Genomic DNA, 55740 nt, shown 5'->3' with positions numbered 1-55740 from the left:
ACGATTGACAGCGGCCTGCATCTGTGTGGCCGAGCCGGCAACAGCGGCGCGCCCCGACAGGACGCCGCGGCCGGTGAGGGCTCGCGAACGCTGACCAACCGGCATCGCGAGCCCGCCGACAATGCCTTGCGCCAGCGACTGGATCTGCAAGAGAACGAAACTGCCGGCCAGGCACAACATCACGAAGGCTGCAAGGTCGCTGAGCTTCAGCTCGCGATTGCCCGAGATCTGGTTGATCTTGGTCAGTTCCGGCGCCATCGCCGCGATCAGGAAGGCGGCGATCACGTAGACGAACAACGGGATCAGTGCGTAGAGCAGCGACTGGTTCAGCCATCCCATCGCGTAGTTGCGCGTCACATCAAAGAACATGCAGGCGATGAAGATCGGCGCGGTGCCAAGCAGAACCCATAGGATCACCTTGGCCAGGACCAGGATGCCCAGCGCCACGGAGACGAACAGCCCGGCAAAGGCCATGATGATCATGCCGATCAAGGCCGGCAGAACGGAGAAATAGCCGGCCTGCTCGGCAAATGTGGACGCTGCCAGATTGGCGGTCTGCCAGATCTCCGAGAGGCCGTTCCTGGGTTCCGTCACCCCTGTGCCCGATGCGGCCAGTATGGCCCGCCCCGCCGCCTCCGGGACTTTTGTGATCCAGGCGTAGACGAGAGCCTGGAAACGCGACCAGGTGCTGACCAGAACGAGGATCAGCATGACGCGGGCGACGCGGCCCACGATCTCGGCAGCGCTGAGCCTCGACGTTCCCAGCACCAATTGCACTCCGTAGAAGAGCACGACCAGCATGAACAGCAGCCGAAGCAGTGGCTCGATGTCCCTGCTCAGAACCTCGAACGCACGCTCGGAGAAATTCTCGCCCGAAGCATCGATGCGCTGCAGCAGTTCGCCTATGAAATTATCCACGTCAGCCCTATTCCGTTCGAGAGGGAAAATCGCCGCCGATCATTGCCCATGCCGCCGCTGTGTCGGGGTTGACCGGCCGCATCGGCCCGCACTCAAGGTGGGTGGCTTGTGCCGCGTAGCTCATCACGGCGGCCGGCCGTTTGCAGGGCGCGGATTTTTCCTTGGGCGTGGCGCACCCGGCAAGCAGCAGCGCCACGACGCTAAGCGCGATCGGTTCGTGCCGGCCTCGTGTCATTCGTAGGTCAGCGCCTTCTTGGTGTTTGAAATATCAGTCAACCTGCGCTGGTTCTCCGCCTGCAGCGCCTGGACGGCACCGTTCATGACGCCGATCATCTCGTTCAGGGTCAGTCCGGTCTGCACCTGCAATTGTGTGTTCTGGTCAATCGAGCCCTTGATGTCCTGAGCCTGGCCGATCCCCTGCCCGGCCCGCTCGAGCGCGGTACGCCGCGTTGCGACAGCCTGTCGCGAGCCAGTGATCAGAGCCGACACGCCGAGCACCGTCTTGACCATCTCCTCGTAGGATTTGTCGCTCGCCAGAGGACTGTGCTGTTTGCCAGACAGCGATTTCACCAGTTGCATGCCGTTGATGAAGGTCGTCGCTGCCTTGGCGATCTCCGGACTCATGGAGCCAAAATCCGGCACGCCATTTTGAAGCACGCTGTCGAAGGAAGGCACCGAGGAGACGCTGAAACCATTGCCGATCGCCAAGTCCTTGAGCGAGCCGGCGTCGCTGCCGCGATTGCCGGTAACCGCCTGCAGGGTCTTTTCGACGGTGGTCAGAATATCCCTGTTGGTGTCCAGGATTCTCGCGGTTTTGTCCGCGGTGTCCTTGGCGACGGCATAGTTCGTCCTGTCGATCACCGGAATGTCGGCTTTGGCCGAGGTGACCATCACAGTCGCGGCGACCAGCACAAGAGCACGTTTCATTGGAGACCTCCTTGTTGCGGGTTGAAGAACAGCTCGACCTCTTGCTCGAGCTTGTGGACGCAGGCTTGCGCCTGCCGGCTCCAGACCAGACCGGCGCGCGCATCGCAAAACCCGCCTGTCGGCGGCTGGTGGTCGGGCTTCGGACGGCTACCCGAACGGCTGGCGCCTGAAAGATCGCTCAGCGTCACCGCGTTGCTCGAGTTGACCAGGTCTGCGAAACTGGCGCCCAGTTGGATCAGCCGGTTGAGCATTTCGACATTGGCGTTGCGGGCGCCGGAATTCTTGTCCCAGCTGTCTTGAACCGTGCCGGTGGCAGCCGAGCCGAATTGCTCAAACCAGGACGCCACATCGCTTGAGCCGTCGCCGACCGCGCTGGTCAGCCCCATGGCGTCCAGCGTTGCGGTACGCATGCCCTGGAAGGCGGCACCCGTTCCGCCATAGTTCAATGGAATGCCCGACTTGTCCGAGCCGCCAAAGGCCGGCAGCCACTTTTGCGTTATCGCCGCGACATAGCCCTGCGTTTCTCTGAAGGGCGGGATGCCGCCGTATTTTTCGACGCTGCCGGCACCTGCATTGTATGCGGCCAGTGCAAGCGAGGCGTTTCCGTTGAAGCGCTCGAGCTGCTGCTTGAAGTAACGCGCCCCGCCACGCAGATTCTGCTCGATGCTGTTTGCGTCAACGCCAAGCTCCGCCGCCGTTCCCGGCATCAGCTGCGCCAGCCCGATGGCGCCAGCGCTCGATCTTGCACAGGGGTTAAACCTGCTCTCCTGGTAGACCAGGGCCAGAAACTGGTTCTCGTCGACGCCCTCCTCGCGGGCCACCCGCCGGACGAGGCCGGCGATGGTTGGGTTGGCGTTGGCGGCGGCAAGCGGATCGTCCTTGCGGCCCGGCCGATACATCGCGCATGTGACGCTTTGATCGACGCTGTAGCGATCGCGATCGGCCTTCTCGAGTGCCGTGACATTGCCGTTGCGGTCCTTTCGCCTTTCCAGCACCGAGCCGTCGATGGTCGCCACATCGGCTGCCGAGGGCGAGGCAAGAAGCAGCAAAAGCAGGGGGAGACGCCGGATCATGTCGATTGCCTCCAACCGCAGAATTCCGCCAGCCAGAGTGCCGGATCATCACCCAGTCGCGCCCGCAGGGCTGCGCATGCCTCGACCGTTTCCTTGCGGCCCGACAGCACTTTGAGGATGTCAGGCATGGTCGAGAGATCAAGGCGGGCAATGACGGAATCGTTGCCGTGCTTGATCAGGAACGTCCGCCGCTCCGGTGGCGTGTTCCTGACAAAGGCAAACTCCTTGGCCGTCAGCCCGAAGCGGCCGACATAGCTCTCCTCATCGGCGCGCGGATTTGGAAAGTGCAGGTTAGTGGAGGACTGCTCGATGAGGGTGTGCGATTGTGGTGCCTTGGCGATGTCGGCCGCCGACTGCGTGCCGAACCCGACGATCCCGTTCAGCTTGCGGATCGTCTTCATCTTGTCGACAATATAGCCGGAGAAGGTCTTGTCCTGCAGAAGCTTCCAGCCCTCGTCCATGAAGATCAGGACGGGATTGCCGGTGAGCAGCTCATCGAGGCGGTGGTAAAGATACATCAGTGCAGGCGTGCGCACCTCGGCATTGTCCAACACATGCGTCATATCGAAACCGAAGATGCGGCTGCCGGAGAAGGACAGGACATCGCGCGGCGCATTGAACAACCAAGCCCTCTCCCCCTCGAACCATGGCCTGAGGCGTGATTGGAGGTCGTTGGCGTCGGAGCGCGATCGCCCCATCAGCAGAGCCGAGAGGTTGCCGAAGGTGCGCTGCTGCGCCGGCACCTGGCAAATGCGCGCGATCGCGCCTTCGAGCGTATGCTCTTCCTCCTGCGAGAAGCCGCGGCCGTCGGCGGGTTGCAGCATCGCCTTGACCAGCCGCAGCAGGAATTCGCGGTTGGCCGGCGTATTGTCCATCTGCAGCGGATTGAAGCCGGTGGCGACGCCGGGCTCCAGCACTTCATAGGTTCCACCGACGGCGCGAATGAAGATCTCGGCGCCGCGATCCTTGTCGAAGAAGACCGCACGCGGCTCTGGCGAGATGCGAAGCGCCTGCGCGAGCAGGAAGCTAAGCACCACGGTCTTGCCGGATCCGGTCGGCCCGGTGACCAGGAAGTGGCCGATGTCGCGCTGGTGGAAGTTGAACCAGTAGGGTGTCTGCGACGTCGTCTCAAACAGCGCGATCGGCAAGCCCCAGTGATTTCCCGTGGCCGTGCCGGTGGCGAAATTGTGCATCGACGAAAAGCCGGCGAAATTCGCGCTCGACAGCATGGAAGAACGGGCGATGTAGCTGTGGTTGCCTGGCAGCTGCGCCCAGAATGAGGCCTCCATATTGAGGTCTTCGCGCAGCCAGTTGATGTTCATGTCGGTGAGGCAGGCGCCGAGTTCCGAGACGGATTTGTCGACGCCGGCAAGGTCGTGCGCCAGACACAGGAGGCTGAAATGATGATAGCCGAACACGGCCTCCTGGTTGACGAGGCTGTTGAAGGCAAAATCGATGTCGGTCTCGACCGTGCTGCCGGCTTCGTCGGACGCCTGGATCTGCCGCTGCAATCTTGCGATCCGTTCTTGCGCGATCGGCTTGTCGGCGATGGTGAAAGATTGCGTCAGGATGAATTCGTGATTGAGCTGCAGCAGCCCATCCAGCATGCCCGGTCCTGAAAAAGGCGGGTATTCCTTTATCGAGAGCATGGCGCCGAAGCGGTGGTCAGCCGTCGTCGGACCCTGCGCCTGCAGCGTCCTTTTGGAAAAGTGCAGCCGCGAGGTGCCGATATAGTTGCGGATCGCCATGCGCGGCAGCCGCATGGGGGCAGACGTCCCGCAGGTCAGAAGCGTGTTGAAGAACCCGCACGGCTCCGAATAGGGCTGGCCGTCGCGGTAGACGATGCCAAGCGGCCGGGCTCCATATTTCTGCAGGTCGCGTGCGACAGTGGAGACAATTTCCTCCAACTCGTTGATGCGCTCGAGCACCTGCTGTTTCTGGCTGTCCCTGTCACGCGTCCGGCTGAACACGGCAGAAAGGCTATCGGCTACGCCCAGCGCGCCACGCATGCGGGAGCGAACGATGGTGAGGTACAGCTCGTTTGTGAACATGCGGCGCTGCTTGAGTTCGGCCATGTAGCGTGTGTTGAGGAGAGCGCAGAACGGATCCGAGAAAGAACCGCCGATCTCTGGAATGACTTGCCTGCGAATGACGGTCGACCACAGCGAAAACCTGCTCGAGCCTAGGGCCCGGATCATGGTGTTCTGCACGCTGGCCCGCATGTTGAGCTCGGCCTGGTCCTCGGTCTGGAAGAACAAGCCATCGAGCTTGATGACGCTGAGCAGCGCCCCGCTTTCCAGACCGATCACCGTGTTGGCGAGGTGGCGCATGTAGGGCACGTGCATGGCCATTGGTCTGTCGCGGCGCCGTTGGCGTCCGAAGCCCAGTTCTTCGGCGACAATGTTGAGCATGATCAGGGCCCGTAGGAATTGGTTTGCCAAAAGATCCTGTTTGGCGTGCGCGGTGTGCGGCGCCCCGCGGTCTGGGCCAGATCGAGGATGCGCAGGTCACGGCTGCAGAGCGCAAACAGGGCGAGATAGGTGACAGGCGCGATTGCGGCTGCCCAGAAACTGCTGGTCACCAGGAACGCGATGAGCGTGATGCCGAGGATGAGGTAGAAGGCGCTGAGCGGGACTCCCCACATCATCGGCGGCCGGGTGAGCCCGATCACCAGAGGTGTCAGTTGCGGCCTGTCGTCAGAATGACCGCTCATGGCTTACTTGCCGACAGCCGATATCATCTGATCGACGATCGCCGGCGCCCCGAACACCAGCCCGATGCCGATCACCACGGCGCCCGCGGTGAACCAGGAGAGGCGTCCGGCGAAGGCCAGAAAGCCAAGCCCGATGACGGCGATGATGGCGAGCAGCCGTCCGAAAGGGCCGGTTATGAAATCGACAATCATTTGCACCGCGGTTTCGAGCGGTGCAAATGCGCCGGAGGTCTGCGCCAACGCCGGCTGGGCAATGGCGCACAGCGATACGCCAAGGACCAGGGCGGTGCCTGCAATTCGAAATGCCCGTGTCCGTCGAGCGTTCGAGAGGGCTCGCTTCATGTCTTCCTCCGTCAAAATTGCAGGACGCCCCCGACCCACTGCCGCGGCTTGCCTGTAGAGTTCGCTCCGATGAGAGGAGGCGCCTTGCCGGTGTCAGCAGGATTAGCCGCTATGCCGCTGCCGGCCTGCCGCCCGAGCGCTGGCAGCTTCAGCTGCCGATTGATAACGTCGGCGACGAACCGGACCGTCTCCGGGAAGGGTGGCACGCCGTCATATTGAAGGATCCTCGCCTCGCCGGCGTTGTAGGCGGCGGCAACGATCAGCGGGTTGCGATAGGTGGCAAACAGATCCCGCAGCAGCCGCACGCCGCCGTCGATGTTTTCGGCCGGATCACATATGTCGCTGACGCCGAGATGGGCTGCCGTCGACGGCATCAATTGCATCGGGCCACGCGCCCCTTTCGGAGAGTTGCGGCTGTCGTCGAGGCGGCTTTCAGACATGGCGACTGCAAGTGCGAAATCGCGATCGACGCCATACCTGGATGCAGCCTCTGCCACGAGCCGTGCGATCTCTTCCGAATTGAGGGGTGATGGCCCGCATTCAGCGTCGCCGGGAAGTCCGTTGTTAGCCGATGCAAAGTCAATTTGACTATGTTCGATGGAGCGCGATGCGCTCGCCGTCTGCCCCGCCGGCTTCACATCCACGTCATCGCGCGTGGGAGCTTGGGTTTGACGAATTCTGCCTTGGGCATCGAGCACATACTCTCCCGCCCCCTCCGCCCAGCGGCTATGGAAAACGCTGTCGATTATGCCGGGCTCTCCCGCGCTGACCGCGGAAACCGTTGAATTGCGCGGCGGCTGGCGCAGGTCACGGGTTTCCGCCGCGCTGCTTACAGAATATGCCGAGGGCCAACTCACGAGGGCCGAACTCAGCAGCAGGAGCAGCCGCCGGTTTGCCGATATGAACAATGGAGAAACCATCGCAAGTTTCCACGCCGCTGGGTTGAAGTTTCGATGAATCGGTAGCTGACAGAAAAAAGAATGTCAAATCGATATTGTTTTTTGTTGCGCAAAGGATCCGGAATTGGCAAGCTGGATCGAAACGGCATGCTATTTGGGAGTGTCAAACATGAGAGCCAGCGTCGGCGGCAGCTTCGTCCTTTGCCTGGCGTCATTGGGTCCGGCCATCGCGGCCGAACCCGTCGATCAGGCCTACATCAGGTCACTCGCCGCGCCGGGAAAGACGGTCCTGGTCGTCGAATATTACGATGGCCAGGGGAGCATCGCCGAGCGCAAGGGCTTCGCTTCGACGACCGGCTTCAAGGCCGTCTCGCCGATCGACTTCCGCGTCGATTCAAAAACGGTACTCCGCCTCTATGGAATCGAGCCCTGCGAGGGCGATCTGGTCAACCGCCGCGAGGATTTCTCCGGCACCTGCGCCGACTATGCCAGGAAGGGACTGGAGACGCTGTTGCAATCGCCAAAGGTGATCTTCTGCCGTGCCTTCGTCAGCGAGGCGAATGCGCCGCTTCAGGATGCGACCTGCTACGGCTACTACAATTACCCCGGCAGCCTCGACACGGTGGACATGTTCGAGGAGCAGCTGGTTTCGGTTGGTAGCCACTGGGTGGCAAGGAACCCTGACGGCACTGCGGTGCGCAAGGATCTCGCAGAAGCAGAAAAGATCGGTCGCCGCGGTTATGGCATGTGGGCCGATCCCAGGATCAAGGCGCAAGCGCAATGAGGACCGTTCGTATTCTCCTGGCCGGCGCGCTCGCCGCAGGCCCGGCAGGCGCCGCGCAGCCCGGATATTTCGACCTGCGACCGGGCGTGACGCTCGAGACTGGCGATAGTTGGGTCGAAGCCGGCACCAAGTATCGTCTATACGGCACCCAGGCGTGCCTTCGCGGAACTTCATACACCGATGCCGCCGGCCACCGTGCCGATTGTGGCGAGGCTTCGCTCGCGGTGTTCGGCGCCCTGATCGCCGACACCAGGCCTGAATGCGCCCCTGTGCTGAGGGTCGGCGACACCGTACATGTTGCCTGTTTCGTCATGATCGAGGGCGATCGGCTTGATCTCGGCAATCTCATGATCACAAGTGGCTTTGCCTTCGCGGCGCTGCGTGCCGACGGATTGCCCTATCACGCCGGCTACGCCGTCGCCGAGCAGGCGGCGCGCGACAGACACGCCGGGCTGTGGCAGTTCAAGGACGTCCAGCATCCGGCGATCCTGCTTGGTCAGGCTGCCGGCGCAAGAGCGTCGCGGCCATGACCGCGAGGCATTTGCTTTGGGCGCTGACCGCGCTGGCTTGCTCTTGCCTCCCCTCTCCTTCGCCCGGCGCCGATATCGCCAGAGCGGCTGGGAGCGGGCAAAGTGGTGAGCCTGCTTCCCTGACCGCTGGGCGATCTTCAAAGGCGATTGCGGGACGGGCCAGCGTGATCGACGGCCGCACCTTGTGGTTTCCTCGATCGGCTCAAAAAGTTCGCCTTGCCGGCATCGACAGTTGCGAATTGCCGCAATGGGCCTTCGATGCCAAGCGGCGCGGCGAAAGTGCTGTTCTGAAGCCGGTTCCGTGCGGGGCCTTGGCAAAAGCCTGGCTGAAGCGGGTGGTCGGCGACAGACAAGTTATCTGTCTCCTAGACGAGTTGCCTGATCGCGACGGTGCCCTCAAAGGCAGGTGTGTCGCCGACGGGCACGACCTTGCCGTGGAGATGCTGCGCGTCGGCTGGGCGCGGGTGGAGACCGGCACCCCGGTCCGCTCGCAGTATTTGAAGTGGCAACGCTACGCCGTGTCGGCGCGCTATGGAATGTGGTCTACATACGTCCTCGACATGGACGAGTGGCGCGCCAAGGCCATCGACAGGAGTTTGGCGCGAAGGCCAGTCGCAGATTCCAATCTAATCGCCGAGCGCAAATATGAGATCACGCCGCCCTTTGTGGACGCCAGAAGGCGCGCTTCCAGCTCGGTTCGGTAGCGCCGGGCCCTCGCAAGTTCGCAACAGCCAAAGTCGCCGCTCTTGATGTGACGCCTCCACCGGGCACAGTCGAACGGCCACTGACGCGATGAGTACGGCCTCTGGATTACATCAGAGTCACGCGTCTTTTCTGCGCAGTAAATCAGCAATGCCCGGCTGGAATTCCATGACACTGGCTTTGACTTCGTCGACCTCCGCGGGTTGCAAATGCGTCTTCCGCGCAAGGATTGCAGCAATCAGATAAAGAATTTTCTGCTCGGCCTCGCAGCTTTCAGCAGGCTTGCGCTGGACCAGTCGCCGCCACGCAGATCGTTCAAGAAACCGGCTTACGACCAGAGCCAGCCAGGCGGCAGCCGACAGCAGGCTTAAACGGCTGGCATACCTTTTCCGGGAGAACCTCTCAACGGCGGCCACGAGGCGCCGGTGGCGTTCGATGCAACGTGCCATCCCGGTGCCAGGATTCCCGATTTTGGCGCGGCCGACGTCCGAAGCGGTTGCCGAAACCCCCTCAACGCCTTTGAACGGCCCGCGCGGGGTGGCCGTATTCCCACTGTGCTCTTGTCCCGTCATTCTTCCCGTCGACCTGAACAGATTGGCACCAGAAGCGGTCATCGTGGCCGACATGCCTATAAAATGAATTTTCCTCGCAGCCGGATTTGGATCTGCTCCGGCCGAAATCTGATGAAAGACATTCTCCCTCCGGGCTGGGCCTCGGTGAAGGATAGCGCAGTCAGTCCCGGCGCTGTACTAAAGTTAGATGAAATGGCGTTAAGCGCCGGAAACATGTTGTTCGTGCATTAAGTATTCAGGCCTGTCCGCCACCTGTCTCGCGTCCAGTAAGGCGGCTCGGGGACGTTGCACATCGACTCTGTCGGAACGGGGAGGTTCGTTCTCAAACAGAGTTCAAGACTGGAGTCTGTTGCCCAGCTTTGAGAAGACCGTGCACCAGAAGCGATAGTCCTCCTCGCGCCCGTCGAAGTTCGCAGTCAGCGCGCACCATGCTGCGGCGGTCGCCGCGTCTGGGCCGTAGAGTTCGACCGCAGCCTCTACCGTCGCTGCTGGATCGGCCAATTCCCAAAGCGTCAATTCGCTGTAGCTGGCGGCGAAATCAGAGTGGATTTTCGGCATGCCGGAGGCCTCCCGCGGGTCGGTCCGGCAGGGGCAGCGGTGCGCTGCGGGCCGGACGTTGGGGAACCCACCTCAAGTGAGCCACGATCCCGAGCGGTTACGCCCAGACACTCGTCGTGTCGTCCCTGGCCTTCTACAGCTTCACACGGTGGTCGCGGAAACTGGCGCAGATGCAATTGTTGCAGAGCCTTCCTGTAAAGACAACCGGTCTGCGCGCGCTGAGTTTGACTTCGCTCCTGGCGACCAGCGACAAGACTGGGTCTTTGCCCGGCGATGCTTGATTGCGAGGCGTGGACAGCGCGGCGTTTACGCGGCGTGATAGGCAGCGTCTTCCGCTTGGCCATTGTCACCTTACGGGCAGAGGCCGATCCAACCCTACACCTCCGGGGCGCTCTCCAGTCGCCAAAAGTCAACGGTCGTGCCGCTATCACCGATGAAAAGAGGTTCGGCAAGCTCCTGATGACGGTCGACGCATACGACGGCTGGCCAACCATCAAAGCCGCCCTCCAGTTCTTGCCCTCACCTGTGTCCGTCCCGGCAAAGTACGGGGCGCCACGCGCGACGAGTTCGACCGAAAGAAGGCCGTCTGGCATATTCCGGCCGAGCGTATGAAGATGCGTGCTCCGCACGACGTGCCACTGTCCAAACAGGCGCTTTCGGTCTTGGAAGAGGTCTGGCAGCTCTCAGAGGACGGCGGCCTGTGCTTTCCTTCGATCCGCTCCACAAAACGGCCGCTTTCCGAGAACGCCATGAACGCTGCGCTACGACGTATGGGCTACGGAAAGGACGAAGTGACCGCCCATGGTTTCCGGGTGACCGCCAGCACCATCCTCAACGCCCGCGACCACGATCCAGACGTGATTGAAGCTGTCCTGGCGCACCAGGACAAGAACGCCATCCGGCGGACCTACAACCGAGCGACCTGTTGGGAGCAACGGGTCACGCTGATGCAGGAGTGGGGAGATCTGCTAGACGCGTTGAAGGCGAACCATCAGTCTTAAACGCATTCCAAGATCGGATCGCTGTTTTCCGTGTTGGCGTTGATCGCGCCGATATAGGTACTTGAGCCGTTCAACCGTGCGCCTCCAAGGCCGCGACGAGTTTGGTGCTTCTTTCCGATGCCGCCCCACATCCGCGCGGGTAGCAGCCCGGTTTAACCGGTAGGCCGGCAGATCGCCAGCAACTGCCTTCAGATCGCGCAGAACGGACGCGATGTGCGGCCATGGAAAATCCGTCGGGTCGCCAATGTCCCGGTCGGCGCCAACAATCATTTCCAGTTTTGCCACGATACCCACGAGAGACTGAGCCGCGAAGTTGGGTATCCATCCTGAAGTCGGAGTGCCTCGGTCATCGCAAACTCGGCCTCGCGAACCACCGCACATTCCGATCCCTCCTCCGACGCGGCCACCGAAGTTCGACGCGTTTTCTGTTCTCCATCGGTCAATATCGGAATTCCGGGATTAACCATCGTTCGCGTCTCCAACCGCTGCTGCACCCGACACAGGACCAGCGACACGTGCCGAGCGCGGTGCCAGTCGGTCCTCAGGCTCAAAGCGGGATCATTTGCATTCTATATGGCAGCAAAGGCCTCCGATGACGTTTCACGCTGTCGCAATACGATGCAGAGAAAGTCGGCTGTATGCAGCGGATAGGCCGCTCAAGCTCCGGATATTTAGCCGCGGGCAGACGCAATCCTGCGACGTCGGCCGGAAGAGGACTGCTCTCTGTTCCGCTGGCCCGTCATTTCGGGTGCGGGCTCGCTGATGTCGCCGGCCACGACGGCACGTGCTCGCTCCAGCATCGCGGGGATATGTCGGGCAGGCAGGGGCCGACTGAGCAGGAAGCCCTGTGCCTCGGTACAGCCTTCCCGTCGCACCCGATCGAGCTGCTCGGCAGTCTCAACCCCTTCGGCGGTGGTCTGCATCCCGAGGCTGCTGCCAAGGCTCGTGACGGCCCGAATGATGGCGACGGAGCTGTCGACGTCATCGGCGTCCTTCACGAAGGATTGGTCGATCTTGATCTTGTCGAACGGGAACGAGCGCAGATAGCTCAAGCTCGAATATCCGGTTACGAAGTCATCCATCGCGATATGCACGCCCAGCATATGGATTTGTTGCAGCATGGCCAGGGTCGCTTGGGTATTGGCTAGCAACACCGTTTCGGTGATTTCAAGCTCGAGCTTACTCGGGGGCAGCCCCGAGACATCCAGGGCCTCGACAATCGCCGAGAGCAAGCGCGCATTGCGAAACTGCGTCGGGGACAGATTGACGGCAACCTTGATCCCACCGGGCCAGCCTGCCGCGTCGAGACAAGCTTGCTTGATCACCCATTCACCGATCGGGACGATCAGGCCGATCTCCTCGGCCAAGGGAATGAACTCGGCCGGAGAGACGATGCCGCGCGTCGGGTGATGCCAGCGCAGCAGCGCCTCGAAGCAACTGACCTCGCCGCGGCGGAGATCGAGGAGCGGCTGGTAGTAGATCTCGAATTGCCCCTCTCCCAGCGCTTCGCGCAGATCGAGTTCGAGAAACCGCCGCGCCTGCATGCGGGCATCCATTTCCGGCTCGAAGAACCTGTACGTTCTGCGGCCCTCCGCCTTTGCCCGGTAGAGCGCCATGTCGCCGTTCTTGAGCAGTTGGTCGGCGTTTCTGCTATCGTCCGGCGCAATCGAGATGCCGACGCGGCGCTGATCACATCCCATGCCCATCAACGACATAGGGCTCGCTCAGCGCATCAATGACCCGTTGCGCGAGGGCGGTGGCCTCGACCGGCTGACCAGCCTCCCTTTGAATGATCACGAACTCGTCGCCGCCAAGCCTGGCCACTGTGTCGTCTTCACGGACCACCTGCGTCAGCCTGGAGGCAACCTCCTTGAGCAAGGCGTCACCGATCGGATGCCCGAGCGTGTCGTTGACCATCTTGAAATGATCGAGATCGAGGCAAAGGAAGGCGGCCTTGCCATCTCTCCGTTCCATCGCGGCCAGGGCTTCCTCGGCACGTTCGTGGAACAATATGCGGTTTGGAAGATCGGTAAGCCCGTCATGGCGCGCCATGTGGGAGATGCGGGCCTCGCTGTGCCGCAAGTCGGTCATGTCGTGATGCGTGGCAAGCCATCCGCCGTCCGGCAGCGGCTGATGGATGAGGTCGATGGTCCGCCCGTCCCTGAGCTCCACCAGGCTCACCACGCGCTCCGCGCGGTCGATGGTCGCAGAGAGGTCTTCCAGATATCTCTCCGGGTCCTGGCCCGCATAAAGTCCCGCCGCAATCCGGAACCGCATCAAATCGGCCCACTGCGAGCCTGGACGGGTCAGGCTCTCCGGCAAGTGGTAGAGGTCAGCGTAGGTCTGGTTGCAAAAAACCAACCGCCGCTCGGCATCGAACATGCACAGGCCCACGGGCATGTTCGCAGCGGCGGCAACCAAATGCTGCCGTTCGTTTTCGGCCTCGCGGACCAAGGCGTCGCTGCGCTCCAGGCTGGCGCGGTAACCGGCGAAGGCCGAGAACAGGAGGCCAATCTCGTCGCGTCGGTCCCTTTTCAGGGCAACGAGCGTTGAGCGGCGGTCACCCTGCGTCAACAGATGCATCGCCTCGCTGACGGCAAGGATAGGCTTGCTGACATTATGGCGAATCCAGGCGACAAGCACGCCAAGGCAGGCGGCGGCAAAGACGATCGCGGCCCAAGTCAGCCGCTGTGCGATGGTATAGGTGCGGTCCGCCATGGCTGCGACAGCCGTGCTTCGCTGATTGGTCAGGGCCAGGAGACCGTCCAACCGCTGAGCCGCTTCGGCAACAGTCGGGAGCGACACGGCCTCGAACTCTTTTAGCGCCTTGGTTCTGTCTCCGGTTTCCAGGAGCGGGAAAATCGACGTCAACGAGTCTTCGTAGGCCGTCCACAGATAGACAAATTGATCAAACAGCTCCTGCTCGGCCGGTGATCCGGCACTCCTGCGGTAGGCGCGCCGATCCCGGAGCGTTTCTTCGCTCTCTCTCGCCATATCCTTATCGATGTCAGCGATTTGCTGAGTGTCTTCTGTACGCATGCGCAGCGTCGCGTAGAGCCGGTGCTCCGCAAGGTTGCGCTTCATCTCGTCGACGATCTGGACCTGGGGCAACCAAATTCCGGTGATCTCGCTCGTGACCTTATTGAGCGACCGCAGCTGTGCGACCCCAAATATCCCGACCGTCACGGTGCAAAGCAATGCCAAGCCAAAGCCCAGCGAGAGCTTGCTGCCGACACTTATGTCCTTGAACCGCTTCATATGACCGCTGACCTGATAAGATCAGTCCCGCCCGCAGGTGCCCATAAGGGGACTAATTAGAAGTGTCTCGCTAATCTGGCGCTCAAATGTATTAAATCCGACTTAAGATGGCGTTTAGCGTAATTTCTTGCTTCGTCATTGCCTGCCATCAAAGATATGACGATCGGAACACTTACCCTTTCCCCTTGTAGATGAAGAAAGGCTCCGCGCTCAACAGCGGTGCGCGACGACGCATTAATATTCTTCTGGACGCTAACGCAATCTGCTACGTATTAACGATCGGTCAGCTGCCGGAGGAAAGCTGCCTCGACACACGACGGCTGGCCAAAGGCAGACCCCGCTGAATTCGGGATGGAGGAAGGCCGTGGAAGATCACGCCGGCTCGGCGCCCAATGTAGCTGACTTCGTGATTCACAACGTTCCGGACACGTTCGAATACTCCGACCGCGGGGCGGTGGTCACGATGGTCGATCCGCAGGGCACACGCATCCGTCTCCACGTCACCATCGTCACCGGGGAGTTGCTTTGCGAACACATTGCCGAAGCGCTGGAGCAGCGATACGGAAAATAGAACGTCTACTTCAGCAGCGCCTCGGTCCGGTCACCGCGCTGGGGAAGCCGTTCAGCGACAGGGCAAGCACGGTCTCCTCGCCGCCATCCGCGACCACTTTGACCTTGAGGCTTTTGCCGTCGCGCAGGGCGGCCAATGTCTCCCCATCAAAGCTCAGATCGACAATGCAGCCGCCGGGCAGGCAGGTGCGGAAGCGCAGCGGCGCCAGTGTCGGCCCGTCATCGACTTGGAGCGTCACGCCCTGGTCCAGAGCCAGGCCGAATGGCAGCACCAGCGTTCCTTGGACGGCCTCACCGGCCGGGCGCAGTTCCATCGCCAGCACGCGCTGGTGCGACTGGCTGTCGGTCTGTTCCTGCGACAGCACGCAGACCTTGAGGCCGGCGCCGTTCTGGTTGGATAGGTTGCAAGACACCGTCCAGTCGCCGTGCCCTTCCCTTAGCGAGGTAACACCGCCTGGCAGGCACGCGTCTAGGGCAAACGCCCAAATGGCAAAGCCCATGATCAGCAGCGGGTATGTGCTTGCCCCGTGGCCGAACCCGATTGGCATGCTCGGCGTCGACGCCTCAATAGGGGCCATAGTGTCGGCGATCGCGTACCGGCTTGTTCGGTTGGCGAAAACAGTAGCGCGCCCACCAGCGCGCGTCGCCGCCGGCCGATTGTCCTACCGCCGCTTCTTCGGCCGCATGGACTATATCCTGGATTCGCGCTGGCTATCTCAGAATTTGTAGTTAATCTTGGCGACGACAGTGTTCTCGGTCTCGCGAGCGCTGAGCACGAAGGCCGGGCCTGCTAAGCTGCTGGCGCCATCTTTCGAGCCAAAATCGTAATAATTCCATTCGACGCCAGCAGTCCAATGGTCACTGAAAGCGTATTCAACGCCGAGGCCAGCAGTCCAACCTATCCGAGACCCACCCCCAAAGGATTGAAGCAAAAGCTGCGTCTCCGCAAACTTGTACTTGCTGAATGCAACGCCGCCATCGCCATAGATAAGCACCCGATCGATTGCGTACCCGAGGCGTCCGCGCACCGAACCCAGATAGTCCTGCTTGGTCTCGCAGACCGACCCTGGCGTAGCCGGACATTGACTGTCGCCCTTTACCGAAGAGCCTGCGAAATCGCCCTCGACGCCTATGACGAATTGGTTGATCTGGTAGTTGTAACCGATCTGTCCGCCATACACGGCTCCGGACCCGTTTGTATTGAAGGGAGCGAAGCTCCCCGGAGGGATTGCCGGCGACCATCGGCTGTCATTCCAGGCGCCTCCGACTTGTGCGCCGATATAGAAGCCGGTCCATGAGTACGGCATCGCGGCAACGGGCTCAACGAGGTCGGCAGCCAGGACTGGAGAAGAGGCTGTCAGAAACGCAACGGAACAGATGAGTGCGATTTTCACGCCTTCGTCTCCAAATTCATCAACTTGTAGCTTTGCGCATTTTCTCACGAAGAGTCTGCGCTACTTTTGCAACAGGGCGGAATATTCTAGGGCTCGGTCGTGCATTGGACATCCTGCGTTTGCAGGGCGCAGGCTTTAGGCGCTGCAAATATCTTCACCTGGGCCGACTGGCTCACAACAGCTTGGCCAAGGCCCGGCGGACAACACCCGCACCCGGCGGCTAGCGCCGGCGGGCCATCTTAACTCAAAACTGCTGTGCGCCGCTTCAGGACCGATGAGGCAACGACCGCGACGCCGCTTCCTATCGATATGGGCGGCCGGGCACCACAGTATCAAAAAGCAGCAAGCACGCTGCGACCGATAAGACGTCGACTAGTAGTTCGTCCCGGTCAATCCGAGGAAGTGGGCGAAATCACAAGCCAACACCAGCGCCATCGCACTTCACCGATCATAGACTCCGGGAACACATCGCATAGGTAGAACCGTTAGAGGACGCTAATGTTCCGATCTGGACTCCTACCCGGGAACCCGCCACGGCGGCGGGTCGATCTAGTCCCGATTAACCAGAGTAGACGTGTACCCTTGCACAAAGAATAACTTTAGAAGATGCTAATCCTTGGCCTTGGGAGGGCCTGGGGATGAAAATCAAAGTATTGGCGGCGCTGGGTGCCGTTGCTGCGCTGTCCGGCTGTCAGACTAGCAATCAATCTGACTATATGCAGATCGGTTACGGACCGAGTTTCGACGTCGCCCATGCTCAGTGCGAGATGCAGAAGGGCTCGGCAGACCAAGGCTATATTGCAATCGGATCGCCCGGCTTTGTAGCCGGCGCCGGAATAGGCAATGCCCTCGGCAACCTGGCGGCCGAAGATCAGTACATGAAGAACTGTCTGATCATCAATGGGGGGAAGCGCTCGCCTCACGGTCAGGGAGCCGCCGCGGTGGCAGCCGTCGCGAGTGGCGCGCCGCCGACACCTTATGGTATCCAGCGCGCGCCCGGCAGTTGGATCAACACGGCGCTTCTGGACTGGAAGGATGCCAACGACGAATGCGTCGCCGGTGACAAGGCTGCCTGTGCGACCCGCGCAAATCTCGGCGCGAAGTTAAGGGCTGCGGGCATCAACCCTTCGTCGGTCTGAGGGCGCCGCCAATGCGCTTTCAGATCCCAGCATGCGTTGGCCTAACCCTGGTGCTCAGCGGCTGTTCGTCCGACTACCTCAACCACTACGATAGCGGTGACGCTGGCAGCTGGAGACGCCGTCCGGGCCAACGGCCTTTTGCAGCCCGTGGATCCCTTCAACCCAAACAGCAACAACACTCATATCGAGGGTGACGGTCAGCGTTCGGCCGCTGTGGTGGCTCAATATCGCGGGCCGCCGGTGATGGGCGCGGCGGGTGCCAACGGAAGCTCTGGCGGCGCCGGTAGTGGGCACCCGAGAAAATGCCCGACGCCGGATAACATTGCCGCTGATGATAAGCACTGCGGTGGTCGCGCAGCGAGCGAACGGCCGGGAGGAGCAAGTCCATGAGGTTTGGGATCCGCAAACCGAGCATAAAGCGCAGTTTGGCAGCACACGGGCTTCGGTAAAGCGAATGGTGCGACAAAATCTAGGTCTGAAGGCACCGCGCGGCATGGGATGGATCACAGACCCAAAACGCGCCGCCTACAATCGGTCTATGACCGCACCACGGTCAGTTTCTGGGGTCTTCTCAGAAAGATATTCGGGGGCTGATAGCTTGCGAGCGCTTGCCCATCGACTATTCATGGCCGCCGCCATTGCCAGCACATTGGACAGCGCGCATGCAAGCGAGATTACTCGAGAGCAGTGCGAGCTTATCCGTCAGCAACTGATCGCCAGCGCGACCGCCTCCAAAAATGCGCACGAGGCGGTCAGGGATATCAACCTCGCAGCGCTCGATCTGGTCCTTTTGAAGCTCGAGCTGGAGCAACTCGGCGGCGACAAGTTGCGGCCAGTCACTGACCGATTGCAGAAGAGTCTCGACACGATTTCGGCCGCCAGCTCACACGCGGCATCGGAAAAAGGTATCGTTGCGAAGGGCGCCCTTGCGTTTATGCATGTTTGCGGTCCGCCGCCAACCTAAAGGCGGGAAGCCCTTGCCCGGCCGCTCCGTCAGGTCGCTGTCGCGCAAGCCGCACCTCGTTAAATAGCGGGTTATATCGGTAACCCTGGACCATGGTCCCTTTGGCCCTGCCACGACGTTAGGCGCGGGAAAGCAGATGTCGGAACCGTGACGCCGGCATCCGACGCGTAGCGGGCGACACCCTTTGTGATGCCGACTTCATCGACCCATCCTTGAGGTCGTAGCCGCCAAAGTATGGCGCGAGGCTTCCGATCTTTAGTTGCCCGCTGCCATCAGGAATGCTTTGGCTATAGCCGGTCGTCTTCACCCGCATTATGCCATCGACATAGACCAGGTGTTGAGCGTCGGCGACCATGTGTACTTGCCCGAGTCGACGCTACTCCCGTCGCGAAAATAGAGCTGGCCGCCGTCGAACCAGAACGCCCATCCGCCCGTTACCCACTGTGCAATCAACAGACAGTTGGTTGGGGCGGCATTGAACCGGAAGAAGCCTTCAATAGTGAATTGCCCGGTTATGGTGTTGTCGAGCCTCAAGACGCCGGCCGACAGCATGCAGGTGCCGCCGGTGTGGATACCCCATACGCCGAGCCTGGATGCCTATGAGAAGGTCTCTGGCCTGGTCAATGTCGGCCGCTCGATGTGGAACTCTCTGGTTATCGCCTCGATCATCACCGTCGGCATCCTCGTCACCAGTATGATGGCCGGCTATGCTTTCGCAAAATACCACTACCCTGCCCGCTCGCTTTTGTTTTCGGTGCTGATCGCCACCATGTACCTGCCGCCGATCGTGAAGTTGATCCCGCTCTACCGCCTAGTCGGCTCTATGGGCCTTAATGCCAGCTTAGCCGGCATCATCGTGCCCAACCTTGCCAATGCGTTCGACATCTTCCTAATGCGCCAGTTCACATCAGGCGTGCCCAACGAGTTGATCGTCGCGGCGCGTATGGACGGCGCCTCGGAGCTGCTGATCCTCAACAAGATCGTCGCGCCCAGTCTCGCCCCAGCGATCGCGGCGCTCGCCTTGTTCGCCTTTGTCTATCACTGGAACAGTTATCTGTGGCCACTGACCGTGCTGCAGGGAAGTGCCGACGCCTACCCGACCGTCATCAGACTCAGCCGACTATTCAGCTACAACAGAGGCGCGCTCAACACTGCCCTGGTAATGGCCGGCGCGACCCTCGCCGTGCTGCCGCCGCTGATTCTGTTCGGTCTGCTGCAGCGCTTCTTCGTCGATTCATCGTCGGCTCGGCGATCAAGGGGGTAGGTGCGCTCAACAGGCCGCCGAAAGGGCCCGTGTCATTTGGCAATGCTGGTGCTTCATTCATTTTCAAATGGCGGGCTTTCCCTTTGCGGCCCTTAGCTTGAGGGCCTGTTCACCCTGATCGCATTTGAGCTTGCCGGCCATCCGGAGCAATGCGCCGATGGCCCAGCCGAGCTGGCAACAGTCATCGACCTCCTTCGGCGGGAGACAAGTTGATCGTAACTTGGTCGGACCGGCTCGGCCGCGACACCGGCCTTTCTGAACTGAATGGTAGCAACGAGGGGCGTTCGCCACCGTCTTAGATCCGCATTGCGCCATCAAATCAATCGGGCTCACGCGAGCACGTTGCAGGGCTCCCGTTCGGGGTCTTTAAACGCCTGCTGCTTCCTTCATTCGCGCTAGATACTCAACGCAGATTTGCTCCGTGCGCCTGTGCAGCTCCGCTGTGCGCTCACCTAACCAGACGAGCGCCTCTTCGCTGATAACTTAATGTTTCGAGTAGCGTGCTTTCACATACGCTTCGTTCAGCGTGTTGAACCAAGCGCGATGTCGCTGTTGATCCGCGGCCAAGCTTCAGATACCCGCCGATCTTGGTCTTCAAAGCGCGCAGAAATGTAAGTTTGTGGGACGGCGGACTATAGTTTGTGAGTACCAGCAGCAGCGTTGCATAGGTATGTTCAATGGCTTGATGAAGAGTGAATGCGGCCGCCTTTCTCCATGCGCCGTCTGTGCGCGACCTATCGAGCTGAAAAGCGAAAGTCTCGAGCCACTGCTTGGCGCCTGGAGCCCTGTTCCGGAAATTTTCTTCCGTGGTCAGGTAGGCTGCCTTCGGCGTAAGCGGTTTCGGTTGTGCCAGAGGCTCTTCATCGAGTTCGTAGAGGGCGATGCCCTCGCGGCGGATGTCCGTGAAAAAATACTGGCCCTGGCGAAGCGCCGTGTTCACGAAGCGGCGGCTGTGGACGATGAAGCTGGTCGGCGTCTTTATGGCGCGGTCGCGCTCCAGCCGGTCCTTGGCCTTGTACCAGTAGGCGAAGTCGGACAGCTTGTTGTTGTTGACGATCACCAACAGATCGAAATCGCTGCGATATCCCTTCATCGTCAGCGGCTCATCGACCCAGTCGCCGCGGGCATAGGAGCCGAACAGGATGATCTTCAGGATGCGGCCGCTCTTCTTCCATTCGGCGCTGCTCTCAGCCAGCGCGTCCTCGAACTCGGCATGCAGGATCTCGACCACGCGGGCGAGTTCCTCCTGCTTGTGCTCCGGCAAGTGGTCGATGCTGGTTTTCATCCTGGTCTGTTCATGATTTGTTGAATGCTGGCGCGCGGCGACGCGCTGGTTATAGCAGGCTTCGTCATATGGAAAAGACTATGGCGCGCGCATCGGATCACCAGAATCTAGCATGAGAAAATGTCCTTCGCCAAGTCTATGTGGTACGATTGAGTGAGAGTTTGAGGCCAGTTCGCAAGCTTCTGGCGTCAAAGCGGCGAACACGGGCATGAGCTTTGATCTGGAGTTGTTGCCATCGCCGACCCAATCTGCCATCCTTGCCCCCGGCGCGCCGGATTCGATCTGCGAAATTGCTCTGGATCGCGGGCGAAAGACTGGGTGGCCTCATGAAGCCATTGATCGCCATCTGCTCGCAGGATGCCGACTTCTATCTTCTGCTGAGCCACATTCTTGAGGTCGACGGTTTTACTCCCACGCTTGCCGCCTCCATCGAGGACGTGTTGGCGCTCGTCTGCGCAAAACCCGTCGCGGCGGTATTGCTGGACTGCAGGGCGGACAACCAGTTGGCGGCACAAAGTGGCCGGCTCAAGCAGGATACCGCGGTGGGCGCCCTCCCGTGTGTGGCCCTGGTCCATGCAGGCGCGGAAGCGCAGCTCATCCAGCTCTTGCAGTCAGGGATTGACGAGTGTTTTGTCAGGCCTTTCGCGCCGGCCAAGCTGCTCCAGGACCTGCGCTCCCGGCTCGCCATCGGCCTGACGCCAGAGCCAGAGACGCAGGATGGCCGACCCCTTGCTTACGCCGATGTCGAAATGCGGCTCGATACCCATCGCGTTTCCTGCGCCGGCAAGCAGATCGCGCTCGGGCCGATCGAGTTCAAGTTGCTGCGCCACATGCTGGAGAACCCGGAGAGGGTGCTCAGCCGTGCCGAATTGATCGGCGCTGCCTGGGCGCGCAACCGCGGCGTCGGCGCGCGCACGGTCGATGTCCACATCTCGCAGCTGCGAAAGCAGCTTAGCCAATGTTCTGGGGACGCCGCTATCCGAACCGTCAGGCTCGCCGGATACGCCCTGGCACGCAGTCCGTCCTGATCATCCCAGCAGCTTCCACATCCCGGCTGATGCGCCGCCTGTAACCCCGATATCTTTGGAGTGATCGCCGTGTTCCTTTATCGATCAGGCAATTTAATGCTCTTAACATACTAGAACAAACAAGGTGCAACGTATATAGCACAAAAGATTAGTTTGTTTGTTGTTGCACGCCGGCGCCCGAAATGAAAGTCTCTGGGGTAGGTTTACATCAGGGTAATCTAATACGTTGTTCTTAGGGGGTCGTCTCATGCTGGACGGAGCTGGATTTGGCGTGGCCGTCGGCCACCACGGCGAACTGGTTCAGGGCCTGTTCGAGGACGACGGCGCTCGGCTGCGGCGCGCGCTGGTCTCGCTTCCCTGTCGGCAGCTGCAATCGAGGGCCAGGTTCAGCGGAGGCGACGGCGATCTCGTGGCTGTGACGCCGGAATCGTGCGACAAAGCCAGGCGCGCCGCGGAATTGACCATCGCAAGGTTTGGCCAAAGGGCGACCGGCGGGAATCTCGCCATAGACAGCAACGTCCCGGTCGGCCGCGGCATGGGATCGTCCACGGCCGACGTGCTGTCGAGTATCCAGGCCGTGCTGGGGTGGCTGGAGATCGAGGCGGCGTCGGACGAGGTGATGCGCATCGCGGTCAGCGCCGAGACGGCCTGTGACTCCACCCTCTTCAAACAACAGGCGGTGCTGTTCGCCCATCGTGACGGGATCGTCTTGGAAGCTTTCCGCAGACCGCTGCCTCCGGTCGATCTGATCAGCGTCGACACAACGCCGGATGTGACCGTCGACACACTCGAATACCAGCCGGCGCGCTACGATGCCTCGGAAATCGAGACCTTCCGGCCGCTCCGCAGCCTGCTGCGCACCGCCATCAAGCATGCGGATATCCGCATGCTTGGCCGAGTTGCGACGGCAAGCGCGCGCATCAACGAGCGCTTCCTGCCAAAGCCCGGTCTGGACGAGATCGAAACCATCGGCAGCCGTTTCGATGCCGTCGGTGTCCAGGTCGCCCATAGTGGCACGGTCGTCGGACTGATGTTCGATGCGCTCGATCCAAAGGCCTCGGCAAACATCGCTGGCGCGGCGGACGCTTTGAGAGGGTCTGGTTTCGACCCGGCAATCTTCCGTCACTGACCACTCTGGGACGCGGGGAGAAGCATGATCTCTGTTCACACCTTGATGCGCAGGCTGGAAGAATTCGAGGGTCCTCGCCTCGTTCCGCTCAGCGCCACTCTCTTCAGCGCCTCTTTCTTCCTGATGAAGCTTCTACCGGCTCGCTTCATGCTCGAACGCGCCGTCGAACAGGGACGGTTGAGACCGGGAGGGATAATCTGCGAATCCTCGTCCGGTACCTTTGGCCTTGCCCTCGCCATGCTGGCGGTTCAGCACGGCTACAGGTTGATCCTGGTCAGCGACTGGGCGCTCGATCGCCATCTTCATCGGCGCCTCATCGAACTCGGCGCCGAGGTGGCGATCGTCGACACCCCGGCGCCTGCGGGCGGGCTGCAGCAAGCGCGCCTCGATCGTCTGCACGAGTATCTGCGCGATATTCCCGGCAGCTACTGGCCCTCGCAGTACGACAATCGAGACAACGCGCGCTCCTACGGCAAGGTCGCCGAAAAGTTGATCGACAGGGTCGGCAAGGTGGACTGCCTGGTCGGTCCGGTCGGATCGGGTGGTTCGATGAGCGGCACATCGCATTACCTGCGCACGCTGTTCCCCGATCTGCATGCGATAGGCGTCGACACGCCCGGCAGCGTGCTGTTTGGCCAGCCGAGTGGCAGGCTCAACCTGAGCGGTCTGGGCGGCAACATCCTTCCCGCCAATGTCGATCACAGCCAGTTCGACGAGGTCCACTGGCTGACGCCGGTGGAGGTCTTCCAAGCCACCCATCAGCTTCATCGCCAGCACGGGCTTTTCATGGGCCCGACCAGTGGCGCCGCTTACAGGGTTGCCCAATGGTGGTCTCACAACAATCCCGACAAGAAGGTGGTCGTGCTCTTTCCAGACGAGGGCCACCGCTATGTCGAGACTGTCTACGACCAGCAATGGCTTGCAACGATTGCTGGCTGGCCGAGTCCACTGCCTGCCTTCCCGGTCACTGTGGGCGCGCCGAGCGAGCCGATGTCAGCATGGTCCCGCTTCTCCTGGAGGCGCAGGACGCTGCAACAAGTCCTGGCGCGGGCCGATGATGGGCTTAACCCGGGCGGCGGACAAAGCAATGGGTTCTGAGGCTTTCGTGCGCCGATGATGCAATGGCCGGGGTGTGGTCGGCGCCCCACATGCCATGCCGGTCCGCCACGTCTTCCGGGTCTCGCCGGCCTGTTTGCGGCCGCAAGCTGCGCAATCCTGTGATGCAACGGCGCCCCGCTAGCCCCATCGATGCGCCCAGCGACGATGATCGCCGGCTGACCGGGCCATGTGAAGCGAGGACAAAGCCATGAGATCGCCATCGAGATCGGGCGCGACGACAAGTGGGAAGGCGCGGGCCTCGTCGATCGTGTCGCGCCTGGACGGGATCAGCCTGCAGCGCGTGGCGCTCTGGGATCGGGCTGCCATCAAGACGTTGCTGCTCAATCCTGAGCAGGAACAGTTCGCCGGCGACGTGGATGCGGTTTTTGACGGCCTGCAAAACAGCCGCTATCCGCAGTTCGAGCATCCACTTGCCATTGTCGCCGCCGACAAGACCGTCGGCTTCTTTATTCTTCGCGAGAGACTTGCATCGCCCCTCTGGGCGTCAAAGGACGCGGTCACATTGCACAGTTTCCGCGTTTGTCGCACCTTGCAAGGTAGGGGCTACGGCCGCGCCGGAGTGGATCTGGCGATCTCGTGGCTCCGGCGGAAGCGCCCCGGCGTCAAGCAGCTGATGCTTGCCGTCAACATCCGCAATGCGGCGGCGAAATCGGCTTATCTCAAAGAGGGTTTCAGCGACACTGGTCAAATCCTCCAAGGCCCAATCGGCGATCAAACCATTCTGACGGTAAGGATTCCGCCCGGCTGCGGCTGAGCGGCGCCCCGAATGTGGGCTTTTCATCTCGACAGCGTGGGTATACTAGGTATATCTTGTTCCATCGAGAGGAGGAAGCAATGCGGTTTGCGACGCAGCGGTTTGCCGATTTTGTCTGTGATGCGGGGCGCCGGGACCTGTCTGATATGGTGATCGAGAAGACGCAACGCGCCATTCTCGATACGGTCGCGGCTCTCCTCGGTGGCGTGCCGACCGACAATGCGCGGCTATCGCGCATTGCCGCCAGAGCCTGTTTTGGACCAGGTGCGACACATGCCTGGTTCGCCGAGGCCGGGCTGCATCCGCTCGGCGCCCTGTTTGCCAATTGCGCTGCGGCGAGTTCGCTCGACGTCGATGACGGCCATTGCCTTGCGGCGGGTCACCCGGGTGCTGCCATCGTCCCGGCCGTGCTGATGGAAGCGGCAAGGCTGGGCAGCGATGGCCGTGATGTGCTCACCGCGACCGCGCTAGGCTATGATGTTGCTTTGCGCATCGCCGCCGCCCGCCGCTTCACCGATACGATGAGCTTCGCCAGCGGCCAATGGACTGGCTTCGGCGTCGCGGCCGCCATCGGATGGCTGCGCGGTGTGCAAGTCGACCAGCTCGCCCATGCACTTGCGATAGCCGGCGCCGAAGCGCCGCAAAACCTGCCGCAAGGCGATTGCCAGGCAAGCTCCGTCAAGGGCAGCAGCCCGTGGTCGACGGTCTCGGCGGTCTTCGCCGCCGACCGCGCCGGGGCCGGCATGACCGGCTCGATCGATTTGCTCGACCGGGCCCACGCCTATGATGTCGGCGCCCTCACCGCCGACCTTGGCAGCCGCTGGCTGATCGCCGAGACCTACCTCAAACCCTACGCCGCCTGCCGCTATACGCACCCGGTCATCGATGCCGTGCTGGCGCTCGTTGCGGATCGTGATCCAGGGGTGCCGATCGACCGCCTCCTCGTTGAGATCTTTCCAGAAGCGCGGAAACTGCCCAACGAAATCGCACCGAAGTCGCTCGAAGGCGGACAGTTTTCAGTGCCTTTTGCCGCGGCGTTGGCCGCACTGCGCGGCGCGGCCGCCTTCCGCCCCTTGCGTCCGTGCTCGCTCATAGATCCGGAGGTGGTGGCGCTCGCGGCGAAAGTCGAAATCCGCTACCCCCACGACCTGGCCGGGATTTTTCCGCGGCGCACGCCAGCGCGAGTGACCATGGTTGCTGGAGCGCGCGAGCGCGTCATTGACGTGCCCCTACCGCTGGGCGACGCCAACAACCCGATGGATGACTTGGCCTTACACGAAAAGCTGCACGACCTCGGCCGCGACATCCTTTCGCGTGCCGAGCTCGATCAACTCATCCGGTCCGTGGGTTTGCTCAAGCACGGAGAGATCGCTCCGTTGCTCATTTGCCTGGCGGCTCAACCAAGCGCCCAACAGTGAACGCCCTGCCGCTATGCATTCGCTTTCCGCTTCGCCCGCGCCGGTTTGGGCGGCGGGGCGGCTTTGCGGCCGAGCCCGATCGATTTCGCCAAGGCGGACCGTTGGGCGGCATAGCTTGGCGCGACCATCGGATAGTCCTTGGCCAAGCCCCATTTGGCCCTGTATTCATCGGGCGTCATGCCAAGCAGACCCAAATGACGCTTCATCGACCTGAATTTTCGGCCGTCCTCCAAACTGACGATGTAGTCGGGAAAGACCGACTTCTTTGGGTTCACAGCAGGGACCGGCGCTGGTTTGGCGGCGATCTCCGGCTGCTCCAGCTTCAATAGCGCGGCATGCACGCTGGCAATCAGATCAGGCAAGCCTGCGGCCGGCACCGGATTGTTCTGGACATAGGCGGCCACGATCTCGGCCGTCAAACCTGTCGGGTCGAAGCTCTCGGTATTGGTCAATTGTAACTCCTGCATTGTCCCCTCGACTTCCCTATTGCGGAATTCGAAGATGCGCAACGACCGGACTTCTGATGGGTATGGATCAGCAATGAAATGCGCCGCACGCGGATTCGAGACTTCCGCCTGGCAATCAGACGAACAAACCTGCCGGCGCATATCGACCGATTCCCGGTGCCAAAGGCACCGCGCCGGGGTCGACTTGTGATCTGGGCGTCGACTAAGCGGCGTGCCGCCGGCATGCCCGCTCGATGCATAGGCGCGAGGCAGCGGAGACCCAGCCTAGCGAAACCCGGCGCTTAGCTCGCAGGCGCCTGCGAAGGTTGGGATCAGCTTTGATTTCAACAAGCCGCTGTCTCCGGTAGGTACTCAAGTCCACCTCGCCGCGCTAAACATACCAAAGCCCGCCACTGAGGGGACGGTGGCGGGCTTTGTTTGAAAGCTGTTCGACCAACTCTCCGGCGCTCCTGTCCGGGGGGGTGTCGAGGGGCGCCACCGAATGAACTTGGGCCGATACAATCGGTTCCCGCCGCAAGCAAAGAAGCCCGCCGGCGTGATCCAGCGCGGGTGGTGAAAGGCAGATGTTCCGGTTAGTCGATCGCGCCTGAGACGGTGATCGGCGAAGAAGTCGCGGCCGTAGCATCGGACCAACGTTCACGCTTGGTCGGGATGGTCTCTGGTCATCCTCGCGCAGCTCACGCGCCGCCCTTGGTTGGGCCGGATACGATGATCAACTGGGCTGCGATGCTGCCCAAGCGCTCGTGCTTCTCCAGTTCTGGCCATTTGTATGTCTTCTTCCATAGTGATGCTCATCGCGCCTGCGGCGTTGCTGGTAGCACGTTGAAGCCGGCGTTGGTCAGCGCGAACCGAGGTCAAGCAATATGACAGGCTCGTCTTCGACCACCAGGACTTCGCCGTCATGCATCATGGACCATCCATTATACGTTGGCCGCCCTAACGATGAGAGGATGGCTAAGCTCCGGCCCTTTTTGGGAGATCCCACTAGCCGGCAAGTGCGGGCTGGAATGATGCACGACGGGCCGGCCTCATGTCGGCTTGTCCACCAGCGGCGCCCTTCTGGTTGGCGGCTTGTAAGCGCTCACCAGCCTGACCACAGCGGCGTCGACTGTGACTGGAGCGCCCAGGTTCACCGTCACGCGGTTTTCGTCGACGTGGGTGACGTTGCCAATCAACTCGATATGCTGCCCCTTCTGTACCTTCGTTGTATGGTCGATCACCGAGTGGGGTTGGCCATAGGAGGGGATGGAAACGCTCACCCGGTCCTCAGTGACCCGCTTGCGTACGGTGGCGGTGATTACGACCTCGTCGCCGATATTGATGCCCTTTGCCATAACTATGACTCTGGAGCGGCCAACCGTTTCGTCAAGCTACTGCTAATATATTGCGTTTTCGCAGCACCAGGGGTCTAGGCTGATCTATGCGCGGCAACAAACGCGCCGGCGGCCGGGTCGCCATGAGCTTTCTCGACCCCCACCAGGTCAGTATCCGCTCGGTCTCGGTTTGCCAGAACCTACAAGTGCGCTCCTGGCCTCGAAACCAGCCGCGCCTCCTTATGCTCCCCGGCGAAGGATTTAGGTTGACTAACCATCCACTAACCATCACCCGCCAGCTTCCGCTCGGCGGCCAGCCACGGGGCACGGCGATGTCGGCATGGATGGTCGCGACTGTCAGGCCGTCTTACAGAATCGTTTCCATACGAGCGAGGGTTTCGGCGGCGATCGGATTCCATCCTGCTGTAAGCTGTGCCTTTTTGCAACCATACTGACGAGCGCGGACTGGACCTGGTCGGAGCGGCTTCCCCGTTCGATTGCGATCAGCACGATTGCGAAGAGGAACAGGAGCTGCGAGCCATCCATGGCCTTGCCGAGCGGCGACAATACGGCAAGGGCGCCAATCGATCCGATATAGCCGCGGCGGATCGGCACCAGTTGGTTTCCGCGATGGCATGGGAAGCGAGACTGGCGAACGCATTGACCGTACTGCGAGTGCCCCTGTCGGGATTGCGATATGCGGTTGGGCGACCCGACCACCTAGAGCAGCAGCGGTGTGGCTAGCACCGGGCCGCCCCCGCAAGGCAGCCCGAGCATCAAGCCGCCCAGTCCACCCGCGCCAGCCGCGGGGTAATGCTTGTGCTCATCTGGCCCCCTCCGCCCATTTATCATGGACGATCATTCCGAGCATCATCGCTAGGACAAAACAACGACCTCAGGCTTCCCCAGCGCGAGCGCCGCCATGGCCACTTGTGCAGCCGGAGCCCATGCGAGAACCAACCGACCAGAAGCCCTGCGATGACCAGCAAAGGCCCGGAGGCTTTGATCGTCGATGGGGGCGAGTGGCCCGCAAAAGGCCATAGACGATTGGCCCTAAGGCGAGGAATACCAAATGCGGCCCAGACGAGACAGCCCGATGCATCGGCCTGCGGGCAGGCCGAAGATGATCATCGCCGTTGCTGGTCAAGCGCGTTCTGCATAAGGCCGACATGTCCTGATGTGACCGCAGGCCGCAACGAAGCTCTGCTAGACTAGTCGGCAGAGGCAATGGCATTGGGAAAAGGGCGATATTCTGAAGCGCCGCTTGAAGTGCCGACCAGCACGACCGCGGCTTCCCGCCCGACCGTGCGCTGCGCGACCAACTTTCGCAAGCCGGTCAAGGCTGCCGCGCTCGACAGTTCGAGATAAAGACCGTAGCGCGCCAGCCGCGCTTGGTCGTCGTAGGTCGGTTCCTCCTCAACGGCAACTGCCGATCCCCCGCACGCGGCAATCGCCTCAATGGCCTGGTAGGTGACCGTCGATCCTCCGATCGACGTCAAAGCCGAATGACCTTCGAAGTGGCCGCGGTAATCGGCGCCCGCAAGTACCCTTGATACGCGTGCGAAGGGCTCGACGGCATGGATGCGGGGCGGCTCGCCGCTGAGCCCGGACCTTTGCAGATCGCGGTAGCCGCGCGCGATGCCCCAAAGCAGATCCGCCCGCGATGTCGGAACGACAACGTCGCTGCATGCCTGGGCGCCCAGCTGAAGAAACAGCTCGAAAGCAAGCGATCTGTAGCCATCCACCCCGAACGGATTGCTGCCTACTGCCGGAACAATGAAGTTGGTGGCCGGATACCAGTCGCCGGCGCGGACGCGATCGGCGAGCACCTGCCAGCGGCGTTGCGGTGTTTGCGCGGCCAGCAAGGTCGCGCCGTGCATTTCGATCGCTCGCCGCCAGTTCGGGTTCATCTCTGGCGTGGTGACGATCACGCAGTCAAGCCCCGCCTGAGCCGCGTAGGCGGCAAGTGACACGCCGGCATTGCCGCTGGAGGCGGCGGCAACCGTCGAGGCGCCGCTCTGTAACGCGCGCTGGACGACAAACCGGCTCATGCGGTCTTTGTGCGACCCGGTTGGATTGGTGCCCTCGTTCTTGAGATGGAGCGCGCGGACGCCGACCTCATGTGCAAGCTCGTCCATCCCCACCAGAGGTGTGTTGCCCTCACCCAAGGTCGGACAGGACGGGTAGACCTGCCATTCAGAAGGCCGCTCGAGGCAGCAGGGGAATTCCTCATACTCTATCGCCAGGCTTGCCGGCATGTTCTGTTCAAGACAGGCCGGGCAGCCTTCGAAGTAATCCGCCACGGCAAACACGGCGTGGCAGCGAATACAGCGCATCCCACTCACGCGCGGATTGAGCCGAGGCTCCGAGCTAAGCATGTGCCAGCCGATTTGGTCGGGCGTCCAGGTCGGCCATCACCTTGAACAGGCAGTCGCCGGGCTCGGTAAGCGATGGCGCCCTGCGGCACGCGACGAGTCCGGAGCTTTCGAAGAACAGCGTTTCGGGTTCGCGCGTCGGCAGGTCGGGAAAGTGGATGCGGCCGGCAATCTGGCCGCCGACCACCTCATCGCAGATATCGGCGGCCGGCTCGAAGATACCGCGCTCGCGGGCGTAGACGAAGGCGCTATGACCTTTGACGGTCATGACCCGCGTCGGCGGAGCCGGTTGGACGACGACCTCGCGCAAGATTCCGTGGCCTTTCAGCAGGCGCTTCAATCCAGCTTCGGCGAGCGCCAGACCTTCTTTGGACAAGGTCGCACCGCCGCCAAGCTCGGTGGTTAGAACCAGCGCGCCCCTGTCCTGCGCCGCCGCCGCCAGGGTGGTCAGTCCGCCACCCCCCGTGCCATCGCTGACAAAGCTTATGGGGGCGCCAAACAGCCGCAATAGGCGCAGCAGTTGTTCATGTTCCTCGGAGGTCCGCCCCGGCCGCACGAGCGCGCTCGGCACATAGTCGAGAGAGCGCCCTCCAGAGTGAAGATCAACGACGATGTCGGCCATCGGGATCAACACCTCGCACACGTAATGGGCGATCATCTGGGTGGGCGAACCGGCGGCATCGCCGGGAAACGTACGATTGAGATTGCCTTGATCGAGCGGCGATACCCGGCGGCCGGCGGCGACGGCGGGAAAATTAAGCGCCGGAAGGATGATCAGCCGCCCCGAAACCTGGTCACGGCGAATCTCGCGGGCGAGCTTGCAGAGGGCGATCTGGCCCTCATACTCGTCGCCATGATTGCCAGCGATGAGCAGCGCCGTTGGGCCGCCGCTATTTTTAATGCAGACCAGCGGTATGGGTACGAAACCGTAAGCGGACAGGTCGGTCGAATGCGGCAGCCTCAGACAGTCCGACTGCTTGCCGTCGGCCTCGTAGTCAACCGGGGTCCAGATCCGTGTCTCAGCGGCCATGTCTACCTTCTCCATTCAGCGAAGCATCTTTTCCAGGAAAAGCCGCGTCCGCTCCTGGCTTGGCGCGGTGAAGAAGGTTGTCGGGGACGCGAGCTCGACAATGCGTCCCTGGTCCATGAAAACGATCTGGTCGGCGACCTCGCGGGCAAAGCCCATTTCATGGGTGACGCAAAGCATGGTGGTGCCGTCCCTGGCGAGGTCGATCATGACGTCGAGCACCTCCTTGACCATCTCCGGATCAAGCGAAGAGGTCGGCTCATCGAACAGCATGATCTTGGGATTCAGGCACAGCGCGCGAGCGATGGCAACGCGCTGCTGCTGGCCGCCGGACAGCTGGCTGGGATATTTGCGTGCCTGGTCGGCAACCCTCACCCGTTCGAGATGGTGAAGCGCCATGCCTGCGGCCTCGGTCTTCGACTGGCCGAGCACGCGCTTCAGAGCGAGGGTGCAATTGGCCATCACCGTTAAATGCGGAAACAGGTTGAACTGCTGAAACACCATGCCGATCCCGCGCCGCAGTCTCTGCAACTGCCTGTGGTCTCGACTGAGATCCACGCCACCGACCCGAACCGCGCCTTTCTGAAAGGTCTCCAGACCATTCAGGCATCTGACGAGCGTCGATTTTCCCGATCCGGAGGGACCGCAAATCACAATCCGCGCGCCCTGCGCCGCAACGAGGTCGACGTCCTTCAGAGCCTGGAAGCTGCCGAACCATTTGTTGAGCGCTACCGTCTCCAGCGCTGGCGGCTGGGCGGATTTTGGCGCGCCAGCTGCCTGCCCGATATCGGTGGTTTGGGAGCTGCCCTGTCGCATGAGCTCATTCATCTTCCAGTCGGCCCAAGCAGCTGGCGTTCAATCCGGCCGACCAGCCATGCGACCGCGAGCGCGAGGAGAAGGAAGGCAATGCCGGCCACAGTCAGCGGTTCGGCATAGCGGTAGGTGTCCGAGGCGATATCCAACGCCTTGCCCAGCATCTCCGGTACGGCGATGACGGCGAGGTAGGGCGTAGCCTTCAGGATCGAGACAAAGTAGCTGCCGACCGGGGCCGCGACGTTGCGCAACATCTGGGGAGCCAGGATGAACACCACGATGTCAGTCTGGCTCAGTCCCAGCGCCTTGGCGGCTTCGGCCTGGCCTGCAGGAATAGCGTCGATGCCCGCCTTGAATACCTCGGCGAGATAGCCGCTGAAATAGACGCTCAGTGCCAGTGTGCCGACCAACAGCGCCGGCAGCGTAATCCCGTAGTGCGGCAGCACGAAATAGAGAAAATAGAGCCATGCCAGCACCGGCGTGGACCGGATGAAGTCGATCATGAAGCGCACCACATAGCCGGCAACGGACGCCGCCCGCCTGGTGATCTCGAGGCAGAAGCCCAGCGCCGAGGCCCCCGCGCAACTCGCCAGCGCCACGCCGATCGTGGTTCCGATGACGCTGAGGATCGTGGGGACGGTCGAGAGGGCGAATTCGAGATCAAAGGTCACTGGATAACCTCGTTGCCACGCCGATGCGCTGCTCGACCCATCGGCCAAATAGCGCGACTGGGTAACAGACTACGAAATAGGCGAGCAGAAGCGATGTGTAGACGCCGACGGGATTGTATTGGAGCTCGGCGATCTCCTTTGCCCGAAAGGTCATGTCCGTCAGCGTAACGAGGGAAACGAGCGCCGTTCCTTTAACCAGCTGGATGAATTGGTTGATGAAGGTCGGTGCCATCCTGGTCAGCGCTTGAGGGAGTTCGATCAGTACAAGGATGTGGCGTCGCGGCAGTCCGAGGGCCGCGGCAGCTTCGATCTGCCCCCGGTCTAGCGACTGAAGTCCGCCTCTGACGGCCTGGCTGGCGTATCCTCCCGCATTGAGCCCCAGCACCATGGCGCCGACAATAGTCGCTGGCATTTGGATACCGATGACAGGCAGCGCATAATAAAAGACGAACAGCAGTATGATGACTGCGGAACTGCGCCAGAATTCGATGATGGCGCTGACGGCGATACGGGCGATGCCGCGTGTCAGATACTGCGACACGCCGAAGATCAAGGCGAAGGGCACGGCAAACAGCAGGCCCAGTAGGGTTACCGTTGCCGTGGTCCGGAAGCCGGCGAAAATTCCGACCAATATCTCAACGATAGTCACGCCTGCACATCCCTGATCCTGCACGCTCCGTGCTCCGAGAGCCTGACCGTCTCGCGCTGATGCCGCGACGTGTCTTGCCGCCGATCCCCGGGGCGTCCGGTCAGCCCTGCCCCGCGCAAACCTGCTCACTGGTCAGATCCGGTGCTGCCTCCTCATGGCTGAAGCCGTTCTTGGCCATGATGTGGGCCAGGGTTCCGTCGCTCTTCAAGAGTTTGAGACGGGAATTATACATGTCACGAAGGTCGCCATCCTCCTTGCGGAAGGCGATAGCTGAATAGCCGAAGCGTTCCTTGCCGTTCTCCTGCAGGCCTTGGAACGGCAATGCGCGTTCGATGCCTTTGACATTTGGGTCGGACAAGATGCGAGCCACCGTCGGCGCTGAAAATGCGGCGACGTCGATCCTGCCTGTGAGCAGAGCCGAGACATTCGACTGTATGTCGGGAAACAGCAGCATCGTGCTTTCGGGGACACCGGCGGCCGCAGCATTCTTGGCCGTCACGCTGCCTCGCCCAATCCCAAACCTTATCTGAGGATTTGCTGCGATCTGAGCATAGCTGTGGACGTTCTTCGGATTGCCCTTGGCGACCAGGGCGGCGTCGGCGATCTTCAGATCGGGGTCGCTGAAGGCGACGAGCTCACAACGTTGCGGCGTGATGGCGAGTCCGGCCGCGATGGCATCGAACCGCTGCGCCGTCAGGCCGGGAATAAGGGCGCCGAACTCGGTGACCACGATTTCCACCCGATCAACGCCGAGGCCTTTGAACGCAGCTTTGATCAGGTCGGGGTGAAAGCCTTCCGGCTCGCCGTCGGCACCGCGGTATCCCCACGGCGCGCCATTCGAAATGCCGATTACGATCTTGCCCTCGCGCAAGACCCGCTCACCTGTCGTTTCAGCCCGGAGGCTGTTCGCGCCTGCAACGAGAATGGCGCACGCCGCCACAGCAGTCGCCATTTTCCTGAGCAGTCCGACCGTGTTGGGCATGCGGTGTTCTCCACGTCAACGTTGCGTCAGGTAGACCAGGTATATCAGGTATGTCAAGATCAGGTGAAGAATAAGTTTTATTTTTGTTAAATCCGCGGTTCGGCGCTCCGGCCTGCGTGGGGATGGACATCGCTTTCTCGTTGCGCTAGGTATTCCTAGTATACCTTGTGAGGGCGAGAATGGCCGGACAGATCGGGACTGCTCTTCATGAAACCGTACGGCAGGAGATCACGCGCCGCGTGCGGGCCGCGCAATACGGTGCCGGTCAGCCGCTGCCTTCCGCCGCAGCGCTTGCCGAGGACTTTGGCGTCAGCGCAATCACCATCAAGCGGGCGTTGCGGGATCTTCAGTCGGCCGGAATCCTGCGGTCGGTACCCGGGTTGGGAACCTTTGTGCGGGAGCAGCGACGGTTCATTCGCGATCTCGATTTTTCTCTTACCTCCTATGACAACGCCCTGCGGCTCGGCCTGAAGCCATCCATTGAGCTCATCTCGTTGACGCGCGAAAAAATACAAGACCCAGCCTTCGACGTGCTTGAACCGCCCACTGGATTGATGCTGTGCGTGCGCAAGGTGATCTTAGCCGACGAGACACCAATCATGTACGACACATCCTACCTGCCTCACCCGGTGAGCGATCAGATGCTTGACGAGTTCAGGGACAAATTCATCGGCGATGTCCTGCGCGAGCACGGCACGCGTTTCACCAAGACCAAGCTGCTGATCGATGCCGCGCCGGCCTCGAATGAAGCACAGCAGACATTCGCCCTTCCGAACGGATATCCGACCCTTCGTCGCCTCTACAGGCTGAGCACGACCGAAAGGTCTGTTTCGGTGTTCGGCATAACCGAATCTCCGTTCGACCGGCTGGCTTGCGTGGTCGAAATCGACGCCGATCACCCAACCCCTAAGCGGCGGACGAGAACCGACCCGGCGTCCGGCTGACGCTACGAGCTTTAGAATAAGGAGCAGGCAATCATGCTTCCAGTTCCACCCTCGCCCGATGTTGCAGTGGCCGAGCTGACCAGGCGGCTTGCCGCGGTGCGACGCGAGATGGCAGACGAAGATATTGACGCGCTGGTCCTCACCGACCAGAAGAATGTCGAATACTTCACCGACTACAGGACCTTGTCCTGGGGCTATCACTCGCGCCCCTTGTTCCTGGTGATCGACCATCAGGATGTCCGCGTCATCGCCAACAGGATCGAGACCAGAAACCTCGAAGCGCGGCACCGACCTTTCGCGATCGTGTACTACGCGGGGTATCTGGCCGAAGGTGCGCAAACCATCGTCGAGGCGGTCCGAGCCCGCGACCTGGCCGCCACTGGCAGGGTCGCGGTTGACTATGGACAGGACATGGCCGGTCGCGGTTCGCTGGAGATCGTCGACGGCTTGAGGACGCGCGGGCACAGGCTGGAGAGCGCGGTCGATCTGCTGTGGCGCACGCGCATGATCAAATCGCCGTTCGAAGCGGATCTCAAGCGCGTTTCCTTCGAGATCGTCAATGCAGCTTTCGACAATGCTGTTTCGCAGGCGCGTCTCGGCATTACCGAGGTCGAGCTTTCCCGGCAGATCCAGGCGCGCATCATCATGAACGGCGCCGACCGTGCCGATCCGATTGCCATGACATTCTGCAGGGGCGAGTTCAATTACGGCCGCCCGCCAGGCCTGCATCCCCTGCAGGCTGGCCAGTATGTGTGGACGGATTTTCGATCGACCTATGGGGGCTACCCTGCGGACAGAAACCGCATCGCTCGCGGCGGGGCGCCGGAAAACTGGGAGATAGACGCCTACGAACGAACGCGTGCGCTGACGGTGGCCCTTGCAACGAGCGTCAGGGCGGGGATGACATGCGGGGACGTTTTCGGCGCCTTCGAGCAGCTTTGGTCCGACGCGGGCCTGCCGCCCGCCTATGGGCTTGTTTCACGTATCGGGCACGGTGGAGGTCTCGATGTGACAGAACCTCCGTCCATCTCCAAGGCCAATCCAGAAACGATAAGACCTGGCATGATCTTGCACCTGGAGCCCAAGCTGGAAATCAATGGCGCTGTCTTCCAGTTCGAAGAGGTCATCTATGTCCGCGAGGCCGGGGTCGAGTTTTTGAGCGAGCTCTCTCCAGAGCAGTTGCCAATCATCAACTGAACCAGGTTGGCTGGCCTACAGAGGTGCGGGACCAGCAAAGCACCCGCGTGCTTGGGAGCTGACTGTCGTCAGGCCAGCGACAGGATAAAAGGTCGAAGCCGGATGTTGTGGGACCCCGGTAAATGGTTGGGTAAGCGGGTGCGCACGAGGGACGAGCAACCTACCCAGCGACCCGCCGAAACGCGAGCGACGCCATGAAGCCACTGATCATCATATGCTCGGATCACGCGGAATTCTATCTGATCCTGAGCCACATTCTTACGGTGGACGGCTTTGAAAGCGCATTAGCAACCAATGCCGACGAGATGCTCGAGTTGGCCGGCCAACTGTCCGTTCAGGCCTTGCTGCTGGACTGCCGGCCGGACAATCAGATGGCGGATAGCTGCGCCCGGCTTAGACAGGACGACAGGACCAGCACCCTTCCCGTCATCGCCTTGATTGCGCCCGGTGCGGAATCCCAACACATTGTGCTGCTGAAATCGGGGATCGATGAGAGTTTCATCAGACCGCTGGCGCCAGCCAAGCTGCTGGACTACCTGCGATCCAGGCTCGGAGCCGAGCGGCGCTCGCGATTGCAACTGCAGAGCGCGATATCGCTGAGCCATGGCGACATAGAAATGCAGATCGACACGCATCATGTGCGCTGCAGCGGTCGGGAGATCGAGCTGGGGCCGATCGAGTTCAAGCTGCTGCGGCATATGCTTGAGCACCCGGGGAAGGTGCTCAGCCGTGAAGAACTGATCGGGGCTGCTTGGCCCAGCAATGTCTATGTCGGCCCGCGCACGGTCGACGTTCACATCAGTCGGCTAAGAAGATCGATCAAGCAGTCTCCTCACCACGACGTCATTCGCACCGTCAGACTGGGTGGATATGCGCTTGAAAGCCCAACAATCTAGAGAGTTCCTTCGGTGCCTCAATGGCCCGGCGACCGAACGGAACCCGAAGTAATAAGGCCGCGCGGTCGGCGGCCAACCGTAGAACCGTGTGTGGGCCGAAATCGAGAGTCCACCTTGTTGGGCGAGCGGGACTGCCCCGTTGCCTCAGGTATATTCTTGTCCCGCCAATCGGATTCCCTCCGCGCGCCCGCGGTCCCTCAGATATTTTGCAAGCCGAACCGTATCGCCTCCCAATGGGTTCGGCAGGACCAGAGCAGATTTTGCCAGCCTGGTGGCTCGCGCCTTCAGAGCCTGCGGCTCGATGAGCCTGGTGACGGCAACTTCCGGGCTGACATCGAGGCTCCGCCAGCGGTACCCAAATTTTCGACGCCATGGAACTTTGCCGAGAAAGCAAGGTTCGGGACTTGGCGATGGCGACGGGGCCTGTCGCGATCTCGGAAAGCAAGGAAAACCTGGCCCAATGGGAGCAGCTTGCTATGAAACACCAGACACTTGAACAACTGAACGTTATCGCGGAGGTGAACGCGGAATATCCAGCAATGACGCGTAGGCAACGCCTTGAGCGCTGGGCAAACCTCCTTGAACACCAACCAGATCGATGCCTTGGAGCGCTCCCGGGCACCGAATATATGAGCCCCGATGAGCGCAACGAAGCGCGTTGCCTTTCGTCGCCGATCAGCGTTGCGTTCGAAGACCCAATTCTGAGGGCGCAGGGTCTGAAGGACGATACTTATGGTGCGGCCCGGAAGTTTTTCGAACTGTCCAACTGGCAACTGCACGACATTGTTTGCCATTGTCATGTCGGCGCAACGATGAAGGCCGGATGGGCAGCACTTCGTGTGCGCGCCGCTATGAATGGCGGCATCTTTGCAAGGCTGGGTGCGTTGCTTAGGCCTTGATGAAGGGATTCGACGGGGTTCATTCCTCAAGCCGATGCTCGACGACCGCCGAAGCGTCAGTGATCGCCCACGGCTGCGACCAGGCGCCGCTCACCTGTCACCTGGGCGGAGATGAAGGGAATCGGTGCGCCCTCACCGGCGCCGACAGGGTTCGTCCGCCCACCCTTTCCACGCCCAGTGTCCCCGCCTGAAGCGGCTGGATCGGGGATTTGGCGGACAACTGAGGGATCAAGCCAGCCCGCCCAATCGTACCGCCCCTAGCACGATCCGCCGATCGTGATACCCGGCTGTGTCCGGACCGGGTTGCGTCGCGAGGTGGTGGCGCCTCCCCGACGTCGTCGGTCTCGCGCCAGATCCCCGCCGCGATTTGTCCCAATCAGGCAAGCCTGCATCCGTGCCTGGGCACGCGAAAGGACTGCCATGCCCACTCGAAGATCAGTCGCAACGTTAAGGATCTGAATTTACCGACCAAAATATTTTCTCGATTTCCGCATACCGTCACATAGGCCGTCAAAAGCACCGGTATCTGAAATCATTGGCTTTTTCCGCCAGATCGCGACAGTCGTGGTTTCGCCATCTATCGGCAGGCAGGCGGCGGCGACACCCCGAAGGTCACTTCAGCCCGCACCGCCGTCTCTACGCTAGACAACGCCGGCCACGATTCAGACTCTCGGAATTATACCGTCAGGTGCCTGGTTCGCCCCCCTTAATGGGATGGCTATCGCGCGAGGGCTAGAAAAAAATTGTAAGCTTCGTGCTACATATCTCGCCAATCTGCGAAGGCTTCAAATGCCTACACCACATAACCCTCCCAACGCTGTGAGGCGCTTCCTGCGCAAGCTTGGTGCAGACATCCACGATGCCCGTCGGCGTTGACGGCTGCCAATGGCTGTCGTCGCAGAGCGCGCCTTCACTTCCCGCTCGACCCTGCAAAAGGTCGAGGCTGGGGACACCAACGTCAGCATCGGCATTTATGCAGGCGTCCTTCACCGCAGGCCTCGAACACTTCAATGCAAGGCAGAACCTCGCCGTTCAGCATCACGACCATGCTATCCATCACAGCCTCCCAGGAAACCAACGGCAACGTCGATTTCTATAGGTCCGCCGAAATCGGTCTTTCATTAAAAAAGACATCCCGCGTCAGTTTCTGGCGAATCAAGGTAGAGATTGCAAACTCAGTGATGCCAGGGATCATTTTCTGACCATCCAGTCTATCAAGCCGGATTGAAGCCGCTTACAGCCGGTAAACTCGTAGACAAGGGTCTGGGCGAGGTCGCGCCACTGACCCTCCTGTGCCTTCGTTTCCAAGACCAACTTCTGAAAGACGCTGCGGAGAATGTCGGCATCGAACGCGGACACCGGGTGTTGCTCAACGTTTCTGTTCGCCTCGTCTATCTTGCGCTGGCGCAACCGCTTAAGAAGCGCGCGGGATGCAGCAACTGCCCGCCGGGACTGGTCCAGATCACGTCGGATTGAGGCGATGTCGTTTATGGAGCGGTGGCGCGAAATAAAGGTCGCGTCGATCATCGCCCGTGCGATGTCTGTACGGCTTTCGATCATATAGCTACCTCCCAATAGCTAAGATTGTAAGAACCTCTTTCTAAAGCCGATCCGCGATGCGTTAAATGTCGGTTTGATACCAAGTAAGCGTGTCGATTTCAAATTTATGTGTAACTGCCTTAAATTGGGTTTGTTAGCCATAGAATTGCCAGTCGTGATGGGTGATGGGTCTCGTGATTGTTGTCACCGCGCCCGCCGACGGCTCCGAACGTCCCGGCAATCGCCATGCCTAGCCCCTCGCCAAGGCCCACTTTGAATCCATAAGCGTCTGGGCCTCAAACCAATCGCGCTCTGAGCAGTTGCACGATTCCCGGAGCTTTCCGCAAACTTGCTATGCCTGAGCCGACCGCTGGTCTTGACGTTCGTCAGGTGGCGAACCGTTACACCGCCGCCCTCGAGCTTGGGATTTTAACGTTCGGCCGACGCTTGGGGCCGCCCTGCGCATGCGGTGGGCGCAATCGAGAAGACAGCCCACAAGCACCATCGAACCGATCTCAATCCGATCACCTGTCGCTTTTTTCCATCCGGGGGTTCAGGCGAGCGGGTTGTGGTGTTCGACTGGAACCGGCCCTTCGCGGCGCAGGGAGGCGCTGTGTCTGATGCGCACCGCCCTCGGTCCAAGGTACCTTCGGTTAACGGCGTCCCGAACGTAGACGGTAACCGTGGGCTGAATGCGGTGGCCGCGACTGCTCGGCCCCGACTCGGAGGAACTGCCTTCATCTGCGTAGCCGTTGCGCACTGCTCCTGCCGTCCGGCAGCCAAGCTTTGGCGAACGACCGCGCTACTTTGAGGACATGCAGGGGGCGCAAACCAGTCATGTCGGCAAAGGGCTGGAAGCAGACGGGCAACCAGCAGACGGCGTCTTTCTGGGGTCGTCGTGGGATGGACCGGATCCGGCTGATGCAAGCCTTCAGGCTGGAAAGAGGAAGGCTGCGGCGGGATCGAAAAAGATCTGGCGGCCCGAGTCGGGGCCGTGTGGCTCCGTCGCGTCTGACGTCGGCCTGACGTCGAGTTCCTGTCCGCCGACGGTCCGCGCCACGACGCGCCTGCGGTCGCCGAAGAAGGCGGTATCGATGAATTCCACCGCGAGCGCGGCGGTCGCCGGTCCAGGGGTGAGCCGGAAGGCTTCGGGGCGCACCATCAGCCGCGCCTTCTGGCCGCGATCGAACGCCTGTGTTGTCTTGACCCCGCTCACGACTGAACCGTCGGCCAAGCGCACGGTCGACGCGCCATTGGCGCTGTCCAGATGCTCGGCGGGCAGGAAATTCGAGTTGCCGATAAAACCAGCGACGAATTCGCTGGCTGGCCTCAGGTAAAGGTCCTCACCCGTGCCGATCTGTTCGATGCGCCCTTCCCTGAACAGGGCGATGCGGTCCGACAGATGGAGCGCTTCCTCCTGATCGTGGGTGACATAGAGAATGGTGACGCCGGTCTCACGGTGGATTCGGCGGATCTCGGCCTGGATTTCCTGGCGCAGTTTTTTGTCGAGCGCCGATAGCGGCTCGTCCATCAAGAGAATCGGCGGATCATACGCGAGCGCGCGGGCCAGCGCCACGCGCTGTTGCTGGCCGCCCGAGAGTGCGCCGGGAAAGCGGCCGGGGAAATTCTCCAGCCGCACGAGCGCCAGCATATCGGCCACCTTCTTTTTCACTTCGGCGTCGGGGCGGCCGCGCACACGCAGCGGAAAGGCGACGTTCTCGGCGACGCTCAGATGCGGAAACAGCGTGTAGCGCTGGAAAACCATCCCGATGTTGCGCTTGTGCGACGGCACTGAAAGCAGCGACTTGTCCTCCAGCACAACATCGCCGGAGGTCGGGTCCTGAAAACCGGCGATCGCGTAGAGCGTCGTCGACTTGCCGGAGCCGGACGGCCCAAGGAAGGTCAGGAATTCGCCCTTGGGCACATCGATGCTGACATCGTGGACGGCGACGAAAGCGCCGAACGTCTTTCGCACTGCTCGTATGGACAGGAATGGCCGGCTCATCTCGATAAATTCCTGCGCAGGAGTGCGGTCGCGATCATCAGGCATAAGGTCAGGCCGACGAGCAGGCTGGAGGCGGCGGCGACGACTGGGCTGAGGTCGGCGCGCAAACTGCCCCAGATCTTCACCGGCAAGGTCTGCAAGGTCGGGCTCGCCATGAAGATCGCCACCACGACCTCGTCCCACGAGGCGAGGAAGGAAAAGATCGCCGCCGAGAAGATGCCGATCCGAATCGAGGGCAAGGTGATCCGCAGCCGCGCCTGCAGCGGGCTGGCGCCGCAGACGATGGCTGCATCTTCGATCGACTTGTCGAAACCCTCCAGCGCGGCGACGATCGGAATGATAGCAAAGGGCAGTGCCAGGACGGTGTGCGCGATGACGAAGCCGAACGTGGTGCCGGCCAGCCCAATGCGCAGGAAGAAGGCGTAGATGGCGACGGCGAAGACCACCACGGGCAGTACCATCGGCGTCAGCAGTAGCCCGCGCAGGAATTGCCGCCCGCGGAATTCTCCGCGGACCAAGGCGAATGACGCGAACAGGCCGATGACGACGGCGAGGATGGCGGCCATGGTGGCGATTTTCGCGCTGGTCAGCGCGGCATCGATCCAGGTGGGGTCGGCGAGCAGCTGCTCGTACCATTTCAGCGTCCAGCCGGGCGGCGGAAAGGCAAGCCAGCGCGAGGAGCCGAACGACAAGAGCACGATGAAGATCACCGGTAGCAGCAGGAAAGCCGCAACCAGCGCAGTGAAGCCGGCAAGCGCCACGCGCAGCCATCCGAGCCTGTCATAGTCGAGCAGCATGTCAGATCCCTCCGCTGGGGCGCTTGGCGCCGACCAAGCGAAGCTGGAGCGCGTAGAGCGCCATGGTGACGACGAGCAGCACGAAGGCGGCCGCACTGCCGAGCCCCCAGTTGAGCAGCGATTGCACCGTCTGGGCGATCATCTCGGCGAGCATCATGTTGGACGTGCCGCCGAGCAGGGCAGGCGTCACGAAGTAGCCAAGCGACATGACGAAGACCATCAGCCCGCCAGCGGCGATGCCGGGAAGCGACAGCGGCAACAGGATACGCCAGAATGCCTGGAACGGGGTTGCCCCGCAAAGCGCGGCGGCGCGCAGCGTCATCGGGTCGATGGCGCGCAGCGTACCGACCAGCGGCAGGATCATGAAGGGCAGCATGATGTAGACCATGCCGATGGTGACACCGGTGAGATTGTTGATGAGCGGCAATGGCTGATCGATGATGCCGAGATCCATCAGCGCGCGATTGATGACGCCGGTGCGCTGCAGCAGCACCATCCAGGCATAGGTGCGGGTTAGCAGGTTGGTCCACATAGACAGGATGATGATGCCGAAGACGAGCGAGCCGAGGGCCGGCGGCATGATCGCCAGCATCCAGGCGACCGGAAATGCCACAGCGATTGTGACGGCGGTGACGACGGCGGCGACCAGGAAGGTGTTCAGGAACACCCGCACATAGGTGCCGCTGCCGAACAGCGTGGCGTAGTTCTGCAGACCCGGCGCGGGATCGGTGATGCTGCGCAGCAAAAGAGCGACGACCGGCACGACGAAGAACAAGCCAACCAGGACCAGGGCCGGCAGGGCGCCGCCGCTGCTGGCCGGCAGACCGGCTATGGCGCCGCGTTTAAGGGAATTTCCGTGCATCGGCCGGTTCCATTATCCGAACGGGGCAAGGTTCCGCGCCCCGCCGGGTCTGTGGCGCTACTTGGTCTGCCAGGCGTACCAGCGCGTGGCGATCTCGTCGCGATGCTCGGCCCAGTAGTTCATGTCCAAGTTGATCTGGCCGTCGACATGAGTGTCGGGCAAGGCCTTGACCGCTTCGACCGGCATCTCGGCCTTGGCCTTGGTGTTGATGGGCGCATAGCCGCTCGCCTCGGCGAATTTCGCCTGGCCGGTCGGGCTGGTGGCGGCGGCAAGGAACTTCATTGCGCTATCCTTGTTCTTCGCCCCTTTCGGTACGACGAGAACGTCGGCGGCGGTGAGGTTCTGGTTCCACGACACGCCGACGTCCGTTCCGTCCTGCTGCAATGCGAAGACGCGGCCATTCCAGAGCTGGCCGAAGGCGGCCTCGCCGGAGGCGATCAGCTGCTGCGATTCGGCGCCACCGCTCCACCAGACAATATCCGACTTGATGGTGTCGAGCTTCTTGAAGGCGCGGTCGAGGTCGAGCGGATAGAGCTTGTCCGCCGGCACGCCGTCTGCGAGCAGCGCGATCTCGATGACCCCCGGCGCCGACCATTTGTAGAAGGTTCGTTTGCCGGGGAACTTTTTGGTGTCGAACATGTCGGCCCAACTCGCCGGTTCGCCGGAGACGGCGCCCTTGTTCCAGGCGAGCACGAAGGAATAGTAGAAGCTGCCGACGGCATGCTCATTGCTGAAGCGGGGGTCGAGATCGGCTTTGGGCACGATCGCATAGTCGATAGGCTCCAGCAGGCCATCCTTGGCCGCCTTGATGGCGAAGTCCATCTCCACGTCGACGACATCCCAGGTGACATTGCCAGCGTCGACCATGGCCTTGAGCTTGCCGTAGTCGGTCGGCCCGTCCTGGAGGACCTTGATGCCGGAGCTGGCTTCGAACGGCGCCGCCCAGGATTTGGTCTGTGCTTCCTGCGTGGTGCCACCCCAACTGGTGAACGCCATCTCATCGGCCTTGGCGGCGGTGGCCGCGAGCAGTCCGGCCAGAAGGCCGGTCAGGATCAGTCTCATTTGGTTCTCCTCTGTTGGTCTGGTCTTGTTTTTCTCAGTGCACCTTTGTCCTCGCGCCTCAGCGCATGACGAAAGGATCGGGGATTGGTTCGTCCGACGTCTTGATCCAGACGGATTTGGAGCGCGTGTAGTCTCTGATGGCATCGAGTCCGCCCTCACGGCCTAGCCCGGAATGGCCGTAGCCGCCGAAGGGAACCAGCGGCGACACGGCGCGATAGGTGTTGACCCAGACCACGCCGGCATGGATGTCGCGCGCCATGCGGTGCGCCTTGCCGAGATTGCTGGTGAACACGCCGGAAGCCAGGCCGAAGGGTGTGCCGTTGGCGAGAGCCAGCGCTTGTGCCTCTGTGTCGAAGGCCTGCACACTGAGCACCGGCCCGAACAATTCCTGGCGCACGCAAGGCAGGTCGGCGCTGCCGGCGTCGACGATGGTCGGCATGTAATAGAAGCCGGGGCCACTGAGGCTTGCGCCGCCGGTGATCAGCTTGCCGCCCTTTGCGAGGCTTTCCGCGACGGTCTTCTCGATCCAGTCGCGCTGGCGTTGCGTGGCCAGAGGGCCCATTTCGGTGGCCGGGTCCTGCGGATCCCCGATCCTGATCGCCTCGGCCTTGCGCTTCAGCCGGGCGAGGAACTCGTCCTTCGCCGAGCCTTCGACCAGCAGTCGCGAGCCTGCGACGCAGCTTTGGCCGGTCGCGGCAAAAATGCCCGCCACCACTGCGTTGGCGGCGCTGTCGAGATCAGCATCGGCGAAGACCACGACCGGGCTCTTGCCGCCGAGCTCGAGCGTCGTATAGGCGAGATTTTCCGCCGTGTTCCTGACGATCGCACGGGCCGTGGACGGGCCGCCGGTAAAGGCGACGCGCGAGACCAGCGGATGGCTGGTCAGGCGGCGGCCACAATCGTGACCAAAGCCGGTGAGAATGTTGACGGTGCCTTCGGGAAACCCGGCTTGCTGAACAAGTTCGGCGAAGGCGAGCAACGGCGCCGGGCCGTCCTCGGAGGCCTTGAGCACGACCGTGCAGCCGGCGGCCAGCGCTGGGCCAAGCTTGACTGCGGAGAGGAAGAGCTGCGAATTCCACGGCACAACGGCGGCAACAACGCCAATCGGCTCGCGGCGGATGGTGACGTCGAGGTCAGCCTTGTCGATCGGCACATGCGCGCCTTCATGCTTGTCGGCGAGCCCGCCATAATAGCGGTAGTAGTCGCCGACATAGGCGATCTGAGCACGGGTCTCACGAATGATCTTGCCGGTGTCGCGCGTCTCGAGTTCGGCAAGACGCCCGGCACTGGCAGCGACGAGGTCGCCAAGCTTGACCAGCAGTTTGCCTCGCGCGGTGGCGCTCATCACCATCCATGGGCCCGAACGCAGTGCCCGGTGCGCCGCCTCGACGGCACGGTCGACATCGGCTTCGCTCGCCGCCGGCATCCTGGCCCAAGGCACGCCCGTCGACGGATCGATGCTGTCGAAAGTGGCGGACGGCTCGTCGAAGCGGCCGGCGATGAAGTTCCTGAAAAGAGCGTCGGTCATGGGCTCGCTATCAGAGGAAGGCCGGCATCACCCGGTCGATGAACAGTTGCAGCGATTTCTTCTTGCGTTCGTGCGAGAGCCCGCTGTCGATCCAGATCGAATACTGGTCGTAGCCGAGTGCCTCGTATGCCTTCAGCCGTGCAATGACTTCGTCGGCTTCGCCGATCACCAGATTCTGCCGGATCTTGTCGGGCGCGTATTGCGGCATTGCGGCGATCTCATCCGCCGTCAGCGGCTCCAGCACGCCTTGATGCACCGGCTTCTTGTTCTGGAACCAGGCGCCGAACTGGCAGTAGAAGGTCGACAGGTCCCGGGCGAGGCGATCGGCATCGGCCGCGTCCATGGCGACGAAAGTGTGCATCAAAAGCATGATTTCCGGCCGAGGGACGTCGGGGTGCGCGTCGCAGGCGCTGGTGAAGCGTTGCATCAGGGTCGCCACTTCCTCGTCGCCCGAGGCCAGGGGCGTGACCTGGACCTTGCAGTTGTTGGCAACCGCAAAATCATGCGAGTTCGGGTCGCGCGCCGCCACCCAGATCGGCGGATAGGGTTTCTGCAGCGGCTTGGGCGAGGAGGTGGTCGGCGGGAACGACCAGAATTCGCCGGAGAGTTCGAAGTCTCCCTCCCATAGGCCACGGATCGCCGGCACCATCTCGCGCATGCGCTGCCCGGCGCCCCAGGCGTCGAGCCCCGGGAAAAGGCGCTGGTATTCGTAGCTGTAGGCGCCGCGCGCGATGCCGATGTCGAGCCGGCCGCCGCTGATGACGTCGGCCATGGCCGCTTCGCCGGCAAGCTTGATTGGATGCCAGAACGGCGCAACGATCGTGCCCGTGCCGAGACGGATGCGGTTCGTCTTGGCCGCCAGATAAGCGATGTTGATGAACGGGTTCGGCGAGATGGTGAATTCCATGCCGTGATGCTCGCCGATCCACGCGGTCTCGAAGCCTGCATGCTCGGCCTGGAGGACCAGTTCCTGAAGTTCGCTCACCAGCTCCGAATGCGGCTTGGCCAGATCCGACCGTTCCATATGCACGAAGAGCGAGAACTTCATTTGTGGTCACCTGTGTCGGACGCAGTCGGCATAGACGCTTTGCCCAGGGGTCGGACTTCGCCTTCCATTTCATTGCCGACATAGACGCCGAAGGCGTCCTGCGTGCATTCCCTGACATAGCGGGCAAGCATCGAGCGGACCGCCGGATCGGGGATCTTCAAGCCTTCAATCGCCTTGAGGTCGACCAGCCGGATGCCACGATCGCTGGCGGCTGGCACATCAAACGTGCCGCGATAATAGACATGCGTGAGCGACGAATTGACGGCGTCGTCCCAGACGGCGAAGAGGAAGCCGAGCTGGGCCTCGATGGCCTTGGCGGCAAGCAGCCCCCTGAGGCTTTTGCGATCGCTGACCGAGCCCAGTCCCCGGCCGCGCGGCAGTTCGAGGCCGTCCGCTGTTTCCAGGAACAGGACCCTGCCGCCATTTTCAAGGATGGCACCGACATCGGTGCCGGGCTGAGTGGCGGCGAGCGCCTCCTGGCTGAGGCCAGGCGCGATGTAGGCGCCGCGGCAATAGCCGAGAGGCTGCGAGGAATTGTGCTCGAAATCGCGGACGCGGCCGATTAGGATCGAATGGTCGCCGGCGTCGACCAGCCGCTCGACGTCGCAGTCGAAGGACGCAACGGAGCCGTCCAGCAGCGGACTGCCGGTGCGTCCCGGCCGCCAGGCCACGGAGGCGAATTTGTCGGCCGCTTTCGATGCGAAAATGCCGGAGGCTGTCTTCTGATCCTCGCTGAGCACGTTGATTGCGAAGCTCCTCGAGGTGGTGAAGACGGGATGGCCCAAGGCCCTGTGAGCGATGCAGACAAGTACCAGCGGCGGATCGAGCGACACCGAGGTGAAGGAGTTGGCGGTGAAGCCGCGCGGCTCACCTTCGGGTCCGATCGTGGTGACGACGGTGACGCCGGTTAGGAAGCAGCCGAGCGCTCGGCGGAACTCGCCGCTGTCGAAACCAGGTATCGCCTCCGCGGCACCGTCCCGCTCGGCTGTACCGCTCTCCCCGAGGAAGTCGACGATATGGCGCGTGGTCAGGTCGGGTGCCGCCACGGCCATCATGTGCCGTTCGCCTGGGAGCACGGTACAGCGGCCACGCGGCGCCAGCCGTGCCATGGCGGCCGACATCGCCGGGGATGAGTTCCGGTCCTGCGACCCGGTCATGAACAGGGCCGGCACGGCGAGCGTTTGTAGGCGCTCCGCGTGGTCGTTGTCGGCGCGGGCGAACAGCCGATAGGTGCGGGCGTAGCCTTCGGGGTCGACCGCGCTGAGCGCGGACGCCGCCTTGTCAGTCGCCGCCTTGAGTTCGGACGGCACCGGATCTCCGAACCAGCGGGCGATGGTCAGTGCCGTGCCAGCAGCATCGCCCCGGCCGGTGAGAGCGGCCGCGCGCTGACGGACGGCCGCGGCCAACTCGGGCGGGCGCCGGAAGACGGCATTGAGCGAGACGATGCTGCGCACGCGCTGGGGTGCCCGCAAAGCGAGTTCCTGGGCGACGAGCGCGCCCATCGAATGACCGACGACCGACACTTTGACGAGGCCCAGATGATCGAGCAGCCGAATGGCCTGATCGGCATAATCGGCCAGTTCCGGGCTTGGCGGCGGCAGCGGCGACTGTCCATGGCCGAGCATGTCCATGGCGATCACATCCCAATTGCCGGCCATCCGTTCGATCTGTGGCTGCCAGATCGCGGCATTCATGCCAACGCCGTGGATGAAAAGCACCGGCGCGCCCGAGCCGGCTCGAAGGAAGCCCGTCCCATCAGGCGCCATATCCTGTCGTGCCCATGCCGATGCGGGTGCGTCAGCCATGCAGGTCGCCCAGATCCTTCAGATCCTGGTACCGGTCGCCGATACGATGGTGCGGCCGGCCGCCAATCGAGGCGCCAAGCGCCACCACCAGTTCGTCCGGCGCTGGCGCGTCGCCGATCTGGAAATGAAGGGTTAGGTAGTGCGAGCGCCGGCCCTCGTCATTCTTGTCCATGAGCGGGATCATGATCGGCGTGTTCGGGCCGCCGCGCAGATTGGTAAAGGCGAGATAGGTCTTGGCGGCGACCGCGCGGCGATAGTGGTTGCCGAAATGCAGTGTGTGGATCAGCGCCGATGCGTGCTCGATCTCGCCCGCCGTGCCGCAGAGGGCGGCCTTGCCGTAGCCCTCGATCGCCTCGCCCGAACCGGCGACCGCGATGATCTCGCGGGTCAGCAACTCTCCCAGCACGGGCGCACAGGCACGGATCTCGGGAGACAGATCTTCGGTGAAAGCGCGTCCGGCCCACGGATTGGTGAGCACCGCCGCGACGCCAATCAGACGCAACGGCCGGGGTGCGTCCTTGCCTCCTTCGATCAGCGTGTTCTCACTGTAGGTGACGATTTTTCGAATGGCCGGCTGCATGAATCCTCGGTCGGATGACTGCCCGAGCAGGCATCACCCTCATTTCGTCTTATGGTATACCATGCTATGGACTACCGGGAAACTTGTCAATTGGCCATCGAATCTGTTTTCGTGGCATCGCATGGAGGCAGACATGGCAGAAAACTCGCTTCGGATTGACCGCACCGCCAAGACCTTGAGAACGCTGGCGCTGGCGCGCATGCGCGAGGCGATCATGGATTTTCATTTCCAGCCCGGCCAAAGGTTGATTGAACGACCGCTGTGCGATCAGCTTGGCGTCAGCCGCTCGGTCGTGCGCGAGGTACTGCGCCAACTGGAAGCAGAAGGCCTGGTGCAGATGATACCGGGGCATGGGCCGGCCGTAGCCAAGCCGGATCTTGGCCGCACCGATGAAATCTATGAATTGCGAGCGCTGCTCGAAGGGATCGCGGCACGTGCGTGCGCACTATCAGCTACTGACGAGCAATTGGTCCTGCTCGACCGCGCCCTGGCCAACCTCTTCGAAACGTGGGCGATCGGCAAGCCGGCCGAGGTGATGCGGGCGACGACGAGATTCTATGAGGTGCTTTTCGAAGCGGCGGACAAGCGAGTCGCCTGGGAGATCGTGACTGGCCTGAATGTCCGCATCAACCAGCTGCGTTCGATGACCATTCTTTCCGCCAACCGTCGCGAGCCGGCGATCGCCGAGATGACCGAGATCATGGATGCCATCCGATCGCGCCAGTCGGATCAGGCCGAGGCCGCTGCGCGGCGGCATGTCGAATCCGCTTGGCAGATCGCACGAGAAAAGTTGCGCCTTGACTCCGTCTAGCTATCCGCCGGATGTCAAAAAAAGGGCGCAACGCGATCCTGAAGGCGCTCAGTGCGGGCGACCGCTCGCTGGCCCGTGCAACCAGACCTCCAGGGTGTGCGGAGATGTCACTTCAGGGCAACCAAAAGCCACCACGATGAGGCGCGTTGCAGACATTCTTGGTCTGACCGCCTACGCGCTGGGAAGTGTCATCCCACCACATCGCAGAGCGGAGGGCCTGCATGTGATCTGGAAGGTAAAGCTCACCGCGCGGCTCGATCTCCGGAGACATTGGGCCTTTGCCTAGCGATCGCTTCTCCTCCTCTCGGTCAGCCGTTGCGGCTTGAGTACGGCAGCGGGCGAGTCCTGGTCTGCTCATCGCAGAGTGCTGATCTAATCCCAGTCGGGCTGCGCCAAGGGGCAGGGTCCGATCTTCATGTCAGTCGCTGAGGTCTGGCTGGTGAAGACGTGCCAAGACATCAGCACTCAGTCGAGTTCCGGTTAAAGGCATAGTAAGATGCCAGCCTCTTGAACAGCCAATCCAGTGAACTAGATCATGACCGCCGGCGCCATCGGGGCCGGTATGCCGGCCGGAGAGCGTCCGGTGGCAGAAGACCTTGTATCCATATTGCTCAAAGGAGGATGTGGCTATGAGAACCACTCTCGACTTTTCTCCCCTATTCCGGTCGAGCATCGGCTTCGACCGAATGCTGAACGCGCTGGAGGCTGCGAGCCGCGTCGCAACTATCGACAACTGGCCTCCCTATGACACAGCCAAAACTGGCGAGGACGACTACCGCATCACCATGGCGGTGGCCGGTTTCTCGCAGGACGATCTGACCATCACCCAGGAGCAGAACATGCTCATGGTGTCCGGTCAAAAGGCTGGCGAGGACAACGGCCAGTATCTGCATCGCGGTCTGGCTCAGCGTTCTTTCCAGCGCCGGTTCGAGTTGGCCGACCATGTGAAGGTCATAGGAGCAAGCCTTGTCAATGGCCTGCTGTCGATCGATCTCAAGCGCGAGATACCCGAGGAAATGAAGCCGCGCAAGATCGAGATTGCGGCCGGCGCGGCGCTGCCCAAGGCCGAGACGAAGCAGATCGAGGCCGAGAAGCAGGCCGCCTAAAGCCGCACCCACAGCGCAAATTGGGCACGGTGTCGGGCACTCCCCGGCGCCGGAGGAAACAAACGAACAAACAGAAGGAGAAGAACAATGAATGTCCGTGATCTGATCCCCTGGAACCGCGGCAACGGCCATCAGGCTCCAACTGTGTTCCGCGATAGCGAGCGCGACCCGTTCCTGTCGCTGCACCGCGAGGTGAACCGGCTGTTCGACGACGTCTTTCGCGGGTTCGGCTCGAACCCTCCCTCTTTCAACACTCCTTCCGCCTTCAGCGGCGGTTGGCCGAGCGTCGAGATTTCCGACAATGAGAAGGAGATCAAGGTGACAGCCGAGATGCCTGGCCTCGAAGAGAAGGACATCGAAGTCCTGCTCGACGACGGTGTGCTGACGTTGAAGGGCGAAAAACACTCCGAAACGGAGGATAAGGACCGGCAGTTCTCCGAGCGTTTCTATGGCCACTTCGAGCGGCGCATCCCACTCGGCTACGAGGTCAAGGACGACAAGGTCGACGCCCGCTTCAGCAATGGTGTGCTGACCGTGACCTTGCCCAAGAGCGAGAGGGCGCAGTCGCAGGTCAAGCGCATCGCCATCAAGAGCTAACGCATGGCACGCGCCGGCGGCGGGCCAGATGGCCGCCGCCGGCAGCATCCTTCGCCAGACAGGGAGGGATGAACAATGGAGACGACAGGACAGGTCGACAGACCAACCAGAATGACAAACCCGCAGGGGTGGCCGTCGAACGACAACCTGCACAAGCACCTTTCGATGGGGTGCTCGCTCTTCCCGGACGACGCTGTCGCGCGCATCTACAGGCCGTCGCGCGCGGTGACCACGTCGGGCAAGGCACGCTCGAAGGGCTGGCGCCTCGTTTTCGAGCGCCGCACTGCGCCGTCCATCGAGCCGCTGATGGGCTATACGAGCGGCCATGACGCGCTGGCCCAGGTCGAGCTTGGCTTTCCGACATTGGAATCGGCCATCCGCTACGCCGAGCGGCAGGGGCTGACCTATGTCCTCCAGACGCCGACGGGGCTGGTCGGCAAAGGCTGTTGCCTGCGGCTCGATGAGATGCCTGCACAGGCCGGGAGTTCGACGCGCGCTTCCTCGGATGCTGTGCTCGATCGGCTCGGACTTGCCGTCCTTCAGGAAAGCTACGGGCGCGCCCTCGATAGTGCGGCTAGTCGCAACGATCCCTCCGGATCGGATGGCTGGACATCGCCTATGGAGCTCGCCTGCGATCTGACGCTGCCGCTGGAGGCGAAGCGCTCGATCCTGATGAACTGGGCCTTGACGGAGTACCTGATCGACCAGGCGACCAATGAGGGCATGCCTGAGAACAGTCGGCCCTCGCGTCTCCATGAGGTCGAGCAGGCGCTGCTCGCGCTCGAACGCGAGGTTGCCGCCGACCGGGATGGTCCTGGCACAAGAGCCACACTCGCAGTGCAACGGCAAATGGCTGATCGGCGTGGCGACTGCGGACTGTCGCGTCTTCCGCTTTCTCACGACAGTGCCCCCCGCGTCTCAGCCGACGGCTACGCTCTCATCGAGGCAGCGGGAGCCGAAATAGGCTGGGGCTCGGCGGCGGTGCAGATCCAGCATGCCGAGCGCTCGCCTGTCGACCGACAAGGTCTGGTTCGACCATGGTGATACCCTTCTTGCCAGATTCTCCCCTCGCTGCCGGCGGATCGAGCCAAACCGGCAGCATCATTGCCGCGGTGCAGCCCGCCGTCGAAAAGCTGCATCGCAGATTGCGTGGCCCGCGAGCGCGATCTTGACGGAGTTGGCGAGAGCGAAGCTGGCGAGACCTGCGCATCGCTTGTCCGAGCTCGATCCCCATCTCAGCCCGACGAGAGAATTGAGGTAGTCGCGTCGTCCCTATGAGTAAGCAGGGACGAGCCGGGTATCTCGCACCGGAAGCTCCATGTCGAACTGCAACCCATCGGGGTCGTAGACCAAATTGATCTTCGCTTGGCACTGTACGGCGACAACTTTTTCCAGCAGTACCGTGCCAAAGCCCTTTCGCTTTGGCTCCAGTACTGCAGGTCCATCCTTTTCTCGCCAATGCAATGCAACGACCCGGTGATCGCCGACCCGTTCTATCGACCAACTTACCTCCAGCCGCCCTTTAGGCCGCGACAAAGCTCCGTACTTGGGGGAATTGGAGGCGAGCTCGTGAAATGCCATGCCGACAGGAATGGCAATGTCAGCGACCAGCGCTACATCGGGCCCCTCAAGCACGACCCGGGAAGAGCCGCTCGTGTCGTAATGGCGAAGTTCTCCCTCAAGAAGCTGGCGCAAAGACGCGGTCTGCCAGTAGTCGTCAGTCAGAATTGAGTGTGTGTCCGCGAGGGAGACAAGTCGTGCCGAAAAGTCGCGAACAAAGTCTTCGACCCGCCCGCTCGTTCTCGCTGTGGCGCCTGCCCCGGAGTACCCTTCCCACCGAACGGCTTCGCAATATCCAGTAGCGTCTGAGCCGACCTAATTACGTTGGGTAAGACCAAAATGGGAACGCCACGGGAACCAGGAAGAGAACGTAGCGCCATCGGCCCCCGGCTAAGTGGAGAGTCGCATCGAGGAGAGCACGAAAGCGATCGAGCCCTCTCCTCACGACCCCATATTGGCCTGCGGTAACGGACATTGCCGCAGCTGCATTGACCTTCACAAGCATATTGTGCCGCGTCGCCTTTCCCAGATTGTCGATCGGATCGTGCGCCATGAGAACAGAAAAGGAACAAATTTCTTGCCCGTCAAGCGGTCTTATGGAATCTTTCCGCAGATGAGCGACGAACCAATCAGGCTTCCTGACGGCATGATGCCGTCGCCGCGCGAGCGCGCCAGAGTGCTAGGGCACATGTGCGAGCACACGGGATGCGCTAAGCACGCCGGCTTTGCCCGCTTGCGGCAAGAACCTCACTGGTTCTGTTCGAGCACCGAGGCGACGGAGAAAAATACCTGTAAAGGAGAAGGTCATGGCAGATAGACCGCCGTATATGCCCACAGGAATTGGCATGGGCATGCTGGGGGATTACGAAACGAAGATCGGCGTCCTGATTTTCGAGACGGCGGAAGGTAATTTCGACTTCGCAGTCAATTTGCAGGCGGTCGACGTCATTCGGAAGGCACTCAGCAAGATCGAGACGCACCTCACGAACGGCAAAATCTCGGACGTGGATTAGCTCCGGTGAAACTAATTTATGCCCCTGACGTTCTTGCCGTCTCAGGTAGGTGGGCAGGTGGTGCTTGGCAGGATTTAGGAAGTTCGGGTGTCGGCAATGTCTCGGCGCCGGCAAGGTTTTTCAATGCACAAAGTGGCTGAGCTCAAACGGCACTTGTTGCCGGCAAGGCGTGCACCGAGCTGGGTGCAAAGGGGCTACGATCAGATGCCCTATGTGCCGTGGCAGCGGCCTGCAAAGCCCGGAACCTATACGTCAAACAGATCAGTAGGCCCGCGACCGATCTCGTCGATGAGGTCGGGCGTGTTGTTGCGCGGTGAACCCACCTTGCTGTCGATCGGCCACATCTTCATCAGGGGGCAAGTTTCTTCGATTGCGGCGCCGTCAGAGCTGTATCGAGCAATGCGTCGCGGCGTCTTCGTTTTGCTGAAGGTCACGCACTCTCGACGCGCGAGTGCCCCTCCGTACTCAGGAGCACCGAGACATTATCGGAAGGCGAAACGCAAAAGATTGTGGCTGCTGTTGGGATGTAACCTGCTGCATCGATGCCGGGTGAATTAAGTGACCGCAGGCCGGTCGCGGCATAAACCTCGTCGATTACTGCAGCGAACCGTTCACGTTGCCAACACCGCCCTTCGACCTTGCTCCAGGGTGTACAGCGACGAAAGCGTTTATAGCCAGCTTGCTTTGCGCCAGAACCTGGGTAGACGCGCTTCGCCCAACCGGTGTGGGTTCAAGCCTCGGCGTCGCTTCGCGTAATTCTACCCCAAGGGCTTCAAGCGGGGACAAAGGCGGCCGCACCTAGAATACACCGCCAATGCCTATGCCCCCTGAGATGTCGGGTGGGGGAGCCGCG

General features: G+C 61.7%; 57 protein-coding genes and 5 pseudogenes (2 of these 62 only partly in view). 25 read left to right on the top strand and 37 right to left on the bottom strand.

Annotation, left to right across the window (positions count from 1 at the left end; translation table 11 throughout):
• The 8 genes in view from LB555_RS01245 to LB555_RS01210 are tightly spaced (at most 11 nt apart) and all read right to left on the bottom strand, a layout consistent with a single transcriptional unit that may run on beyond the window.
• Positions 1 to 918, bottom strand: partial view of a type IV secretion system protein gene (locus tag LB555_RS01245; protein WP_224682171.1) — the 5' portion only. The gene continues 84 nt to the left of window position 1, outside the view; the window shows 918 of its 1002 coding nt (coding positions 1-918); its start codon is at positions 916 to 918; its stop codon lies off the left edge, out of view.
• A 7-nt stretch (positions 919 to 925) separates the two neighbouring features.
• Positions 926 to 1153: a hypothetical protein gene (locus LB555_RS01240; RefSeq protein WP_140877498.1), complete on the bottom strand. Its 228-nt coding sequence runs from the start codon at positions 1151 to 1153 to the stop codon at positions 926 to 928.
• Positions 1150 to 1845: a type IV secretion system protein gene (locus LB555_RS01235; RefSeq protein ID WP_140877500.1), complete on the bottom strand. Its 696-nt coding sequence runs from the start codon at positions 1843 to 1845 to the stop codon at positions 1150 to 1152. The genes LB555_RS01240 and LB555_RS01235 overlap by 4 nt, the downstream gene beginning before the upstream one ends.
• Positions 1842 to 2918 carry a lytic transglycosylase domain-containing protein gene (locus LB555_RS01230; protein ID WP_140877502.1) on the bottom strand — a complete coding sequence of 359 codons (1077 nt, stop codon included), beginning with the start codon at positions 2916 to 2918 and terminating at the stop codon, positions 1842 to 1844. The genes LB555_RS01235 and LB555_RS01230 overlap by 4 nt, the downstream gene beginning before the upstream one ends.
• Positions 2915 to 5329 (bottom strand): VirB4 family type IV secretion system protein, encoded by a 2415-nt coding sequence (locus LB555_RS01225; RefSeq protein ID WP_140877504.1) that lies wholly within the window; start codon positions 5327 to 5329, stop codon positions 2915 to 2917. The genes LB555_RS01230 and LB555_RS01225 overlap by 4 nt, the downstream gene beginning before the upstream one ends.
• 2 nt (positions 5330 to 5331) lie before the next feature.
• Entirely contained in the window at positions 5332 to 5631 is a 300-nt protein-coding gene (locus tag LB555_RS01220) for a type IV secretion system protein VirB3 (protein WP_140877506.1), read from the bottom strand.
• 3 nt (positions 5632 to 5634) lie between these two features.
• A complete protein-coding gene (locus tag LB555_RS01215) occupies positions 5635 to 5973 on the bottom strand; it encodes a TrbC/VirB2 family protein (RefSeq protein WP_140877508.1) in 339 nt (112 codons plus the stop codon).
• Positions 5974 to 5984: 11 nt separating this feature from the next.
• Complete coding sequence (locus tag LB555_RS01210; RefSeq protein WP_140877510.1) at positions 5985 to 6893, bottom strand: lytic transglycosylase domain-containing protein; 909 nt, start codon at positions 6891 to 6893, stop codon at positions 5985 to 5987.
• A 148-nt stretch (positions 6894 to 7041) separates the two neighbouring features.
• Here LB555_RS01210 and LB555_RS01205 point away from each other — a divergent pair, with 148 nt between their 5' ends.
• The 3 genes from LB555_RS01205 (at position 7042) to LB555_RS01195 (ending at position 8890) form a co-directional block, all read left to right on the top strand.
• Positions 7042 to 7656, top strand: a complete 615-nt coding sequence (locus LB555_RS01205; protein WP_140877512.1) for a hypothetical protein — start codon at positions 7042 to 7044, stop codon at positions 7654 to 7656.
• Positions 7653 to 8186 (top strand): thermonuclease family protein, encoded by a 534-nt coding sequence (locus LB555_RS01200; RefSeq protein WP_224682170.1) that lies wholly within the window; start codon positions 7653 to 7655, stop codon positions 8184 to 8186. The genes LB555_RS01205 and LB555_RS01200 overlap by 4 nt, the downstream gene beginning before the upstream one ends.
• Positions 8187 to 8350: 164 nt before the next feature.
• The gene (locus tag LB555_RS01195) at positions 8351 to 8890 is read left to right on the top strand and encodes a thermonuclease family protein (protein ID WP_224682169.1); all 540 of its coding nucleotides are present in this window, start codon (positions 8351 to 8353) and stop codon (positions 8888 to 8890) included.
• Positions 8891 to 9007: 117 nt separating this feature from the next.
• On the opposite strand, the gene LB555_RS01190 is transcribed toward LB555_RS01195, so the two are convergent.
• Positions 9008 to 9460 carry a hypothetical protein gene (locus LB555_RS01190; RefSeq protein ID WP_224682168.1) on the bottom strand — a complete coding sequence of 151 codons (453 nt, stop codon included), beginning with the start codon at positions 9458 to 9460 and terminating at the stop codon, positions 9008 to 9010.
• A gap of 333 nt (positions 9461 to 9793) precedes the next feature.
• On the bottom strand, positions 9794 to 10018 hold the full coding sequence (locus tag LB555_RS01185) for a hypothetical protein (RefSeq protein ID WP_224682167.1): 225 nt from the start codon (positions 10016 to 10018) through the stop codon (positions 9794 to 9796).
• 273 nt (positions 10019 to 10291) lie between these two features.
• Here LB555_RS01185 and LB555_RS29450 point away from each other — a divergent pair.
• Both LB555_RS29450 and LB555_RS01180 read left to right on the top strand, forming a co-directional pair.
• Positions 10292 to 10366 (top strand): annotated as a pseudogene (locus tag LB555_RS29450) (hypothetical protein); the annotation flags it as partial.
• 125 nt (positions 10367 to 10491) lie between these two features.
• Positions 10492 to 11019, top strand: a complete 528-nt coding sequence (locus tag LB555_RS01180) for a site-specific integrase (RefSeq protein WP_318012980.1) — start codon at positions 10492 to 10494, stop codon at positions 11017 to 11019.
• Between the two features lie 671 nt (positions 11020 to 11690).
• Here LB555_RS01180 and LB555_RS01175 read toward each other — a convergent pair.
• On the bottom strand, positions 11691 to 12734 hold the full coding sequence (locus tag LB555_RS01175) for a putative bifunctional diguanylate cyclase/phosphodiesterase (RefSeq protein ID WP_224682166.1): 1044 nt from the start codon (positions 12732 to 12734) through the stop codon (positions 11691 to 11693).
• Entirely contained in the window at positions 12709 to 14277 is a 1569-nt protein-coding gene (locus tag LB555_RS01170) for a diguanylate cyclase domain-containing protein (RefSeq protein ID WP_224682165.1), read from the bottom strand. Before LB555_RS01170 ends, LB555_RS01175 begins: the two co-directional genes overlap by 26 nt.
• Positions 14278 to 14641: 364 nt before the next feature.
• Here LB555_RS01170 and LB555_RS01165 point away from each other — a divergent pair, with 364 nt between their 5' ends.
• Positions 14642 to 14848, top strand: coding sequence for a hypothetical protein (locus LB555_RS01165; RefSeq protein WP_224682164.1), 207 nt, complete (start codon positions 14642 to 14644; stop codon positions 14846 to 14848).
• 10 nt (positions 14849 to 14858) lie between these two features.
• Here the strand turns inward: LB555_RS01165 and LB555_RS01160 are convergent, their stop codons facing one another.
• Complete coding sequence (locus LB555_RS01160) at positions 14859 to 15260, bottom strand: invasion associated locus B family protein (RefSeq protein ID WP_318012971.1); 402 nt, start codon at positions 15258 to 15260, stop codon at positions 14859 to 14861.
• 73 nt (positions 15261 to 15333) lie between these two features.
• Between LB555_RS01160 and LB555_RS01155 the strand changes: the two genes are divergently transcribed.
• Entirely contained in the window at positions 15334 to 15576 is a 243-nt protein-coding gene (locus tag LB555_RS01155; RefSeq protein WP_224682253.1) for a hypothetical protein, read from the top strand.
• Here the strand turns inward: LB555_RS01155 and LB555_RS01150 are convergent.
• Complete coding sequence (locus LB555_RS01150) at positions 15564 to 16241, bottom strand: outer membrane protein (RefSeq protein ID WP_224682163.1); 678 nt, start codon at positions 16239 to 16241, stop codon at positions 15564 to 15566. The genes LB555_RS01155 and LB555_RS01150 overlap by 13 nt on opposite strands.
• A gap of 638 nt (positions 16242 to 16879) precedes the next feature.
• Between LB555_RS01150 and LB555_RS01145 the strand changes: the two genes are divergently transcribed.
• Together LB555_RS01145 and LB555_RS01140 are read left to right on the top strand one after the other, a co-directional pair.
• On the top strand, positions 16880 to 17380 hold the full coding sequence (locus LB555_RS01145) for a hypothetical protein (protein ID WP_224682162.1): 501 nt from the start codon (positions 16880 to 16882) through the stop codon (positions 17378 to 17380).
• A 625-nt stretch (positions 17381 to 18005) separates the two neighbouring features.
• A complete protein-coding gene (locus LB555_RS01140) occupies positions 18006 to 18344 on the top strand; it encodes a hypothetical protein (RefSeq protein WP_224682161.1) in 339 nt (112 codons plus the stop codon).
• A gap of 312 nt (positions 18345 to 18656) precedes the next feature.
• On the opposite strand, the gene LB555_RS01135 is transcribed toward LB555_RS01140, so the two are convergent.
• Positions 18657 to 18896: a hypothetical protein gene (locus LB555_RS01135; RefSeq protein ID WP_224682160.1), complete on the bottom strand. Its 240-nt coding sequence runs from the start codon at positions 18894 to 18896 to the stop codon at positions 18657 to 18659.
• 13 nt (positions 18897 to 18909) lie between these two features.
• On the opposite strand from LB555_RS01135, the gene LB555_RS01130 reads away from it, so the two are divergent.
• On the top strand, positions 18910 to 19608 hold the full coding sequence (locus tag LB555_RS01130; RefSeq protein WP_224682159.1) for a carbohydrate ABC transporter permease: 699 nt from the start codon (positions 18910 to 18912) through the stop codon (positions 19606 to 19608).
• Between the two features lie 366 nt (positions 19609 to 19974).
• Here the strand turns inward: LB555_RS01130 and LB555_RS01125 are convergent.
• A pseudogene (locus LB555_RS01125) lies at positions 19975 to 20893 on the bottom strand (nucleotidyltransferase and HEPN domain-containing protein).
• Between the two features lie 326 nt (positions 20894 to 21219).
• Between LB555_RS01125 and LB555_RS01120 the strand changes: the two are divergent.
• The 5 genes from LB555_RS01120 to LB555_RS01100 all read left to right on the top strand — a co-directional run bounded on the left by LB555_RS01120 (position 21220) and on the right by LB555_RS01100 (position 26341).
• Positions 21220 to 21921, top strand: a complete 702-nt coding sequence (locus LB555_RS01120; RefSeq protein WP_224682158.1) for a response regulator transcription factor — start codon at positions 21220 to 21222, stop codon at positions 21919 to 21921.
• Positions 21922 to 22168: 247 nt separating this feature from the next.
• Positions 22169 to 23050 carry a GHMP kinase gene (locus LB555_RS01115; RefSeq protein WP_224682157.1) on the top strand — a complete coding sequence of 294 codons (882 nt, stop codon included), beginning with the start codon at positions 22169 to 22171 and terminating at the stop codon, positions 23048 to 23050.
• Between the two features lie 24 nt (positions 23051 to 23074).
• Positions 23075 to 24148, top strand: a complete 1074-nt coding sequence (locus tag LB555_RS01110) for a pyridoxal-phosphate dependent enzyme (RefSeq protein WP_224682156.1) — start codon at positions 23075 to 23077, stop codon at positions 24146 to 24148.
• A gap of 208 nt (positions 24149 to 24356) precedes the next feature.
• Complete coding sequence (locus LB555_RS01105) at positions 24357 to 24923, top strand: GNAT family N-acetyltransferase (RefSeq protein ID WP_224682155.1); 567 nt, start codon at positions 24357 to 24359, stop codon at positions 24921 to 24923.
• Positions 24924 to 25003: 80 nt separating this feature from the next.
• The gene (locus tag LB555_RS01100; RefSeq protein ID WP_224682154.1) at positions 25004 to 26341 is read left to right on the top strand and encodes an MmgE/PrpD family protein; all 1338 of its coding nucleotides are present in this window, start codon (positions 25004 to 25006) and stop codon (positions 26339 to 26341) included.
• Positions 26342 to 26352: 11 nt separating this feature from the next.
• Here LB555_RS01100 and LB555_RS01095 read toward each other — a convergent pair whose 3' ends face one another.
• The 9 genes from LB555_RS01095 to ehuB all read right to left on the bottom strand — a co-directional run bounded on the left by LB555_RS01095 (position 26353) and on the right by ehuB (position 34638).
• Positions 26353 to 26808 (bottom strand): MucR family transcriptional regulator, encoded by a 456-nt coding sequence (locus tag LB555_RS01095; protein ID WP_224682235.1) that lies wholly within the window; start codon positions 26806 to 26808, stop codon positions 26353 to 26355.
• Between the two features lie 1028 nt (positions 26809 to 27836).
• Entirely contained in the window at positions 27837 to 28142 is a 306-nt protein-coding gene (locus LB555_RS01090; RefSeq protein ID WP_224682153.1) for a hypothetical protein, read from the bottom strand.
• Between the two features lie 336 nt (positions 28143 to 28478).
• A complete protein-coding gene (locus tag LB555_RS29385; protein WP_318012970.1) occupies positions 28479 to 28736 on the bottom strand; it encodes a hypothetical protein in 258 nt (85 codons plus the stop codon).
• Between the two features lie 596 nt (positions 28737 to 29332).
• Positions 29333 to 30457 carry a pyridoxal-phosphate dependent enzyme gene (locus tag LB555_RS01080; protein WP_224682152.1) on the bottom strand — a complete coding sequence of 375 codons (1125 nt, stop codon included), beginning with the start codon at positions 30455 to 30457 and terminating at the stop codon, positions 29333 to 29335.
• A gap of 34 nt (positions 30458 to 30491) precedes the next feature.
• Positions 30492 to 31526, bottom strand: coding sequence for a succinylglutamate desuccinylase/aspartoacylase family protein (locus LB555_RS01075; protein ID WP_224682151.1), 1035 nt, complete (start codon positions 31524 to 31526; stop codon positions 30492 to 30494).
• A gap of 15 nt (positions 31527 to 31541) precedes the next feature.
• Positions 31542 to 32339, bottom strand: coding sequence for an amino acid ABC transporter ATP-binding protein (locus tag LB555_RS01070; protein WP_224682150.1), 798 nt, complete (start codon positions 32337 to 32339; stop codon positions 31542 to 31544).
• Positions 32340 to 32347: 8 nt separating this feature from the next.
• Positions 32348 to 33007: an amino acid ABC transporter permease gene (locus LB555_RS01065; RefSeq protein ID WP_224682149.1), complete on the bottom strand. Its 660-nt coding sequence runs from the start codon at positions 33005 to 33007 to the stop codon at positions 32348 to 32350.
• Positions 32997 to 33656 (bottom strand): amino acid ABC transporter permease, encoded by a 660-nt coding sequence (locus LB555_RS01060; RefSeq protein ID WP_224682148.1) that lies wholly within the window; start codon positions 33654 to 33656, stop codon positions 32997 to 32999. Before LB555_RS01060 ends, LB555_RS01065 begins: the two co-directional genes overlap by 11 nt.
• Before the next feature lie 100 nt (positions 33657 to 33756).
• Positions 33757 to 34638 carry an ectoine/hydroxyectoine ABC transporter substrate-binding protein EhuB gene (ehuB, locus tag LB555_RS01055; RefSeq protein WP_224682147.1) on the bottom strand — a complete coding sequence of 294 codons (882 nt, stop codon included), beginning with the start codon at positions 34636 to 34638 and terminating at the stop codon, positions 33757 to 33759.
• A gap of 179 nt (positions 34639 to 34817) precedes the next feature.
• Between ehuB and LB555_RS01050 the strand changes: the two genes are divergently transcribed.
• The 5 genes and pseudogenes from LB555_RS01050 to LB555_RS01030 all read left to right on the top strand — a co-directional run.
• Positions 34818 to 35582 carry a GntR family transcriptional regulator gene (locus tag LB555_RS01050; RefSeq protein ID WP_224682146.1) on the top strand — a complete coding sequence of 255 codons (765 nt, stop codon included), beginning with the start codon at positions 34818 to 34820 and terminating at the stop codon, positions 35580 to 35582.
• Positions 35583 to 35615: 33 nt separating this feature from the next.
• The gene (locus LB555_RS01045) at positions 35616 to 36779 is read left to right on the top strand and encodes a M24 family metallopeptidase (protein ID WP_140877557.1); all 1164 of its coding nucleotides are present in this window, start codon (positions 35616 to 35618) and stop codon (positions 36777 to 36779) included.
• A 194-nt stretch (positions 36780 to 36973) separates the two neighbouring features.
• Positions 36974 to 37675: a response regulator transcription factor gene (locus tag LB555_RS01040; protein WP_224682145.1), complete on the top strand. Its 702-nt coding sequence runs from the start codon at positions 36974 to 36976 to the stop codon at positions 37673 to 37675.
• A gap of 476 nt (positions 37676 to 38151) precedes the next feature.
• A complete protein-coding gene (locus LB555_RS01035; protein ID WP_140877560.1) occupies positions 38152 to 38574 on the top strand; it encodes a hypothetical protein in 423 nt (140 codons plus the stop codon).
• 789 nt (positions 38575 to 39363) lie between these two features.
• A pseudogene (locus tag LB555_RS01030) lies at positions 39364 to 39561 on the top strand (hypothetical protein); the annotation flags it as partial.
• 204 nt (positions 39562 to 39765) lie between these two features.
• On the opposite strand, the gene LB555_RS01025 reads toward LB555_RS01030, so the two are convergent.
• From LB555_RS01025 to LB555_RS00985, 9 genes are all read right to left on the bottom strand, one after another.
• Positions 39766 to 40134, bottom strand: a complete 369-nt coding sequence (locus LB555_RS01025; RefSeq protein WP_140877561.1) for a hypothetical protein — start codon at positions 40132 to 40134, stop codon at positions 39766 to 39768.
• 910 nt (positions 40135 to 41044) lie between these two features.
• Complete coding sequence (locus tag LB555_RS01020; RefSeq protein ID WP_224682144.1) at positions 41045 to 42118, bottom strand: ABC transporter ATP-binding protein; 1074 nt, start codon at positions 42116 to 42118, stop codon at positions 41045 to 41047.
• Positions 42115 to 42915 carry an ABC transporter permease gene (locus tag LB555_RS01015; RefSeq protein ID WP_140877564.1) on the bottom strand — a complete coding sequence of 267 codons (801 nt, stop codon included), beginning with the start codon at positions 42913 to 42915 and terminating at the stop codon, positions 42115 to 42117. Before LB555_RS01015 ends, LB555_RS01020 begins: the two co-directional genes overlap by 4 nt.
• A 1-nt stretch (position 42916) precedes the next feature.
• The gene (locus LB555_RS01010) at positions 42917 to 43777 is read right to left on the bottom strand and encodes an ABC transporter permease (protein WP_224682143.1); all 861 of its coding nucleotides are present in this window, start codon (positions 43775 to 43777) and stop codon (positions 42917 to 42919) included.
• Between the two features lie 57 nt (positions 43778 to 43834).
• Positions 43835 to 44839, bottom strand: coding sequence for an ABC transporter substrate-binding protein (locus LB555_RS01005; protein WP_224682142.1), 1005 nt, complete (start codon positions 44837 to 44839; stop codon positions 43835 to 43837).
• Positions 44840 to 44897: 58 nt separating this feature from the next.
• Complete coding sequence (locus LB555_RS01000) at positions 44898 to 46367, bottom strand: aldehyde dehydrogenase (RefSeq protein WP_224682141.1); 1470 nt, start codon at positions 46365 to 46367, stop codon at positions 44898 to 44900.
• Positions 46368 to 46377: 10 nt separating this feature from the next.
• A complete protein-coding gene (locus tag LB555_RS00995) occupies positions 46378 to 47415 on the bottom strand; it encodes an LLM class flavin-dependent oxidoreductase (RefSeq protein ID WP_224682140.1) in 1038 nt (345 codons plus the stop codon).
• Positions 47412 to 49220 carry an alpha/beta fold hydrolase gene (locus LB555_RS00990; RefSeq protein WP_224682139.1) on the bottom strand — a complete coding sequence of 603 codons (1809 nt, stop codon included), beginning with the start codon at positions 49218 to 49220 and terminating at the stop codon, positions 47412 to 47414. Before LB555_RS00990 ends, LB555_RS00995 begins: the two co-directional genes overlap by 4 nt.
• A complete protein-coding gene (locus tag LB555_RS00985; RefSeq protein ID WP_224682138.1) occupies positions 49213 to 49800 on the bottom strand; it encodes an amino acid synthesis family protein in 588 nt (195 codons plus the stop codon). The genes LB555_RS00990 and LB555_RS00985 overlap by 8 nt, the downstream gene beginning before the upstream one ends.
• Before the next feature lie 133 nt (positions 49801 to 49933).
• Here LB555_RS00985 and LB555_RS00980 point away from each other — a divergent pair, with 133 nt between their 5' ends.
• The 4 genes and pseudogenes from LB555_RS00980 to LB555_RS00965 form a co-directional block, all read left to right on the top strand.
• Complete coding sequence (locus tag LB555_RS00980) at positions 49934 to 50611, top strand: GntR family transcriptional regulator (RefSeq protein ID WP_224682234.1); 678 nt, start codon at positions 49934 to 49936, stop codon at positions 50609 to 50611.
• Positions 50612 to 51240: 629 nt separating this feature from the next.
• Positions 51241 to 51717 (top strand): Hsp20 family protein, encoded by a 477-nt coding sequence (locus LB555_RS00975; protein WP_224682137.1) that lies wholly within the window; start codon positions 51241 to 51243, stop codon positions 51715 to 51717.
• A gap of 87 nt (positions 51718 to 51804) precedes the next feature.
• Positions 51805 to 52314 carry an Hsp20/alpha crystallin family protein gene (locus LB555_RS00970; RefSeq protein ID WP_224682136.1) on the top strand — a complete coding sequence of 170 codons (510 nt, stop codon included), beginning with the start codon at positions 51805 to 51807 and terminating at the stop codon, positions 52312 to 52314.
• A gap of 75 nt (positions 52315 to 52389) precedes the next feature.
• A pseudogene (locus LB555_RS00965) lies at positions 52390 to 53109 on the top strand (ETC complex I subunit); the annotation flags it as partial.
• 477 nt (positions 53110 to 53586) lie between these two features.
• On the opposite strand, the pseudogene LB555_RS00960 reads toward LB555_RS00965, so the two are convergent.
• Positions 53587 to 54117, bottom strand: a pseudogene (locus tag LB555_RS00960) (HWE histidine kinase domain-containing protein); the annotation flags it as partial.
• A gap of 563 nt (positions 54118 to 54680) precedes the next feature.
• Between LB555_RS00960 and LB555_RS00955 the strand changes: the two are divergent.
• The gene (locus tag LB555_RS00955) at positions 54681 to 54887 is read left to right on the top strand and encodes a hypothetical protein (protein ID WP_224682135.1); all 207 of its coding nucleotides are present in this window, start codon (positions 54681 to 54683) and stop codon (positions 54885 to 54887) included.
• Between the two features lie 245 nt (positions 54888 to 55132).
• Here the strand turns inward: LB555_RS00955 and LB555_RS00950 are convergent, their stop codons facing one another.
• Positions 55133 to 55321 (bottom strand): hypothetical protein, encoded by a 189-nt coding sequence (locus LB555_RS00950; RefSeq protein ID WP_224682134.1) that lies wholly within the window; start codon positions 55319 to 55321, stop codon positions 55133 to 55135.
• 364 nt (positions 55322 to 55685) lie between these two features.
• Positions 55686 to 55740: the 3' portion of a caspase domain-containing protein gene (locus tag LB555_RS00945; RefSeq protein WP_140877580.1), read on the bottom strand. Its footprint extends 1406 nt past the window's final position; 55 of the gene's 1461 nt are visible here — the last part of the coding sequence; its start codon lies off the right edge, out of view; the stop codon is at positions 55686 to 55688.

The sequence above is a fragment of the Mesorhizobium sp. BR-1-1-10 genome (genome assembly GCF_020165595.1).
Classification (GTDB): Bacteria; Pseudomonadota; Alphaproteobacteria; order Rhizobiales; family Rhizobiaceae; genus Mesorhizobium; species Mesorhizobium australicum.
Note: the sequence above shows the minus strand (reverse complement) of the source record. Positions and strands in the feature narration are given on the sequence as shown.

Bases quoted from the DNA above. Each gene is read 5' to 3' on its own strand.
- LB555_RS01105 (WP_224682155.1), top strand. From the start codon at position 24,357: ATGAGATCGCCATCGAGATCGGGCGCGACGACAAGTGGGAAGGCGCGG.
- LB555_RS01080 (WP_224682152.1), bottom strand. From the start codon at position 30,457: ATGCGCTGTATTCGCTGCCACGCCGTGTTTGCCGTGGCGGATTACTTC.
- LB555_RS00990 (WP_224682139.1), bottom strand. From the start codon at position 49,220: ATGGCTGACGCACCCGCATCGGCATGGGCACGACAGGATATGGCGCCT.
- LB555_RS01050 (WP_224682146.1), top strand. From the start codon at position 34,818: ATGGCCGGACAGATCGGGACTGCTCTTCATGAAACCGTACGGCAGGAG.
- LB555_RS01155 (WP_224682253.1), top strand. From the start codon at position 15,334: ATGGCAAAGCCCATGATCAGCAGCGGGTATGTGCTTGCCCCGTGGCCG.
- LB555_RS01140 (WP_224682161.1), top strand. From the start codon at position 18,006: ATGGCCGCCGCCATTGCCAGCACATTGGACAGCGCGCATGCAAGCGAG.
- LB555_RS01040 (WP_224682145.1), top strand. From the start codon at position 36,974: ATGAAGCCACTGATCATCATATGCTCGGATCACGCGGAATTCTATCTG.
- LB555_RS01000 (WP_224682141.1), bottom strand. From the start codon at position 46,367: ATGACCGACGCTCTTTTCAGGAACTTCATCGCCGGCCGCTTCGACGAG.
- LB555_RS01005 (WP_224682142.1), bottom strand. From the start codon at position 44,839: ATGAGACTGATCCTGACCGGCCTTCTGGCCGGACTGCTCGCGGCCACC.
- LB555_RS01020 (WP_224682144.1), bottom strand. From the start codon at position 42,118: ATGAGCCGGCCATTCCTGTCCATACGAGCAGTGCGAAAGACGTTCGGC.
- LB555_RS01115 (WP_224682157.1), top strand. From the start codon at position 22,169: ATGCTGGACGGAGCTGGATTTGGCGTGGCCGTCGGCCACCACGGCGAA.
- LB555_RS01075 (WP_224682151.1), bottom strand. From the start codon at position 31,526: ATGGCCGCTGAGACACGGATCTGGACCCCGGTTGACTACGAGGCCGAC.
- LB555_RS01215 (WP_140877508.1), bottom strand. From the start codon at position 5,973: ATGAAGCGAGCCCTCTCGAACGCTCGACGGACACGGGCATTTCGAATT.
- LB555_RS00985 (WP_224682138.1), bottom strand. From the start codon at position 49,800: ATGCAGCCGGCCATTCGAAAAATCGTCACCTACAGTGAGAACACGCTG.
- LB555_RS01230 (WP_140877502.1), bottom strand. From the start codon at position 2,918: ATGATCCGGCGTCTCCCCCTGCTTTTGCTGCTTCTTGCCTCGCCCTCG.
- LB555_RS01190 (WP_224682168.1), bottom strand. From the start codon at position 9,460: ATGACGGGACAAGAGCACAGTGGGAATACGGCCACCCCGCGCGGGCCG.
- LB555_RS00970 (WP_224682136.1), top strand. From the start codon at position 51,805: ATGAATGTCCGTGATCTGATCCCCTGGAACCGCGGCAACGGCCATCAG.
- LB555_RS01200 (WP_224682170.1), top strand. From the start codon at position 7,653: ATGAGGACCGTTCGTATTCTCCTGGCCGGCGCGCTCGCCGCAGGCCCG.
- LB555_RS01205 (WP_140877512.1), top strand. From the start codon at position 7,042: ATGAGAGCCAGCGTCGGCGGCAGCTTCGTCCTTTGCCTGGCGTCATTG.
- LB555_RS01175 (WP_224682166.1), bottom strand. From the start codon at position 12,734: ATGTCGTTGATGGGCATGGGATGTGATCAGCGCCGCGTCGGCATCTCG.
- LB555_RS01145 (WP_224682162.1), top strand. From the start codon at position 16,880: ATGAAAATCAAAGTATTGGCGGCGCTGGGTGCCGTTGCTGCGCTGTCC.
- LB555_RS01185 (WP_224682167.1), bottom strand. From the start codon at position 10,018: ATGCCGAAAATCCACTCTGATTTCGCCGCCAGCTACAGCGAATTGACG.
- LB555_RS01135 (WP_224682160.1), bottom strand. From the start codon at position 18,896: ATGCTGTCGGCCGGCGTCTTGAGGCTCGACAACACCATAACCGGGCAA.
- LB555_RS01010 (WP_224682143.1), bottom strand. From the start codon at position 43,777: ATGCACGGAAATTCCCTTAAACGCGGCGCCATAGCCGGTCTGCCGGCC.
- LB555_RS01025 (WP_140877561.1), bottom strand. From the start codon at position 40,134: ATGATCGAAAGCCGTACAGACATCGCACGGGCGATGATCGACGCGACC.
- LB555_RS01035 (WP_140877560.1), top strand. From the start codon at position 38,152: ATGAAACACCAGACACTTGAACAACTGAACGTTATCGCGGAGGTGAAC.
- LB555_RS00980 (WP_224682234.1), top strand. From the start codon at position 49,934: ATGGCAGAAAACTCGCTTCGGATTGACCGCACCGCCAAGACCTTGAGA.
- LB555_RS01220 (WP_140877506.1), bottom strand. From the start codon at position 5,631: ATGAGCGGTCATTCTGACGACAGGCCGCAACTGACACCTCTGGTGATC.
- LB555_RS01095 (WP_224682235.1), bottom strand. From the start codon at position 26,808: ATGCAGGAGTTACAATTGACCAATACCGAGAGCTTCGACCCGACAGGT.
- LB555_RS01070 (WP_224682150.1), bottom strand. From the start codon at position 32,339: ATGCGACAGGGCAGCTCCCAAACCACCGATATCGGGCAGGCAGCTGGC.
- LB555_RS01120 (WP_224682158.1), top strand. From the start codon at position 21,220: ATGAAGCCATTGATCGCCATCTGCTCGCAGGATGCCGACTTCTATCTT.
- LB555_RS01045 (WP_140877557.1), top strand. From the start codon at position 35,616: ATGCTTCCAGTTCCACCCTCGCCCGATGTTGCAGTGGCCGAGCTGACC.
- ehuB (WP_224682147.1), bottom strand. From the start codon at position 34,638: ATGCCCAACACGGTCGGACTGCTCAGGAAAATGGCGACTGCTGTGGCG.
- LB555_RS01240 (WP_140877498.1), bottom strand. From the start codon at position 1,153: ATGACACGAGGCCGGCACGAACCGATCGCGCTTAGCGTCGTGGCGCTG.
- LB555_RS01210 (WP_140877510.1), bottom strand. From the start codon at position 6,893: ATGGTTTCTCCATTGTTCATATCGGCAAACCGGCGGCTGCTCCTGCTG.
- LB555_RS00955 (WP_224682135.1), top strand. From the start codon at position 54,681: ATGGCAGATAGACCGCCGTATATGCCCACAGGAATTGGCATGGGCATG.
- LB555_RS01170 (WP_224682165.1), bottom strand. From the start codon at position 14,277: ATGAAGCGGTTCAAGGACATAAGTGTCGGCAGCAAGCTCTCGCTGGGC.
- LB555_RS00975 (WP_224682137.1), top strand. From the start codon at position 51,241: ATGAGAACCACTCTCGACTTTTCTCCCCTATTCCGGTCGAGCATCGGC.
- LB555_RS01015 (WP_140877564.1), bottom strand. From the start codon at position 42,915: ATGCTGCTCGACTATGACAGGCTCGGATGGCTGCGCGTGGCGCTTGCC.
- LB555_RS01100 (WP_224682154.1), top strand. From the start codon at position 25,004: ATGCGGTTTGCGACGCAGCGGTTTGCCGATTTTGTCTGTGATGCGGGG.
- LB555_RS00995 (WP_224682140.1), bottom strand. From the start codon at position 47,415: ATGAAGTTCTCGCTCTTCGTGCATATGGAACGGTCGGATCTGGCCAAG.
- LB555_RS01225 (WP_140877504.1), bottom strand. From the start codon at position 5,329: ATGCTCAACATTGTCGCCGAAGAACTGGGCTTCGGACGCCAACGGCGC.
- LB555_RS01110 (WP_224682156.1), top strand. From the start codon at position 23,075: ATGATCTCTGTTCACACCTTGATGCGCAGGCTGGAAGAATTCGAGGGT.
- LB555_RS01090 (WP_224682153.1), bottom strand. From the start codon at position 28,142: ATGGCAAAGGGCATCAATATCGGCGACGAGGTCGTAATCACCGCCACC.
- LB555_RS01235 (WP_140877500.1), bottom strand. From the start codon at position 1,845: ATGAAACGTGCTCTTGTGCTGGTCGCCGCGACTGTGATGGTCACCTCG.